The sequence below is a fragment of the Gryllotalpicola ginsengisoli DSM 22003 genome (assembly GCF_000419445.1).
GTDB classification, from domain to species: Bacteria; Actinomycetota; Actinomycetes; order Actinomycetales; family Microbacteriaceae; genus Gryllotalpicola; species Gryllotalpicola ginsengisoli.
In genome coordinates this window covers 229109-285768 of sequence record NZ_AULK01000004.1, presented here as the reverse complement: position 1 = coordinate 285768, position 56660 = coordinate 229109, and the positions used below count along the sequence as shown (strand labels likewise).

Sequence of the window (56660 nt, the reverse complement as noted above, 5' to 3'; positions counted from 1 at the left end):
CCAGTACGGGGCTCGCCGAGGCGCCGCTGGGCCCGCCCCCGCCCGTGAGCAGATACGGTTCGGTGAACAGGTTGGCGCCGATCACGGTCGACAGCAGGAGCACGAGAACCGTTGCGGGCCGCACCCCGGGCACGGTGACGGAGAAGAACGAGCGCACTTTGCCCGCACCGTCCGTGGCGGCCGACTCGTACAACTCGCCTGGTACGTTCTGCAGTGCCGCGAGGTAAAGCAAGATGTAGAAGCCGAGCTGCTTCCAGGTGACGAACAATGCGATCGTGGGCATCGCCAGGTGCGAGTTGACGAGCCACGACGGGCTCGGTGCGAGCGGGCCGAGCAGCGTATTGACCAGGCCGTTCCCCGAGAAGAGGAACAGCCACACACCCACGACCGCGACGCTCGCTGTGACGTACGGCACGTAATAGCTCACGCGCAGGAAAGTGCGGAAGTGCACCACGGAGTTGAGCGCGGTGGCCAGCAGAAGCGAAAGCACGACCGTCAGCGGCACGTTGATCGCGAGGAACACGAGCACATTGCCGAACGACTGCAGCACTTTCGGGTCGGTGAAGACCTGGAGGTAGTTGTCGAGACCCACGAACGGCCGGTCGACGACGGCGCCCGGTGCGGCGAAGAAGTAATCGTAGAACGACATGTACACGGCGAAGCCGAGCGGGTAAGCGAAGATCCCCAGCACGAACACCAGGTAGGGCGCGCTGAACAGCCAGCCCAGTGGGTTCCGGCCGAAGACGCGCAGGTGAAGCGGATGCTTCAGCCGGCGCTCCCCGCCACCGTGGCCCGGCCGGCCCGAGGCGCGCGCGCCGCCGGCCGGCCGGATCGTGTCGGTTGCAGACATCGGACTACTTCGCGGTCCAGGTCTGCGTGATCTTGTCAGAGGCCTGTTTCAACTGGCTGTCGAGGTCACCGTCCCCGGCGATCACGGCCTTCGTGTAGAAGTCGCGCAGAGCCTGCAGAGTAGCGATCGTGTTCGGCCCGGTCGGGTCGTCGACCGTGCGCTCGGCTTGGCTGGCGAACTCCTTGTAGGCGGGATTCTTGGCGAAGTAGTCGGGATACACGGTCTGCAGATCGCTGCGGATCGGCATCTGCCCCGTGGTCTCAAGCAGCTTGCCATCCTGGTCCTGGCTGGTGGCGAACTTCAGCACGTCCCATGCCGTGCCCTGGTTCTTGCACGACGTGTACATGCCGATGTTCTTCGCGTCGGGGAAGGTGTAGATCTGGTCGGCACTCATGCCGTCCTTCGTCGGCACCGGAACTTCACCCCAATTGATGTCCTTGTACACGGGGATTGCCCATGGGCCGACAATGGCCATGGCCGACGTACCGGACGCGAAAGCGTCGTTCTGCACCGGCTCCTTCCCTGCGAGGCCGTCAGCATAGATCGTCTTCCAGAATTGAAGGACGTCCTTGCCGGCGGGGCTGTCGATAGTCGACTTATCGTCTTCGACGAGTGGGGTGCCCTTCGTCTCGGCCGCGTAAAGCGGAAGGAAGTCGAAATTAGGCTGGAAGAACTCGCTGGTTGGAGCTGGGTAGATGGCGTACTTCGCGGCACCGCTAGACGTGATCTTCTTCGCGGTCGCGAGGAAGTCGGCGTACGTCGACAGCTTCGGGTGATCGGGGTCGAGGCCGGCCTTCTTGAAGATGTCTTTGTTGTAGAAGATCATCACGGGGTTCGACTTCCAGGGCATCTGGTAGAAGTCGCCGTCCGACGACTTGTACTGGTCGGCAGCCTTTCCGCTTCGCGCTTCGATGTATTTGTCTGCGCCCGGGAACTTGGACAAGTCGACGAGACCGCCCTGCTTCTGGAACTGGCCCGTGGCGGCGGGCAGGTTGTTGAACACGAGGCAGGGCGTGGTGCCCGCGGTGATCGCGGCGCCGATGACCTCTTCCGTGCTCTTGCCGGCCGGAACCTCCTGTGCCTTGATCGTCTCCTTGGGATGGGCCGCATTCCACGCCTTGACCATCGCCTTGCCCCAGGCGACCTCTTGCTCGTTGTTCGAGTACCAGATTGTGATCGGGCCGTGGGAGCTGAGCGCCTTCGTGCTCGCACCGCCATTGTTCGTGCAGCCGGTCAGCGCGAGCGCTACGAGACTGGCTGCGGCCGCTGCTGTGGTCCATCTGCGTCGTTGCATCGGATCCTCCTTGGTTTGTGTTTCCTTTTCGTTCCCGTGGTCGACGAAGAACTCGCAGTGGGCGCAGGTGCGAACGTGGAAAGCGGCGCGGGCCGGCGTCGGGGCGCGAAATCGTCGAATTCTGTTTTTGGGTCTTGTTCGGCCTGCCAATGCGGGCCGGTCATCGGTTTCAGCCTGGGGAGCCGGGCGGCGCGGTCGACGAACGCAGGATCAGTGCGGCGGCCGGAAGGGTCACGTCGTCGCCGTCTCCGTTCTCGATGTAGCTGAGGAGGGCCGTGGCCGCGGCACGCCCCCAGCCGACCGGGTCGTTGTCGAGAGTGGTGAGGGCCGGGTATACGAATCGGCCGGTATCCGACCCGTCCATTCCTGTGATGGACAGGTCACGCGGCAGCGTGAGACCGCGCTCATGGGCGACGGCGATGCCTGCGATCGCCATCGGGTCATTCGCGTAGACGATCGCAGTGGGGCGCTCGCTGCGATCGAGCAGGCGGTGGGTGGCCGCCGCGCCGCTCTCCGGAGAGAAATCGGTGTGCTCCACGATGGTTTGCAGGCCGAGTCGTGCGGCGACCTCGAGGTGCCGGGTCAGGCGAGTTGTGGCATGCTGCATCCGTTCGTCGCCCGCGACGTGCGCGACGCGGCGGTGACCAAGCTCTGCTAGGTGCGTCAGGAGCTCGTCGATGCCAGCATCGTAATCACGCACGATGGCTGGGAACGGGCTCTCGGAATCCGGCCTTCCCAGGGTCACTGCGCGCTGTCCGAGATCGGCGACAAGCCGGACGCGGGGGTCGTCTTGCAATAGGTCGGTGATCAGGAAGCCGTCAACGCGACGGTCGGAGGTGAGTCTGCGATAGGCCTCGAACTCGCGCTCGACATCCGGAACAACACTCAGCACGAGCACTTGGTCCCGCTCGGCGAGAACGCTCTCGACTCCCGCGAGGAAGGATGCGAAGAACGGGTCGGCTTGGAACGTGATCGGGTCGCGCCGCACGATGAACCCGAGGGAATAGGCGCGTTTCGTCGCAAGGCCGCGGGCGTTCGCGCTGGGGCGCCAACCCAGTTCTGCCACGGCGGCATCGATCCTCTTGCGGGTCTCTTGTGCGACACCTGGGCGGCCGTTCAGCGCGAGCGACACGAGGCCCTTGCTCACACCCGCCGTGCGAGCAACGTCTTCGATAGTCGGCTGGCGCGTCATTGGGCTGCGATCTCCTCGTGGCTTGAACCGGTTTAAAGCTAGGTGGGGTCGTGGCCTTGGTCAAGCACTTTCTTAAACCGGTTCAAAAGACAACACCGCATGCACTGTCCGACGGTCGTCGCGCGCGAGAGGCGCCAAACGGCCCTTCTGCCCGAGGCTCCCTACGCCGCCGCCCCGGCTCCGGCTAGCGTGGCTCAGGTGAGCTTTGCCGACGCGCCCCTCGATCCGCAGTCCGCAGCACGGCTGGCCGAGCGAGGCCTCGAGTTGCGCCTCGTCGACACCTCCGACCAGGCCGCCTTCGACGCGTGGATCCAGGCAGACCACCGCGGCTTCTACGGCGGCGCCGTCGAGCCCGAGCGCCTCGCCGAGACCCGTGAGCGCACCGCCTACCGGCGCACGACCGGGGTGTTCGACGCATCCGCCGCAGACCCGGCCACGCCCATCGCGACTGCGCAGAGCTGGCCGACCCGCCTGACCGTGCCGGGCGACGATGCGAGCGTCGGCCTGTGGGCGATCAGCTCCGTGACCGTCGCCCCGACCCACCGGCGGCGGGGCGTCGCCCGCGCGATGCTGGAGGCCGAGCTGCGCACGGCCGCTGCGCTCGGCGTTCCGGTCGCAGGCCTCACCGTGAGCGAGGCGACGATCTACGGCCGCTACGGCTTCGGGCCGGCCGGCTTCGTCGACGAGGTCGAGATCGAGACCGACCGGATGCGCTGGGCCGGGCGCGAGACGCCCGGCCGGCTGCACTTCGTGACCCCTGAGCAGCTGCGCGACGACGCCCGCGCGATCGCCGAGGCGGCACGGGGGCAGCAACCCGGCGAGCTGCTCTACGACGATGCGCTGCTCGATGGGGCGATCGGCCTCACCGGAACGCCGGGCGCCCGACAGAAGCGGCGCCTCGTGCGCTACGACGATGCGGCCGGCACCTCGCGCGGCTTCGTGCTCTACGAGGTGGAGGGCGGCGACGACGACTTCACCAAGCACACCGTGCAGGTGCATTACCTGCTCGGCGCCGACGACGAGGCGACCGCCGCACTGTGGCGCTTCCTCGTCGAGCTCGACCTCGTCACGCGAGTGCGCGCCCCGATGCGACCGGTCGACGAGCCGCTCGCCTGGATGCTCGGCGACCTGCGCGCCATCCGCCGCCGTCGCGCCGACCACCTCTGGCTGCGCATCCTCGACGTGCCCGCCGCCCTCGAGGCGCGCCGCTACGCCGCCGCGGCGAGCATCGTGCTCGACGTCGACGACCCCTACGGCTTCGCCGCCGGCCGCTTCCTGCTCGAGGTCGGGCAGGACGGGGCCGGCCGGGTGCGCCGAACCGAGGGCGAGGCGCCGACGGATGCGGCATCCGTCGCCCTCGCGATCAACGAACTGTCCTCGGTCTATCTCGGCGGAGTCGCGCCGACCGAACTCGCCCGCGCCGGCCGGATCGCGGAGCAGACGCCCGGGGCGGCAGGCGTGCTCGAGGCCGCGTTCCGGTCGGAGCGCGCACCGTGGCTGAGCATGGAGTTCTAGGCGCGCGACGCGCTGGCCGACCCGTGCGGAGCCCGCGGCCCGGGGCCGGGACGCCCTTATTGGGGCCGCGCCCCGGCCGTTGCCGCCACTAGCTTGTTGCAATGAGCAGCATGCCGCCTGCCGGCTGGTACCCGGATGAAACTCAGCAAGCGACCCTCCGCTATTGGGATGGAGTGCAGTGGACGGGCCAACGGGCGGCTATGGTTCCGCTGCAGCTGACATATCGTCCCCCGGTCGGCCCGAAGTCGATCGGCGTCGCATACGTATTGGCGTTATTCCTTGGCGGGTTCGGAGCTCATCGCTTCTATCTCGGTCGCGTCCGCACAGCAGTTATGCAGTTGATCCTCTTCTTCGGATATCTGACGTTGAGGATCTTTTTCGGCGCGACGGGGGGCTCGGCCGCATTATTTGCGCTGTCGATCTGGGTAATCATCGACCTGTTCCTGATTCCGCGGATGGCTCGGCAAGCTAACGGGATCGAGCCCTACTGGTGAATTGGACGCGCTCCGTTTCGCACGGCGCTGCCGCGGGCCGCCTCGTCAATCTCGGTGCGTGAGTCCTAGCGGTCGACGCGCCCGCCCCTCTAGTTGACGCCGTGCTTGGCGTGCTCGCCTGAGTCGGCTGGCGATGCAGCCGCAACCACTGCGGCAACCGCGCGCACGATCTGCTCGCGCAGCTTCTTTTTCGACACGCCGCTCGTGCCGTAGGGGAATGCCGGCACCCATGCCGTCGCGAGCGACATCACGAGAGTGATCAGGAATTCGGGGTCGTACGCGTCGGTGAGCGCGCCGTCGCGCTGCGCGGCGCGCAGCATGGCCACCTTCTTCATGACCGAGTGCTCGCGGTGCTCCGGCGGTTGCACCGTCGGGTCGAGTTTCGACCAGGCCAGCAGCTTGATCACGTCGGGGTTCTGCATCGCGAAGTCGAAGGTCTTGCCGGCGTACTCGGGCAGGTTCTCGGGGGTGAGGGGGTGGTCCTCGTAGACGAGCTTCAGCCGCTGGGTCATGACGGCGTCGAACAGCCCCTCTTTGCTGCCGAAATAGATGTAGATCAGGTTCTTGTTGCAGCCGGCCGTCTTCGCGATGCGGTCGACGCGCGCTCCGGCGACGCCGTGGGTCGAGAACTCGGCGAACGCGGCGTCGAGGATCCTGCCTTGCGTCACCTCGGCGCGGCTCGGTGTGCGGGGGGCCTCGGCCTGCGTCATCCGTTCTCCTTCCGTTCCACAGCGTACAACTTGACTAACCGGTTAGCTCGTGTCTACTCTCTAACTAACCATCTAGTCAGGAGAACAACGGATGCCTCTTGCCGGCGGAACCCTCACCCTCGCCCCCGACCTCGAGATCAGGCGGATGGGCTACGGCGCCATGCAGCTCCCCGGCCCCGGAGTCTGGGGGCCGCCGCGCGATCACGACGAAGCCGTCGCGGTGCTGCGCGCCGCGGTCGACGCGGGCGTCACCCACATCGACACGGCCGACTTCTACGGCCGGGGCGTTTCGAACGCGCTGATCCGCGAGGCGCTGCACCCGTACCCGGAGGGGCTGCACATCGTCACCAAGATCGGGGCGACGCGCACCGACGACGGCGGATGGGTGCACGACCAGAGTCACGACTCCCTCTTCGCACAGGTGCACGCGAACCTCGAGCACCTCGGGCTCGAGCAGCTCGAGGTCGTCAACCTGCGGATGGGCCTGCCCGAGCGGGCCGTGCCGGGATCGGTCGCCCGCGAGGTCGAGACCATGGCCGAACTGCAGCAGCAGGGGCTGATCAAGCACATCGGGCTCAGCACCGTGACGCTCGAGCAGCTCGAGGAGGCGCTTTCGATCGTGCCTATCGTGACGGTGCAGCAGTACTACAACGTCGTGCACCGGGAGGACGAGCCGGTGCTGCGGCGCACGGCCGAGCTCGGCATCGCGTACGTGCCGTTCTTCCCGCTCGGCGGATTCACCCGGCTGCAGTCGAGCGAACTGGCTTCGGTGGCCGCCCGGCTCGACGCGAGCCCGCAGCAGGTCGCGCTCGCGTGGCTGCTGCAGCGCTCGCCGAACGTCGCGCTGATCCCCGGAACGTCGTCCCGCGCGCACCTGGCCGAGAACCTCGAGGCCGCCTCGCTCGAGCTGCCGGCGGATGCGCTCGCCGAGCTCGACGCGCTGGGCGAGTAGCCCCGGCCCGCTCGCACTGCGCTACTCGGATCCGCCGCCCGCGACGCGGACCCGAGTAGCGTGATGCGGAACCGAGTAGCGCATGGCGCGGGGCGGGCACCCCGCATGCGAGGTCTGTCCCCGCGGCACCGCGACGGGGTACAGTCGCCTCGAAGTACTTCGACGCTGGAGTTTCGTCAACGGAGACGGAGGACCACATGCCCGAGACGGGTTTCGCGACGGTCAACCTGGCCGCCATGCTCGCCGACACCGCCAAGCGCACGCCCGAGCGCACCGCGGTGATCTTCGGCGGCGACCACATCACTTACGGCCGGCTCTGGCAGGAGACGAAGGCCTACGCCGGCGCTCTGCGCGCCCGCGGCATCGGCGTCGGCGACCGGGTGGCCGTGCTGCTGCCCAATGTGCCCGACTTCCCGCGCGCGTACTTCGCGATCCTCAGCCTCGGCGCGATCGTCGTGCCGGTGCACGCGCTGCTCAAGGCCGAGGAGATCGCCTACGTGCTGCGCGACTCGGGGGCCAGCCAGTTCATCTGCGCGGCGCCCCTGCTCGGCGAGGGGGCGAAGGCGGCGCAGCTCGCGGGCGTGCCGCTGTTATCGGTGATGGTGCCCGACGAGAAGACGGGCGAACTGCCGTTCCCGCGGCTGGAGGACGAGGCATCCGTCGCCGAACCCATCGACGGCTACCGCTTCATGGATCCGGGTGCGACCGCGACGATCCTCTACACGAGCGGCACGACCGGCAAGCCGAAGGGGGCGATGGGGTCGCACTTCTCGCTCGTCGAGCACGTCAACACGCTGCTCAACGGCGCGATCGACGTCACCCCCGACGACGTGATCCTCGGCGCGCTGCCGCTGTTCCACACCTTCGGCCAGATGTGCGTCATGAACGTGGGCTTCCGGCGCGGCGCATCCGTCGTGTTCGTGCCCAAGTTCGACGGGGCGGCCGCGCTCGCGCTGCTCAATGCGCACCGGTGCACGATCATGACCGGCGTGCCGACCATGTACATCGCGCTGCTCGAGGCGGCCAAGACGAACCCCGAGCGCCCGCCGCTGCGCTACGGGCTGTCGGGCGGCGCGGCGATCCCCGTGGCGGTGATCGGGCGGATGAGCGAGGAGTTCGGCATCTCGGTGCACGAGGGCTACGGGCTGACCGAGACCTCGCCGGTCGCGACCTTCAATCACTACGGCAAGCCCACCCGCCCCGGCACCATCGGGCAGCCGATCTGGGGCACCGAGGTGATCATCGCCGACGCCGCGCTCGACGACCGCATCGTCGAGCTGCCGCGCGGCGAGCTCGGCGAGATCTGCGTGCGCGGACACAACCTGTTCAAGGGCTACCTGAACCGGCCCGAGGCGGATGCCGAGGCGGTGGTCGACGGCTGGTTCCGCACCGGGGACCTCGGCACGATGTCCGACGACGATTACGTCACGATCGTCGACCGCAAGAAGGACATGATCGTGCGCAACGGATACAACGTGTACCCGCGCGAGGTCGAGGAGGTGCTCGCGCGGCACGAGGCCGTGTCGTCGTGCGCCGTGTACGGCGTGCCCGACCCGGTGCACCAGCAGGAGGTCTACGCGGCCGTCACGCTGATGCCTGGCGCGACGGCCACCCCCGAGGAGCTCATCGAGTTCGTGAAGGAGAAGGTGGCGCCCTACAAGTTCCCGCGCCACATCGACATCGTCGACGCGCTGCCGATCGGGCCGTCGGGCAAGGTGCTCAAGCGGGTGCTGGTCGCGCGGCACGTGCCGGAGCAGGCGCCGGCGGGCGCCTGACGGCGGCGCTGCCCGCCGAGCGGTGCGAAATCACCCTTCACGCGCACGCTGAAGGGTGATTTCGCGACGTTCGATGAGGCGGATGCCTCGAACGGATGCCTCAGTCGGCAGGCCCGCCCGAGACGGTGTCCTCCTCCGTGTCCGGGGAGTGGTCGGGGCGGGGCCTCGACGGATCCTGCTCCGGGTTCACGCCGTAGCCGGCGTCGTCGGTCTCCTCGGGCAGGTCGTCGGGCGTCTCGTCGAGCTCGGCGGCGCTGCCGGCAGGGGTGGCCCGGGGCAGTTCGTCGGGCAGGTCGTCGTCGAACACCTCGTCGTCCTCCAGGGGCTGGTCGTTCTCAGGGTCGAACGGAACGGTGTCGTCTGAATCGGTCATGTCGGCCAAGTACCCCGAGCCGGTGCCCGGCACACCGCCGCGGCGGGATCGCCCCGCCCAGTACGATCACCCCGCCCAGTACGATCGAGGCGTGAGCACCTCGACGGCCGGGTTGGCCGAGCATCTCAGCCGATTCCAGGCCGCCTACGACGAGTTGAAGGCGCAGGGGCTGAAGCTCGACCTCACCCGCGGCAAGCCGGCCGCCGACCAGCTCGCCCTCTCGGACGCGCTGCTGTCGCTGCCCGGCCCGGCCCGGTTCACGGATGCCGCGGGCACCGACCTGCGCAACTACGGCGGCGCGCTCGGGCTGCCGGCCCTGCGCGAGATCTTCTCCGAACTGCTGGGCGTGCCCGTGCCGCAGCTGCTCGCGCTCGGCAACTCGAGCCTGACGCTGATGCACGATGTGGCGACCTTCGCGATGCTGCACGGCGTGCCCGGCTCGGAGCGGCCGTGGGGTCGCGAGGAGACGGTATCGTTCCTGGCTCCGGTGCCGGGGTACGACCGGCACTTCGCGATCACCGAGGCCCTCGGCATCCGTATGATCCCGGTCCCCATGAACGACGACGGGCCCGACGTCGACGCCGTGCGCGCGGCGCTCGAGACCGACCCGACGATCAAGGGCATCTGGTGCGTGCCCGTGTACTCGAACCCGACTGGCGCGGTGTACTCGCGCGAGGTCGCCGAGGCGCTCGTGTCGCTGCCGGCGGCCGACGACTTCCGGATCTTCTGGGACAACGCGTACGCCGTGCACCACCTCACCGACTGGCGGCCCGAGCCGATCGACATCCTGCAGCTCGCCGCCGACGCCGGGAACCCCGACCGGGTCTTCGTCTTCGCCTCCACCTCGAAGATCACCTACCCGGGCGCGGGCGTCGCCTTCTTCGGCTCCTCGCCCGACAACGTCGCCTGGTACACCCGCTGGGCCGCGTTCCAGTCGATCGGGCCCGACAAGATCAACCAGCTGCGACACGTGCAGCTTCTGACGGATGCCGCGGGGGTTCTCGCCCACATGGAACAGCACCGCGCCCTGATCGCCCCGAAGTTCGCGTCCGTGCAGGAGGTGTTCGGCAGGCGGCTCGCGCCCCATGGCGTCGGCTCGTGGACCGACCCGAAGGGCGGATACTTCGTCACCCTGTACGTGACGCCGGGCGTCGCCCGCCGGGCGATCCAGTTGGCGGCCGAGGCCGGCATCGCGATCACCCCGGCCGGCTCGACCCACCCGTACCTCGACGACCCGGACGACGCGGTGATCCGCATCGCGCCGACGTTCCCCACGGTGGACGACCTCACTCTCGGCCTCGAGGGCTTCTGCACCGCCCTCCTCCTCGCCGAGGCCGAGCGCGCCGCGGCCTGACCCCTCCCGTTGGTCGACTCACGCGAAGCGTGGATGGACACCGCGGGTAGCGTAGGAGGGTGAGCACGCCCGTCCTGTCCGCATCCGGGGTCGACTTCGTGCGGGACGGGCGGGCCATCCTGTCGGGCATCGACCTGGCCGTCGAGCGCGGCCAGCACTGGGCGCTGATCGGGGCCAACGGCGCCGGCAAGTCGACGCTGCTGTCGCTGCTCGGCGCGCAGCAGCACCCCACCCGCGGCACCGTCGAGGTGCTCGGCAAGCGCATCGGGCGGGTGGATCTACGCGAGCTGCGCACACTGATCGGTCACGTCAACCCCAGGCATCCGCTGATGAACCCGCTCACGGCCCGCGAGGTCGTGCTCACCGGCGGCACCGGCGGCACCGAGCTGCCGATGCGCTGGCAGCCGAGCGAGGCCGAGCTCGCGCGCGCCGACCGGCTGCTCGAGCTGCTCGGCATGGGCGAGCTGACGGATGCGCGCTGGCCGAACCTCTCCCAGGGCGAGCGGGGCCGCACCCTGATCGCCCGCGCGCTGCAGCCCGACCCGCACGTGCTGCTGCTCGACGAGCCGTCGACCGGCCTCGACATCGCGGCGCGCGAGCACCTGCTCGACCGGCTCGACCAGCTGCGCGAGGAGCACCCGGACCTCGCATCCGTGCTCGTCACCCACCACCTCGAAGAGCTGCCCGCCTCGACGACGCACGCCATGCTGCTGCGCGCCGGGAAGGTGATCGCGCAGGGCCCGGCCGACGAGGTGCTGACCACCGAGCTGGTGAGCGAGACGCTCGACTACCCGGTGGCGATCAGCCGCGTGGAGGGCCGCTGGGCGGTGCGCACCCGGCGTATTCCTCAGCAGGCATAAGACGGCATAAGCAGGCATAGTGGCTCCGAGCGCGACGTTCAACCGGCCGCTGGCGCTGCTCGTCGCCGCGACCTCGTTCATGGAGTTCCTCGACGGCACGATCATCCAGACGGCGGCACCCGCGATGGCGCGCGAGTTCGGCGTGACGGCCGCCGACCTGAACGTGGCGATGACGGTCTACCTGCTCGCGCTCGCCGTGTGCATCCCCGCGACCGGATGGCTCGCCGACCGCTTCGGCACCCGCCGCGTGTACCTCGCGGCGATCGGGGTGTTCACCGCGGCGTCGGTGCTGTGCGCGCTCGCGCCCGATCTGCTCTGGCTCTGCGTCTTCCGCGCCGTGCAGGGCGTCGGCGGCGCGATGATGGTGCCCGTCGGCCGGCTCGCGGTGCTGCGGGCCGTCGAGAAGACCGACCTGCTCGACGCCATGGCGTACCTGACCTGGCCCGCGCTGCTCGCGCCCGTCATCGCCCCGGCCGTGGGCGGCCTGATCACCGACACGGTCGGTTGGCGCTGGATCTTCCTGATCAACCTGCCGATCGGCATCGCCGCCGCGCTCGCCGCGCTGGCGCTCGTGCCGCGCACCGACGAACTGCGCCGCGCGCCGCTCGACGGCTACGGGCTCGTGCTGATCGCCGTCGCGCTCGCCGCGCTCGTGCTGGCCGGGGAACTCGTCGGCGAGACCCCGACCGACTGGCTCGCGGTCGCTGCCGGCCTGCTGGTCGCGGCGGTGATCGGATGGCTCGCCTGGCGCCGCCTCGTCACCGCGCGGCACCCCGTGCTCGACCTGCGGGCCCTCGCCCTCGACACATTCCGCGTCGGGAATGTGGGGGGCGGGGTGTACCGGCTGATGATCACGGCGGTGCCGTTCCTCGTGACGCTGCTGTTCCAGGCCGGCTTCGGCTGGTCGGCCGCCCGGGCCGGACTGGTCGTGATCGCCCTGTTCGTCGGGAACCTCGGCATCAAGCCGGCGACCACCCCGCTCATCAAGCGGTTCGGGTTCCGCACCGTCATCGTGTGGTCCAACGCGATCGGCGCGGCGATCCTGCTGCTGCTCGTGCTGGTCGACGCCGACACCCCGATCGTGCTGACGGTGATCCTGCTGGTGGCCAGCGGGGCCATCCGATCGATCGGGTTCAGCGGATACAACACGATCCAGTTCGTCGACGTGCCCGCCGAGCTCACCAACGGGGCCAACACGCTGTCGTCCACCATGCAGCAGATCGCGACCGGGCTCGGCATCGCGGTCGCGGCGCTGCTGGTGCGGCTCGGCACGGCGCTCGCCGCCGAGACCGTCGGCCAGCCCTGGCTCGGGTACCGCTGGGCGTTCGTCGGTGCGGCGGCGCTGCTGCTCATCCCGCTCCTCGAGGCGCTGCACCTGCCCGCGCACGCGGGGGCCGTGGCGCACCGTCCCGGCCGCTGAGCGCTACCCCGCGGGCGCCGGCTCGCCGCGCAGGATCGAGGTCATCTTCTTGCCCCGCGCGACCTCGTCGACGAGCTTGTCGAGGTAGCGGATCTTCTGCATCAGCGGGTCCTCGATCTCCTCCACCCGCACGCCGCAGACGACGCCCGTGATCAGCGAGGCGTTCGGGTTCATTGCCGGCGCCTGAGCGAAGAAGGTTGCGAGGTCGACCTCGGCGTCGATCGCCCGGCGCAGGCCTTGCTCGTCGTAGCCAGTGAGCCAGGTGATGACGCGGTCGAGCTCCTCGCGGGTGCGGCCCTTGCGCTCGACCTTCTTCACGTAGAGCGGGTAGATGCTCGCGAAGCTCATCTCGGAGATGTCCTTGGGCACGACTGCCTCCTTCGTCGAGAGCGGATTCGTCGACAGGGGGAACGGTACCGGGTCTCGATACGCGCTGCGCGCTACTCGACCAACGGGGTCTCGATACGCGTTGCGCGCTACTCGACCAACGGGGGCGCGGTCTCCATTCACGCTTCGCGCGAGTCGACCAGCGGGGGCCTGCGCCGGTCGACTCAGCCGCGGAGCGGCTGAATGGAGACCAAGCGGCGGCTCAGAACAGCGAGCCGAGGAACACCCCGAGCACGGCGGCGCCGAGGGCGAGCAGCATCGTGCCGATGCCGTTGACGCCGGCGGCGACCCAGCGGCGCTGCTGCAGCAGGCGCACCGTCTCGACCATCGCCGCCGAGAAGGTCGTGTAGCCGCCGAGCAACCCGGTGCCGATCGCCGCGCGCACATCGGTGATCGCGGCTCCGGCAAGCGCGGCGCCGGTGAGCAGGCCGAGCAGCAGCGACCCCGACACGTTGATGACGATCGTGCCGTAGGGCACGATCGTGACGAGCTTCGATCGGATCGTCCCGTCGAGCACGAAGCGGCACACGGCGCCCGCTCCACCGGACAGGGCCACGACGAGCCCGAGCAACGCGGGACTCACCGGTCGCGCCCCGGCACGGCCTGCCCCGCGGACCCTGCCCTCCCCGCCGACCCTGCCGACCGCGCAGCCGGCCCTGCCGGCATGCCGACCAGCCGGGCCGCCACCCACACGCCGGCCGCCGCGGCCGCCACGCCTGCCAGCAGCGACAGCACGGCGTATCCGCCGGCCGAGAAGTACCGCGCGTCGTTCGACAGCAGCGCGGTCTCGACCGCGAGCGAACTGTAGGTGGTGAATCCGCCCAGGAACCCGGCGCCCATGCCGAGCCGCAGCGCCCGGCGCCAGCCGGCGTCGGGTCCGCCGCGCAGCAGGCCCTCGAGCATCAGCCCGAGCGCGAACGCGCCGACGAGGTTCACCGCGAGGGTGGGCAGCGGAAGCCCGAACGGCTCGGGCAGCACGAGCGAGAGCAGGTATCGGCACAGGCTGCCGACGGCGCCGCCCGCGAAGACGAGCAGCAGGGGGACGGGGCGCAGGTGCAGCGGGCGCGGCTCAGGCATGACCCTCGCCGTAGAGCACGTCGGCGGGGTCGGGCACGTCGAGCGAAGCATCCGTATCAGACGAAGCCGGGTCGCGGTCATACTCGGCGGTCTTGCGCGGTGCGCGGTCGTGCACGGGCACGGCGATCACGGGCACCGGCTGCCGGTAGGCGAGCCGCGAGGCGACCGGTCCGGCGATCAGCAGCTCGATGCCCGAGCGCAGGCCCGGTTTGCGGGTGCCGACCACGATCGCCCGGGCATCCTGGTCGACGGCGAAGCGGGAGAGCGCCGTGACCGGATCGCCCGCGAGGGCGTGGAAGGCGACGACGACGCCCGCATCTGATGCGCGTGACGACACGCGCCGGCCGAGCTCGGAGCCGGCGAGGTCGTCGATCGCCGCCGCCGTGCACGGGCCCCCGGCGGCGACGGGCGCCGAGATGACGGTTCCGTCGGGCGCCTCGCCGACCGGCACCCGGGTCTCGTCGACGTACGCGGCGAGCAGCTGCACCCCGAGGTCGCGGGCGAAGCCGACGGCCTCGTCGAGCACACGGTCGGGCGTCGCATCCGAGATGCCGACGACGATCGGCCGAGCAGGGGTCACGCCCCGGATTTTACGCCGCGGCCGCCTGGCCGAGCAGCAGCGAGCGCAGCTGGTCGACCGAGTGCACCACGGCGATCGCGCCGGTCGCCTCGGCCGGCGAGCCGTAGCCCCACTCGACCATGATCGCGGGCACGTCGTTGGCGTTGGCGCCCTCGACGTCGTAGAACCGGTCGCCGACCATGACCGGCCGCGACACGTCGACGCCGAGCCTCGCGAGCTCGGCGAGCGTGTAGGCGATCACATCGGCCTTCGCGCTGCGGCTCTCGTCGTCGCTCGCGCCGCCGATGAAGGTGAAGTACCGGGCGAGGTCGAAGTGCTCGAGGATGCGCGTGGCCCGCGTGACCGGCTTGCTGGTCGCGAGCGCGACCGGGATGCCCCCGTCCTGCAGCTGCTGCAGCAGGCCGACGATGCCGGGGAACACGGCGTTGTCGACGAGATCGGATGCTTCGGCGAAGCCGCGGTACACGCGCAGCGCCTCGTCCGCCTGCTCGGTCGTGAAGTCCTCGCGGGCGCGCAGGGTGTCGGCCAGGGGCGGGCCGACGTAGGCCATCAGCTCCTCCTCGGTGTGCACCGGGCGGCCGATCGCCTCGAACATCTGCTGGAGCGACCGGGTGATGCCCGGCGCCGAATCGGTGAGCGTTCCGTCGAGGTCGAAGAGCACGCAGCTCCAGCTGCGCTCGACCGCGCTAGGGGAATAAGTCATGGCGCAGGCAAGTGTAAACGGCGCTGTCAACCGGCGGACGACGCGATTCCCAGCGCGCGCTCCACGTGAGCGCGGGCGATGACGCCGCCCGGATGCCGGGGGTCGAACTGCACCGCGACGAAATCCGCGGTCGTGATGAAGCCCAGCGCCTGCCGCCCCGGCACGATGATGCCCTCGACCCGCACGTCGGATGATTCGGGCTCGGCCGCCTCGCGCGCGGTCGCCTCCAGCTCGGCCAGCGAGCTGAACAGCGGCAGCACCGGCCGCCCATCGGTGGACTGCAGGGTGCGCAGCCGCAACTCCTGCGGGCTCGGCGACCCGGTGACGTCGACCGTGAGGCCGCCCTTCAGCGCCGCCCGCAGCAGCGCTTCGAGGGTCTGCTCCCCCGGCTCGGCGACGAGAGCGGCGAGCGCCTTCTGCACGGGTCGGTTCACGTAGCTGCGGGGGAAGGCGGGACCGGGACGCACGCCCTCCAGGCTAGCCGGGCGGCTCGCCCCGAATTGGGGAGACCCCGGCCCTCGCTCACGGAGCCCGCGATACACCACACTTTCTCCAGGATCCCGCCAGCGATTCATGGCGTGTCCTTCGGGAAGAGAAAGGCACCATGAAGAACAAGCTGGCCGTCGCGGCGCTCGCCGCGGCATCCGTCACCGTCGCGGGCGCGCTCGCGGCCGCACCCGCGCACGCTGCCGACGACGCGCCCACCACGGCGTTCGGCGTGCTGCAGAGCTTCCAGGCCGGCATCACCGAGGTCGATGCGGCGACGTTCGCGAACGGCGTGGCGCTGCTCGTGGGCGAGGACGCCGACTGGAACGTGGTGGCAGCGCGGGTCGACCTCGCGACCGGCGCGACGACCACCGTGAAGCTCGGCGCGGGCGACGAGTTGTTCCCGTCCACGATCGCCGCCTCGCCGGACGGCGGGACCTCCTACATCGACCTCTTCGACCTGTCCGGGAGCGGGACCGACACGATCGAGACCGTCAACTGGGCGGGCGCCGCGCCCACGGTCGTGAAGCACACGATCTCCGTCTCGCCGCTCGACCTCGCCGTCTCCCCCGACGGCCAGACCCTGTACGTCGCCGCGGCCTTCGACCAGGAGATCGCCGCGTTCTCGGCCGCGACGCTCGGCGACGCGAGCGCGCACTCGGCGACGCCGGCGTGGAGCGTCGGGACCACGAAGCTGCCCCTGTCGGTCGCGGTCTCGCCGGACGGCGACCGACTCTACGTCGGCCAGTCGACGTTCAAGGGCAACTCCGGCGAGTTGGACAGCATCGACCTCACCGCCGTGTCCGGCGCCTCGGCCGCCCTCAGCCCCGTGAACAGCTTCGGCGCGGGTGTCGAGGCGGTCGCCGCAACCGCGCAGCACGTCTACGCCGCCACCGTCGCGTCCGGGGACGCCTCTCAGAGCACGCTGAACGTGCTCGACGCGGCGGACCCGGCGATCACGGACAGCACGGTCACCCTCCCCGCTGACGTGTCGGACATCGTTCCGGCGGTCGACGACTCCGCGGTCTACCTCGCCGGCACGGACGACGACGGCGCGCTCTCGGTCGCCGTCGTCGACCCGGCCGCCGGCACGGTCACGAAGACCGCCGCGCTGGGCGACTCCTGGTACGCGGCCGTCGGCCTCGCGGCCGATGGCGTGACCCCGTATGCGGTCGACGGCGACGGCCGGATCAGCCGGCTCGGCGACGGGCAGGTGCTGACCCACCCGACCGGCGTCACCGTCTCCGGCACGGTGGCCGTCGGATCGCGCGTGACCGCCGTGCAGAGCGGTCCGGCATGGACCGCGGGCACCACGGTCGGTTACCAGTGGTTCGACGACGACGGACTCATTCCGGGCGCGACCGGCAGCAGCTACGTTCCGACCGCGGATGAGGAGGACGAGGATCTCTGGGTCGAGGTGACCGGCCAGCAGGCGGGCTACGTGCAGACCGCGCTCGACTCGGCACCGCACGTCGTCGCCGAAGGCAAGCTCACGGCGCCGAAGCCGACCGTCAGCGGCACGGCGAAGGTCGGCCAGACCCTCACCGCGATCCGCGGCACGTGGACGGCGGGCACGTCGTTCCGGTACCAGTGGTACGCGAGCGGCACGGCGATCAAGGGCGCGACCGGCAAGACGCTCACCCTGTCGTCGACGCTCAAGGGCAAGGCCATCTCGGTGCACGTCATCGGCACGAAGTCGGGCTACCAGAGCAAGGAGGTCGGCTCGACGCGCACGGCGCCGGTCGCGGCCGGAACTCTGAAGACCGTGACCCCGACCATCGACGGCACGGTGAAGGCCGGCAAGACGATCGAGGCGATCCGAGGCACGTGGACCAGCGGCACCGCGTACCGCTACCAGTGGTACGTGAACGGCAAGGCGATCTCGGGCGCGACGGGCAAGACGCTCACGCTCAAGGCGGGCTGGGCCGGCATGAAGGTGCTCGTCAAGGTCACCGGGTCGAAGCCGGGCTACACCACCGCGACCGTCGCGTCGGCCGCGAAGACCATCGCGCGCTGACCGGGCTGCACAGTACGCATGAGTGGCGGATGCCTGAGGCATCCGCCACTCAGAACAGCGCCACTCAGAACTGCGCCACTCAGAACAGGGTCGGCACGCCCGAGTCGACGCCCTTCATCGCCTCGTAGTCGAGCACGACGCAGCGGATGCCGCGGTCTTCGGCCAGCCGGCGCGCCTGCGGCTTGATCTCCTGCGCCGCGAACACGCCGCGCACCGGCGCGAGGTGCGGGTCGCGGTTCATCAGCTCGAGGTAGCGGGTGAGCTGCTCGACGCCGTCGATGTCGCCGCGGCGCTTCAGCTCGACGGCGACCGCCGCGCCCTTCGCGTCGCGGGCGAGGATGTCGACCGGTCCGATCGCGGTCATGTACTCGCGGCGCACGAGCGTGTGGCCCTCGCCGAGCAGCTCGATCTGCTCGGCCAGCAGCTTCTGCAGGTGCGCCTCGACGCCGTCCTTGACGAGCCCCGGGTCGACGCCGAGCTCGTGCTCGGAGTCGTGCAGCACCTCGTGCACCTTCACGATCAGGCGGTCGTCCGACTTCTTCGCCGCGACCGTCCACACCGAGCTCACGCCCGCCTCGGCCTGCTCGGCGTCGGGCTCGGCGATCGAGAGCGAGCAGGGCGGGCTCATCCAGTTCAGCGGCTTGTACGACCCGCCGTCCGAGTGCACCAGCACCGAGCCATCCGCTTTGACCATGATCAGGCGCGTGGCGAGCGGCAGGTGCGCCGAGAGCCTGCCCGCGTAGTCGACGGAGCAGCGAGCAATGACCAAACGCACCGGTACAGGCTACCCGGCGGTCGCGGTCGGCTTGGGCCTGAGCGCCGGGGCGCAGAGGAAGGCCGCGACGACGAGCGCCAGGACCACGAAGAGGCTGTGCAGCACGCCGATGCGGTCGGCGAGGAAGCCGATGAACGGGGGACCCGCGAGGAAGGCGAGGTAGCCGATCATCGCGACCGCGGCCACCCGCGAGGTCGCGTTGCGCTCGTCGTCGGCCGCCGCCGACATGCCGAGCGGGAAGCCGAGCGAGGCGCCGAGCCCCCACAGCACGACGCCGACCACGTAGACCGGGGCGGGCCCGCCGAGGATGAACAGCAGCAGCCCGGCGATGCCGAAGCCGGCCGTGATGCGGATCGTCCAGACCCGCCCGATGCGGTCCACCGCCGGTCCGCCGAGCACCCGCCCGAGCGTCATCGCGACCATGAAGGCGTCCAGCACGCCGGCCGCCGCGGCCTTGCTCGTGCCGTGCCCGTCGACCGAGGCCAGGGCGATCCAGTCGTTCGCCGACCCCTCCGCGAACGCCATGCCGAGCATCACGACCCCGATCAGCACGAGGGTGAGGTCGCGCCACACCGCGAGGCGCGCGACGACGGCGAGGCGCACGCGGCGCAGCAGGCTCGGGTCGTCGAAGGCGTCGAGGGGCACGGATGCCGCGGCCGCCGGCCGCTCGGCTGCGTCGGTCGCCGCATCCGTTGCTGTGATGCGGTCGGGCACAAAGCGCACCGCCACGACCGCGGCCGCGACGATCAGGGCGCCCACGGCACTCAGGTGCCAGGCGAGGGCCAGCCCGGCTCCGGCCGCGAGCGCCCCGAGGGCGGCGCCGAGCACGGTGCCGGTGGAGAAGCAGGCGTGGAACAGCGGCATGATCGTCTTGCCGATCCGCCGCTCGACCGCGGCGCCGGAGACGTTCATCATCACGTCGACCGCGCCGTTGCCGAGGCCGAGCAGGAAGAGCCCGATCACGGTGAGCGGGATGCTGTGCAGCAGAGTCGCGCCGAAGCCGGCGAGCGCGAGCCCGACCGCGAGCGTGATGAGGCAGCCGGCCATGCCGCGGCGGTAGCCGAATCGCTCGGAGGCCGCCTGGGTGACGCCGAGCCCGACGATGGCGCCGATCGAGATGCAGACGATGAGCAGCCCGACGGCGCCGGCGTCGATGTGCAGGTCGTCGCGGGCCGAGGGCACGCGGGCGGCGAAGCTCGCGAGGCCCATGCCGCTCAGCGCGAAGATCGCGAAGACGGCGTTGCGCCAGCGGCGGTGCTCGGCGGTCGGGCGGGCGGTGGCGGTCGTCATGCGCGTGGGATGGGGTGGCTTTCGATACTGTGAATTGGATAGTCGAATCGATTCGATCGGTCCGCGTCGCCAAGCTATCTGAAACTCTGTGCGCAGGGAAGCTCTGTGCGCAGAAGCTCTGTCTGCAAGGAGCTCTGTCCGCAAGGGACGCGAGGAGGAGCAACGTTGACCGAAGTCGACCACCGACCCACGCTCGCCTCCGTGGCGGCGCGCGCCGGGGTGAGCGCGTCGACGGCGTCCCTCGCCTTCAGCGGCACCGGCCCGGTCTCCGACTCCACCCGCGAGCGGGTGCTGCAGGCGGCGAAGGAGCTGGGCTACGCCGGCCCCGACCCGCGTGCGCGATCGCTGCGCCGGGGCCGCAGCGGCATCGTGGGCGTGGTGATCGAGGAGCGCGTGCGCGAGGCCTTCCGCGACCCGATCAAGATCGCCACCCTCGACGGGATCTCGGAGGAGATCGGCGCCGTCGACGCGGGGCTGCTGGTGCTGACCGACGTGGTCGACACGGCGGCCGACGCGGAGAAGAACCCGGTCACGCTCATGAACGCCCCGCTGGACGCCGCGGTGCTGATGGGCTGCAGCCCCCGCTTCGAGGAGTCGATCGCGATCCTGCGCTCCCGCGGCGTGCCCGTCGTCGCCATCGAGGGCGACCCCGGCTCGGGCGAGGTGCTGCAGATCCTGCAGGACAACCGCGAGGCCACCCGGCGCGGAGCCGAGCACTTGAAGGCGCTCGGGCACGAGCGCGTCGCGATCGTGGCGCTGTCGCTCGACCGCGAGCACCGCCGCGCGCGGGTCACGCCGGAGCGGGTCGCGGCGGGGGAGAACGCCACGACCGTCGAGCGGCTGCGCGGCGCGTGGGACGTCTACCCCGAGGCGCCGGCGGTGACGAGCGGAGGTTCCTACGTCGAGGAGGGGCGGCTGGCGGCCCGCGAGCTGCTGGCGGTGCCGGCATCCGATCGACCCACGGCGATCATCGCGCAGAGCGATCTGCTCGCCGCCGGGGTGATCCGCGCCGCGGAGGAGCTCGGCATCGCGGTGCCGGAGGAGCTGTCCGTGATCGGATTCGACGGCGTGAAGGTGGACGGGCTGTGGCCGTATGACCTGACCACCCTCGTGCAGCCGGCGGTCGAGAAGGGGCGCGCCGCCGGCCGGGCGATCGTGGCGATGCTGGCGGGCGACGAGGCGCGCACGCAGCTGTTCACGAGCGAGTTCCACGAGGGGAACACGACGGCCCCGGCGGCGCGTTAGCTCCAGCCGGCCGGCCCGTCCGACCCCGCCGGGTACTCGTCCAGCGGCACCCCGCCCTTCTTCCAGGCGGCGAGCACGGGGTCGACGAGGCGCCAGCACTCCTCGGCGGTGTCGCCGCGCACGGCGAGCATCGGATCGCCCTCGAGAATGCCCGCGATCACCTCACCGTAGGCGGGCAGCTGCCCGGGGTTCAGATCGGCCTCGAGGCTGACGTGGTCGATGGTGTAGGGGTCGCCGGGTCCGTTGACGTCGAGCTCGAGCGTCATCGTGAGCGTCTTCAGGTCGAGCCGCAGCCGATTCGGCCGGTCGGAGCCGCGCAGCCGCTCGGGCACGTGTGCGGGCGGGCGGAAGGTGAACGACACCTCGTGCCGGCCCGTGCCGAGCGCCTTGCCGCTGCGCAGCACGAACGGCACTCCGGCCCAGCGCCCGTTGCGCACCTCGACCGTGAGCTCGGCGAGCGTCTCGGTGCCGAGTTCCGGATCCACCCCCTCCTCGTCCGTGTACGCCGGCAGCCGGCGGCCCTCGACCGTGCCCGCGGTGTACCGGGCGCGGCGCGCGGCGGTCTTCGGGTCGTCGCCCCACAGGCGGGCGGCGCGCAGGGCGAGCGCCTTCGCGTCGCGCACGTCGGGCGCGTCGAGCGCGGCGGGCGGATCCATCGCCACCACCGACAGCACCTGCAGCAGGTGGCTCTGGATCATGTCGACCAGGGCGCCGGCGTGGTCGTAGTACCGCGCGCGGCCCTCGAGCCCGAGCGTCTCGTCGTAGACGATCTCGACCCGCTCGACGTGCGTGTTGTTCAGCAGCGGCTCGACGATGCGGTTCGCGAAGCGGGTGCCGAGGATGTTCAGCACCCCGCTCGTGCCGAGGAAGTGGTCGACGCGGAAGACGCGGTCCTCGGGGGCGAGGGTCGCGAGCAGCTGGTTGAGGGAGTGGGCGCTGGCCTGGTCGAGACCGAACGGCTTCTCGAGGGCGAGTCGGCTGCCCTCGGGCAGGATGCCCTTCAGCGCCGCGCAGGCCTTGACCGTCACGGCCGGCGGCAGGGCGAAGTAGATGGCCGGCGGGTTGTCGCACGCCTTCAGCAGCTTCTCGAGGTCGGCCGGGTCGGTGACGTCGGCCGTGAAGTAGCGCGTGCCGTGCACCAGCTCGTCGACCGCGGGGCCCTCGGCCTTGCCGGTCTGCATCGCCGTCGTCACCCGCGCGGTCCACTCGTCGTCGCTGAAGGTCTCGACGCCGGCGCCGACGAGCTGCACGCGTCGCTCGGGCTGCACGGTCAGCAGGCCCCCGAGCCCGGGCATCAGCAGGCGGGAGGACAGGTCGCCGCTCGCCCCCAGGATCAACAGCGTCGTCTCGTGCATGGTCTGGGTGGTCTCTCGCGCCATGCTCGTGACGGTACCCGGGCGGCCGAACTCAGGACAGGCTTCACGGCGGGCCCATATCCACCTCGGCGGCGCGCTCCTCCTGAATTCGGCCGCTCGAGCGCCGCCGCGGGGCCCAGCGCCGCAGCGCTACGCCCCCGTCACCATCCAGGCCGTGCCGCGGGAGCGCAGGCCGAGGGTCGCCGCCCGGGCGCCGAGGTACACGAAGGCGAAGGCGCCGGTCAGCAGCGCGAGCCCGCCCCGGCCGCCCGGCGCGAAGACCGCCACCAGCACGGCGCACGGCGCGAAGCACGCGAGGTTGAGCAGGCCGGTCAGGGCGAGGTAGCGGGCGTCGCCCGCGCCGATCAGCACGCCGTCGAGCACGAAGACGAACCCTCCGAGCGGCGTCGAGAGCGCCAGCAGCGCGACCGACAGGGGCAGGGCGGCGAGCACCGCGGCATCCGTCGTGAAGGCGCGGCCCAGCCACGGCGCGAGCGCGAGCGTGACGGCGCCCAGCACCGCACCGGCGCCGAGGCCCCACTGCAGGCAGCGGCGCAGCACGGCGTGCACGCGCTCGACGTCGGCGGCGCCGAGACCGTGCCCGACGAGCGCCTGGGCGGCGATCGCGAGCGCATCGAGCGCGAAGGCCAGCGTGCTGAACACCGTCATCACGATCTGCCACCCGGCCAGCTCCGCTGAGCCGAGCCGCGTCGCCGCGAAGGTCGCGAGCAGCAGCGCCGCCCGTAGCGACGCGGTGCGGATGAGCAGCCACCAGCCGGCTCCCGCGACCCCGAGCACGCCGTGCGGATGCGGCCGCAGCGACGCCCCCTCGCGCCGCGCCCCGCGCACGATGACGACGACGTACGCGATCACCATGCCCCACTGCGCGACGACCGTGCCGAGCGCCGACCCGCCGATGCCGAGCCCGAGCCCGTAGATGAACAGCGCGTTCAGCCCCGCGTTGGCCGCGAAACCCGCGACCGCCACCGCGAGCGGGGTGCGGGTGTCCTGCAGCCCGCGCAGCAGGCCGGTCGCGGCGTACACGACGAGCATGGCGGGCAGGCCGGCCATGCTGACACGCAGATAAGCGGATGCCTGGGCCGAGACCTCCGCGGCGGCGCCGAAGGCGCCCACGAGCAGCGGTGCGGCGAGCCATCCGATCGCCCCGAGGGCGATGCCGAGCCCGGCCGCGAGCCAGGTGCCGTCGAGGCCCGTCTGAATGGCGCCGGCGCGGTCGCCCGTGCCGAGCCGCCGGGCGACGGCCGGCGTCGTGCCGTACGCGAGGAACACCATCAGCCCGACGATGGTCTGCAGCACCGCGCTCGCGAGGCCGAGACCGGCGAGCGGCGCGCGGCCGAGGTGCCCGACGAGGGCGCTGTCGGCCAGCAGGAACAGCGGCTCGGCGATCAGCGCCCCGAGCGCCGGTACGGCGAGCGACAGGATCTCGCGGTCGACGGCGCGGGTGGCGGCGGGCACGGGGTCGATTCTTCCAGGGGCGCAGCGCGTGGCCCCGAGCTTCGATTCGTCGGAATTCGCCCGCCGGCAGCTCGCCGCCGGCAGAAATCGACGAATCGACGCTGGGGCTTTCGCCCCGTTCACAAATCCGTGAACGCCGCGTACCGTGGGCGCCATGAACGCCATCATCAGCGCGCGCGGCCTGCACAAGCACTTCGGCCGTGTGCACGCGCTCGACGGGCTCGACCTCGAGGTCGCACCGGGCGAGGTGCACGGCTACCTCGGCCCGAACGGCGCCGGCAAGTCCACCACTATCCGCATCCTGCTCGGCCTCGCCCGCAAGACCGCCGGCGAGGTCACCGTCTTCGGCCGCGACCCGTGGCGCGAGGCATCCGAGCTGCATCGCCGCATCGCGACCATCCCCGGCGACGTGGCGCTGTGGCCCAACCTCTCCGGCGGCGAGACGATCGACCTGCTCGTGCGCCTGCGCGGCGGCGACACCCGCTCGGCCGACTACAAGCGCACGCGCGCCGCGCTCATCGAGGAGTTCCAGTTCGACCCGAGCAAGAAGGCGCGCAGCTACTCCAAGGGCAACCGGCAGAAGGTCGCCCTGATCGCCGCCTTCGCCCACCCGGCCGAGCTGTACGTGCTCGACGAGCCGACCAGCGGCCTGGACCCGCTGATGGAGACCGTCTTCACCCGCCAGATCGCCCGTGTCGCCGCAGACGGGGCGACGGTGCTGCTGTCCTCGCACATCCTGAGCGAGGTCGAGCGGCTGTGCACGCGCGTGTCGATCCTGCGCGCGGGCCGCGTCGTCGAGTCCGGCACGCTCACCGAACTGCGGCACCTGACCCGCACCTCGTTCTCGTTCGACAAGAACGGGCTGACGGATGCCGCCCTCGCCGGCATCCCCGACGCGCACGACCTCGCCGAATCGCAGGGGCGGGTGTCGTTCACGGTCGACTCCGACCGCGTCGCATCCGTGCTCACCGCCCTCGGTGCGCTCGGGGTGACCGGCCTGCAGGTGGCCCCGCCCTCGCTCGAGGAGCTGTTCCTGCGCCACTACGGCGACGAGCTGCAGCCCGAGCCTCAGGGGGCGTGATGTTCGGCACCCTGCTCCGCTTCCGGCTGCGCCGCGACCGCACCCAGCTGATCGTCTGGGCGCTCGCCCTGTTCTTCATGATGTACGCGGTGGTCGCCGACGTGCAGGAGACCTTCCCCACCGCGGCCGACCGCGCCGCGACGCTCAAGGTGATGCTCGTCACGCCGGCGATCCTGATGTTCCGCGGCACACCCCAGGGCGCGAGCGAGGGCGCCTTCACGGCCACGCTCGGGCTCGCCTTCATGGCGCTGCTGGCGGGGATGATGAGCACGTTCCTCGTGGTGCGGCACACCCGCGCCGAGGAGGAGCGCGGGCAGGCCGAGACCATCGCCGCGACGGCCGCAGGGCGCCTGGCCCCGTCGCTCGCGGTCATCGCCGAGGGCGTGCTCGCGAACGTGATGGCCACCGTCGTGATCGCGCTCGGGTGCCTCGCCGGCGGCCTGCCCGCGGCCGGCTCCTGGCTGCTGGCGGCCGGCTGCGGCGTGACGGGCCTCTCCTTCGTCGGGGTCGCGTTGGTGTTCGCGCAGCTGATGCCGACCTCGCGCTCGGCCAACGGATGGTCGGCGGCGCTCGTCGTCGTCGCCTACTTCGTGCGCGGCATCGGCGACGCGGCGGGCGAGGTGCACGACGCCTCGCTCAGCCTCACCCCGGCGTGGCCGAGCTGGCTGAGCCCGATCGGCTGGGCGCAGCTCGCGTTCCCGTTCGCGCAGAACCGAGTCTGGCCGCTGCCGATCGGCGCCGCGTTCTTCGTCGTGCTGGTCGGCGTCGCGCTGCTCGTGCAGGACCGGCGCGACGTCGGCGCGGGGGTCATCGCCGAGCGCAGGGGCCGGATCGGGGCATCCGTCGTGCTGCGCGGGCCGTTCGGGCTCGCCGCCCGCCTCGAGCGCGGCACGCTGATCGGCTGGATCGTCGCGCTCGTCGCTCTCTCCACCCTGGTCGGCGACCTCTCCGGCGTGGTCGTCGATCAGCTGGCCTCCGCGGGGCCGGGGGTCGCCGACGCGATCAACCGCATCGGCGGCGAGCAGGGCACGGTGCTGCAGGCCTTCGCCAACCTCGGCGCGGTCTTCTCCGGGCTGCTCGCGGCGGCGATCTGCGTGCAGGGCGCGATGCGGCTGCGGCAGGAGGAGGCCGTCGGCCTCGCCGACGCGGCGCTCGCCGCGGCCGTCGGACGCACCCGGTGGATGCTCTCGTACCTGATCGTCGCGGCTATCGGCGCCGTCGTCGCGCTGGTGCTCGGGGGCCTCGTCTCCGGTTCCCTCGCCGGCGCGCAGGCCGGCGGGTTCTCCGCCTGGTTCGGCGGCATCGTGTGGCAGACGCCCGGGGTGCTGGTCTTCCTCGGCATCACGGCGCTCACTTTCGCGGTGCTGCCGCAGGCGACCATGGCGGTCGGCTGGGTGGTCTTCGCCGCGGCCGGCTTCCTCGGCATGTTCGGCCCGCTGCTCGGCGTGCCCGAGTGGGCGCAGAAGCTCTCGCCGCTCGTGCACGCGCCGGCCGTCGCGCTGCCGCACCCGGACTACACGGGCGGCTGGGTGATGGCCGTGCTCGCCGTGGCGCTGTGCGCGGCCGCCGTGCTGCTGTTCCGGCGCCGGGACACGCGGCCCGTAGGCTGAGCCCCCGTAGGCTGTGCGCATGTCGAGAGACCGGCTGCAGGAGGCCGCCGAGCGGCTGGCGTCGGTGTTCATCGGCGCCGGGTTCCCGCGCATGTCGGCGCGTGTGCTGATGGCGCTGATGGTCTCGACGGATGGCGCCCTGACCGCCGCGGAACTGCGGGAGCGCCTCGGGGTGAGCGCCGCCGCCGTGTCCGGCGCGGTGACGTATCTCGAGTCGCTCGGCATGCTGCGCCGGCTGCCGCACGCCGGCACCCGCCGCGACCGGTACGAGCTGCCGGCGGAGGCCTGGTACACCGCGTCGCTGCGCTCGACCCCCGTCTACGACGCCATCCGTGCGCTGCTGCCCGACGCCATCGCCGCCGCCCGCTCGGAGTCGGCGGACGCCGCGGCCGAGCGCCTGGCGGAGATGCAGGAGTTCTTCGAGTTCCTGCGCGCCCGCATGCCGCAGCTGCTCGAGGAGTGGCGCGCGCGACGCGGGGAACGCTGACCCCGCCGCCCCAGACACCGGCAGCCTGATAGCAACGCGGCCCTAGGGTGGGAGGCATGAGCGATCAGTCCACCGCAGCCGCCCCCTCGGGAATCGAGCTCGAGGAGTTCGACCCGGAAGTCCGCCCGCAGGACGACCTGTTCCGGCACGTCAACGGCAAGTGGCTCGAGCGCACCGAGATCCCGGACGACAAGGCGCGCTGGGGGTCGTTCTACATCCTCGCCGAGGAGGCGGAGAAGGCGGTGCGCGAGATCATCGAGGAATCCGCGTCGTCGACGAGCCCGGCCGAACCGGGCACGGATGCGCGCAAGATCGGCGACCTGTACACGAGCTTCATGGACACCGAGCGCATCGAGGCGCTCGGGGCGAAGCCGCTCGAGCCCTACCTGGCGCTCGTCGACAACGTGCACTCGATCCCCGACCTGCTGACGACCCTCGCGCACTTCGAGCGCGGCGGCATCGGCGGCCTGTACCAGCTCTTCGTCGACAACGACCCGGGCGACCCGAGCCGGTACCTGGTGTTCTTCGAGCAGGCCGGCATCTCCCTGCCCGACGAGAGCTACTACCGCGAGGAGGTGTTCGCGCCGATCCGCAGCGCGTTCACCGCGCACGTGCAGCACATGTTCGAGCTGGCCGGCGTGCCCGACGCGGCGCGGAAGTCCGAGAACGTGTTCCAGCTCGAGGTCGAGATCGCGAAGCACCACTGGGACAACGTGAAGTCCCGCGACAGCGAGAAGACCTACAACCTCTACCGGTGGGAGGACGTGCGCGCGCTCGTCGGCGCCGACGGCGTCGACCTCGAGGTCTGGCACGCGGGGCTCAAGGCGCCGCACGGCGCGTTCCGCGAGGTGGTGCTGCGGCAGCCGTCGTTCAGCGCCGGACTCGGCACCCTGCTCACGACCTCGCGCCTTTCCGCGTGGAAGGACTGGCTGGCCTGGCAGGCGATCCACGCCCGCGCGCCGTACCTGTCCAGCGACTTCGTGCAGGCCAACTTCGACTTCTACGGGCACACCCTCACCGGCACCCCGCAGCTGCGCGAGCGGTGGAAGCGCGGGGTGTCGTTCGTCGAGGGCGGCATGGGCGAGGCGGTCGGCCGCGAGTACGTCGCCCGGCACTTCCCGCAGGAGTCCAAGGCGCAGATGGACGAGCTGGTCTCGCATCTCATCGCGGCCTATCGCGACAGCATCCGTTCGCTGTCCTGGATGGGGGAGGAGACGCGCAAGCGCGCGCTCGAGAAGCTCGAGAAGTTCACCCCCAAGATCGGCTACCCGGTGAAGTGGCGCGACTACTCGAAGCTGACCGTCGACCCGACGGATCTGATCGGCAACGTGCGCGCCGTCGCCGCGTTCGAGTTCGCCCGCGAGCTGGGCAAGATCGGCAAGCCGATCGACCGCGACGAGTGGTTCATGACGCCGCAGACGATCAACGCCTACTACAACCCCGGGTTCAACGAGATCGTGTTCCCGGCGGCGATCCTGCAGTTCCCGTTCTTCGACCCGAACCGCGACGCGGCCGCGAACTACGGCGCCATCGGCGCGGTGATCGGGCACGAGATCGGCCACGGCTTCGACGACCAGGGCTCGAAGTTCGACGGCGACGGCCGCCTCGTGTCCTGGTGGACGGACGCCGACCGCGCCGCGTTCGAGCAGCTCACCGGCAAGCTGATCGCCCAGTACGACGCCCTCACCCCGGCGCAGCTGCCGGAGGGCTCGCCGCACGTCAACGGCGCGCTCACCGTCGGCGAGAACATCGGCGACCTCGGCGGCCTCGGCATCGCGTGGAAGGCGTACCTGCACTCGCTCGGCGGCGCCGAGCCGCCCGTGATCGACGGGCTGACCGGCGCGCAGCGGTTCTTCATGTCGTGGGCGCAGTCGTGGCGGCAGAAGTCGCGCGACGCCGAGGTGATCCGCCTGCTCACCATCGACCCGCACGCGCCGAACGAGTTCCGCTGCAACCAGATCGTGCGCAACATCGACGAGTTCTACCGCGCCTTCGACGTGCAGCCGACGGATGCGCTGTGGCTGGACCCCGCCGCCCGCGTCACCATCTGGTAGCGGCGGCCGGGTCTCCATTCACGCCTGCGGCGTGAGTCGACCAGCGGCCGACGCTGGCGCTCGGCCGCCCGCCGGTCGACTCAGGCGCAGCCTGAAGGGGCTGGCATGCCCCGCTGGTCGACTCAGGCGCAGCCTGAAGGGGCTGGCTTGCCCCGCTGGTCGACTCAGGCGCAGCCTGAATGGAGACCAAGGGCCTCAGTGCACATATTCGAGCAAGTCGAGCCCGATCGTGCGCATGCCCTCGATGACGCCGAGGCGCACCGGCAGGGCCGAGTCGTCGAAGTACATCGAGACCGCGTAGGCGACCCCGGCACGCGGCCCGCGCAGCACGCCGACCTCGCTGCGCACCCCGTTGTCGGTGCCGGTCTTGTTCACGAGCAGCAGGCCGTGGTCGGCGCCGCGGTGTGCGAGCGGGTCGAGCCCGAAGGCGCCGGCCACCAGCGACAGGTCGGTGTTCAGCGACAGCCACTGCACCACGCGCTGGCTGGTGGGCTGGTCGACGATCTCGCCGCGGGCGAGGGATGCGAACAGCCAGACCAGCTCCTTCGCGCTGCCCACCGACAGCTGCGGTGCGTCATCCGGTCCGCGCCGGTCGCGCACCAGGTCGAGCAGGGCGGTGCGGGTGAGCCCGAGCTGCTCGGTGCGGGCGCTGACGGCCTCGAGCCCGATGCGGCGCAGCAGCACGTTGGTGGCGAGGTTGTCGCTGGTCGAGCCGATCAGCGCGGCGAGGTCGGCCAGCGGCAGCGACGGCACGGCGAGGTGCTGCCAGACCCCGGCGTCGCCGACGGCGTCGCGCGCCTCGCGGTCGAGCAGGGTGAGGCCGCTCGTGTGCCGGGCCTGCAGCTGGGCGGCGACCTCGACGAGCAGCAGCACCTTGCCGATCGAGGCGGTCGGCATCACGACGTGGTCGTCGACCGAGAACAGCACGCGATCAGAGGCGAGGTCGACGGCGCGGGCCGAGACCTGGACGCCGGCCAGGGCGAGCTCGCCGAGGGCGGCGAAGCCGCGCGCGAAGCTCTGCGAGGTGTCTTCGCCGCGGTGCCGGCCGCGGGGGAGCGCGGTGTGCCGGGAGCGCCTGCCGGTCGCCGCGATCCCGGCTGTGGAGGCGGTGCGCTGCAGGCCCTCTGGGCGATGTAACACGGCGACCCCCTCCTTCGGATGGAGACATCCTATGCGGCATCCGTCGCCCCGGATGCCGCCCAGGGGCGCGCCGGTAGGATCTTCACGAACCTCTTACACGAGCCCTAGACCGAGCCCCAGACCGAGCCCCAGACCCAGCCCTGGATCCGCCCCTGGATCCAGCGCACCTCGCAGCGTTCTCGCGTTCCCCTCCAGGAGAAAAACCGCATGGCAGAGCCGTCCCGTTCCACCGCCGAAACCGCCGAAACCGCCCGCCTCGACGCCGTCATCGCGCTCGCGCAGCACCGCGGGTTCGTCTTCCAGTCGGGCGAGATCTACGGCGGAACCCGCAGCGCGTGGGACTACGGCCCCCTGGGCGTGGAGCTCAAGGAGAACATCAAGCGGCAGTGGTGGAACACCTTCGTGCGCGGCCGCGGCGACATGGTGGGCCTCGACTCGTCGGTCATCCTGCCGCCGAAGACGTGGGAGGCCTCCGGCCACCTCGCCACCTTCAACGACCCGCTGACCGAGTCGCTCATCACGCACAAGCGCTACCGCGCCGACCACCTCTTCGAGGAGTACGAGCGGGTCAACGGGCACCCCCCGGTGAACGGGCTCGATGACATCCCCGACCCCGACAACCCCAAGGTCGTCGGGCAGTGGACCCCGATCCGCCAGTTCAACGGCATGCTCAAGACCTACCTCGGCGTCGTCGAGGACGAGTCGGGCCTGGCCTACCTGCGGCCCGAGACGGCGCAGGGGATCTTCGTCAACTTCCTCAATGTGCTGCAGACCAGCCGCAAGAAGCCGCCGTTCGGCGTCGGCCAGATCGGCAAGGCGTTCCGCAACGAGATCACGCCGGGCAACTTCATCTTCCGCACCCGTGAGTTCGAGCAGATGGAGATCGAGTACTTCGTGCCGCCGGCCGAGGCCGGCACGTGGTTCCGGAAGTGGGTCGACGACTGCGTGAACTGGTTCCTCGACCTCGGCCTGCGCCGCGAGGATCTGCGCCTCTACGACGTGCCCGAGGAAGATCGCGCGCACTACAGCGACGGCACGATCGACGTCGAGTACAAGTTCGGCTTCGAGGGCGACCCGTGGGGCGAGCTGATGGGCATCGCCAACCGCACCGACTTCGACCTGTCCAGCCACTCGAAGGTCTCCGGCCGCGACCTGTCCTACTTCGACCCGACCAGCAACGAGCGCTGGACCCCGTACGTGATCGAGCCGTCCTTCGGCCTCACCCGCTCGCTGATGGCGTTCCTCGTCTCCGCCTACGACGAGGAGGAGGTGCCGACCGCGAAGGGCGGCACCGAGACCCGCACCGTGCTGCGCCTCGACCCGCGGCTGGCGCCGTTCAAGGTGGCCGTGCTGCCGTTGTCGAAGAAGGAGACCCTGACCCCGCTCGCGCAGAAGATCGCGGCCGAGCTGCGCGGCGACTGGAACGTCGACTACGACGAGACGCAGGCGATCGGCCGCCGCTACCGCCGACAGGACGAGATCGGCACGCCCTACTGCGTCACGGTCGACTTCGACTCCCTCGAGGACGACGCGGTCACCGTGCGCGACCGCGACACCATGCAGCAGGAGCGCATCCCCGTCACGGGGCTGCACGCCTACCTGGCCGAGCGGCTGCGCGGGGCGTAGCGGCTACCCGCGCGCTTTCCGCTCCGACCACTCCGACGCGGTGACCGCGTAGATCGCGATGTCGTGCCACTCGCCGTCGACGATCTCGCGGTCTTTGAGCAGCGCCTCCTGGCGCATGCCGAGGATCTCGCAGAGGCGAGCGGATGCCTCGTTCCGGGAGTCCAGCTCGGCGAACACCCGGTGCGCCCCGAGCTGATCGAAGGCCAGGTCGATCACCGCCGTGGTCGCCTCCGTGGCGAGGCCTCGGCCGTGGATGGCGGGGTGGAACACCCAGCCGATCTCGAACTGCGCGTTGCGGATGCTCTTGGCGAAGAGCGACACGTCGCCGATCTCGCCGCCCTGCGAGCCATCCGCCTGCTTGAACTCGACCGCCCAGACGAAGCCGTCGCCGGGCCGCGAGATCGTGGAGCCGGCGAGGCGCTTGGTGATGCGGCCGTCGGTCTCGCCGTCGTGATCGCGCACCTCCCAGCGCAGGTACTTCACGACCGACTTGGCCTTGTGGAAGGGGCCGTGCGCGGCGGTCGCCTCATCGAGCGTGAGTGGCCGCAGCACGAGCCGATCGGTGGTCAGGATGCACGCGTCGATCGGCACCGTCGCCGGGGCGGGCTCGTCGTAAGCGGTCGTCATGGCTGCACTCCCTCCCGTGCTGCCGGGGCGGGTCACCCGGCCTCGGGGACAGCCTAAGCGCTCTGCAGACCGCCTTCTGACACGTTGCTTTCTTCATCGGAAACGGCTAGAGGAGCCGAAACGTCGATGCCGAACACGGCCGCGACGCCGTCGACGAATGCCGCCGCCTCGCCATCGCGCGCGAGCTCGCGGGCGCGCACGCTCGGCGTGTGCAGCAGCACGCCCGCGAGGTGCCGCAGGGCCCGCTCGATCTCGGGGGCCGATTCGCGGCCGGCGTGCCGGGCGATCTCCTGCTCGAGCACATCGAAGACGTGGCGGCGCAGGGCCACGAGCGCCGGTTCGACGTCGCGCTCCGCGGCGCGAGCGGCGAACTCGGCGGCAGCGGCGCCGACCAGTTCGCGCGCGTCGTCGGCCGCCTGCAACTCCTCGAGCGGGGCGTGCAGCGAGATCGTCTCCAGGTCGAGCAGCTCCACCCCCTCGACGTCGGCGACCGCGGGGTCGACGTTGCGGGGCAGGCCGAGGTCGATGACGAGACGGCGGCGCGGAGCATCCGTCGCTGCGTCTGCTGCGCCGGCTGCGTCTGCTGCGACTGCCGGACCCGCTTCGCGCATGATGTCGGCGGTCACGACGACCGCGGGGGCCACCGTGCAGGCGATGACGAGGTCGGCGGATGCCGCGGCGGCGGCCAGCCCGGAGGCCGGCACCGCCTCGATCTCGTGCTTGACGGCGAAGGCCTGCGCGCGCCCGGTGCGGCTCCACACGGCGACGTCGGTGACGCCGCGGTCGCGCAGCGCCGCGAGGGAGGCGGCGGCGTAGCGGCCGGTGCCGACGAGCAGCACCCGAACCGCGGACCAGTCGGCGAAGCGGCTCTCGGCCAGGTCGAGGGCCAGGCGCACCATCGAGCGGCCCTGCGTCATGAGTCCGGTGGAGTTCTTCACGCCGCGGCTGGTGCGGCTCGCGCCCTGGAACAGCCGCTCGAGGTCGCCGGTGACCGTGCCGGCCTTGCGGGCGGAGGTGTACGCGCGGCGCACCTGGCCGGCGATCTCGCCCTCACCCACGACGACGGACTCGAGGCCGCTCGAGACCGAGAACAGGTGCTCGGCGACCGCGTCGGAGGTGAGCAGCTCGCTGCCCTGGGTCAGCTCCGTCGGGTCGACCCCGGCGGCGCCGCTGACGAGGCCCACCAGCTCGGAGACGTCGGCGCCGCGGGAGGCGAGCTCGCGCTCGTCGACGTCGAGGTAGGCCTCGAACCGGTTGCACGTGGCGAGCACGACCGAGCCGTTCACGCCCTCTGCCTCACGGATGGCCGCGGTCACGGCCTCTGCGCCGCGCTCCAGCCGATCGAGGAGGTCGAATCCGGCGGTGCGGTGGGAGGACGTGAAGCAGACGAGCACGGGTTGCAATGTTACGCCGCGTCGGATAGGAGCCTGCTGCGTGCCGGGGCGTCGGCGTTGCCGGTCAGGATGGGACGCCGTTGCCGGTCAGGATGGGACTCGGGCCGGCGGCGGCTCTGGGAGAATCGGGGCGTGACTTCTGACACGGGGATCTCCGGCACCGCCGGCGCCGGCGCGCAGCATCCGCAGGCCGCCCACCTGCTCGACCCGGCCCACCCCCTGGTCACCGGCCGCACCGCGAACTCGCCGCTGATCACGGCCTACCGCGGCACGCGGCCCGAGGTGACGCCGGTGTGGTTCATGCGGCAGGCCGGCCGCTCGCTGCCCGAGTACCGCGAGTTGCGCGTGGGCCACGCCATGCTCGACGCCTGCCTCGACCCCGAGCTGGCCGCGGAGATCACCCTGCAGCCGGTGCGCCGGCACGGCGTCGACGCCGCCATCTTCTTCAGCGACATCGTCATCCCGCTGCGGCTCGCCGGCGTCGAGGTGGAGATCGTGCCGGGGCGCGGCCCGGTGTTCGCGCACCCGGTGCGCAGCGCGGCCGACGTCGCCGCGCTGCCCGAGCTCACCCTCGACGCGCTGGAGCCGGTGGTCGCCGGCGTGCGGCGCACGGTCGCGGGGCTCGAGGCGATCGGCGACGGATGCACGCCGCTGATCGGCTTCGCCGGCGCGCCGTTCACCCTCGCCGCCTATCTCGTCGAGGGCGGCCCCTCGAAGGAGCATCTGGCCGCCCGCACCCTCATGCACGCCGACCCGGAGGCGTGGCACGCCCTGATGGCGTGGGCCGCCGACACCACGGGGATGTTCCTGCGCGCGCAGGTGCTCGCCGGGGCATCCGCCGCGCAGCTGTTCGACTCGTGGGCGGGCTCGCTGTCGCTCGCCGACTACGTCGAGCACGTGGCCCCGGCCTCGGCGCGCGCGCTGTCGCACGTGGCCGACCTCGGGGTGCCGAAGGTGCACTTCGGCGTCGGCACCGGCGAGCTGCTGCCCGCCATGCGCGACGTCGGCGCCGACGTCGTCGGGGTGGACTGGCGCGTGCCGCTCGACGTCGCGGTGCGCCGGCTCGAGGGGCGTGTTCCCGTGCAGGGCAATATCGACCCCGCCCTGCTCGCGGCGCCGTGGCCGGTGCTCGAGGCGCACGTGCGCGACGTTCTGCGCCGCGGCGACGCGGCGCCCGCGCACGTGCTGAACCTCGGGCACGGGGTGCCGCCCGAGACCGACCCCACGGTGCTCACCCGCATCGTCGAGCTGGTGCATTCACTGCGCCCGGCGCAGCGCGTCACGCCGGTCGACTCACCGGCGCAGCCGGTGAATGGAGACCGCCCGTGACCGACTCCGAGGCTGCAGATGCCCACGAGGCCCTCGACCACCTGATCTACGACAACCCGACCCGCGTCGTCATCGTCGGCGGCGGCATCGGCGGCCTGGTGGCGGCCAGGGAACTGGCCCGGCCCGGATTCGAGGTCACGCTGCTCGAGGCATCCGATCGACTCGGCGGATCGGTCGCCCCGCTCGACCTCGAGCTCGCCGACGGCAGCTCGCTGCGCGTCGACGCCGGCGCCGAAAGCTTCGCCACGCGCGGCGGCCACGTCGCCGGCTACCTCGACGAGCTGGGCCTCTCCGACGAGGTCGTCACCCCGAACCCGGCCGGCGCCTGGCTGCAGCTGCCCGGCCGCGCGGTGCCCGCGCCGAAGGGCGGCATGCTGGGCATCCCGTCGTCGCCGCTCGCGGCGGACGTGATCGCGGCGATCGGATGGCGCGGCGCGCTGCGCGCCTACCTCGACCGCGTGCTGCCGCCCCTGAAGATCGGCCAGGAGCGCAACCTCGCCCGCCTCGTCGAGCGCCGCATGGGCCGCGCCGTGCTCGACGACCTCGTCGCCCCCGTGACGACCGGCGTCTATTCGGCGGCGCCCGACCAGCTCGACGTGGCCGTCGCCGCGCCGGGGCTGAACCCCGCGCTCACCCGCGAGGGCTCGCTCTCGGGGGCCGTCGCGGCGCTGCGCGCCGGCGGACCGAGCAAGGCCGGGTCGGCCGTGGGCGGGATCCGCGGCGGCATGTGGCGGCTCGCCGACGCACTGGCGACGGATGCCTCGCGCCGCGGCGCCGTGATCCGCACCGGCGCGCGCGTGGTTGGGCTCGAAGGGCGCTACCTCGTGCACGTGGCGGGGGAGGAGGAGCCGCTCGAGGCGGACGCGGTGCTGATCGACGCGCCGTCCGCCGAGGCGCTGCCGCTGCTCGCATCCGTCTCGCCGGCGCTCGCCGCTGCCGCCGACGCGGCCTGGCCGCCCGCGACCAGCGTCGAGCTCGCCACGCTCGTGCTGGACGCCCCGGCCCTCGACGCGGCGCCGCGCGGCACCGGCCTGCTCGTCAGCGACCGTGTCGATCCGGAGTTCGCCACGGCCAAGGCGCTCACGCACGTCAGCGCCAAGTGGGGGTGGCTGGCCGAGCAGCTGCCGGCCGGGCGGCACGTCGTGCGGCTCTCGTATGGCAGGGCCGGGCGAGAGAGCGAGACGCCGACCTGGTCGGACGCGAAGCTGCGTGCGCGGGCCGTCGCCGACGCATCCGCGCTACTGAATATTCCTCTTTCGGAATCCGAGGTGGTGGGGTTCGCCCGCACCTCCTGGAGCAACGCGCAGCCGCTGGCCGCTGTCGGGCAGCGTGAGCGGCTGGCCGCCCTGCGCGACGCGGTCGCCGCAGAAGACGCGATCGAGGTTACGGGAGGCTGGGTCGCGGGTACGGGGATGGCATCGGTCATTCCGCATGCGAAGGAGGCGGCGGCCCGCCTGCGTGGGCTACGCTGGCGTTCATTGACCGAATCGTGACCGAATCGCAAAAGGCCGAATCGCAAGAGATTGCAGAGATTGCGGGGTACCGAATGAAGGGCAAGCTTCTTTTCGTGGTCGGACTCGGGGTGGGATACGTCCTCGGCTCCCGGGCCGGCCGAAAGCGGTACGAGCAGATCGCCGGCGCCGCCAACAAGGTGTGGCAGAGCCCCGGCATCCAGAAGCAGGTGCACGCCGCACAGGACTTCGCCGCGGAGCGGGTCGGCGATATTCCGGGCGCGGTATTCGACACCGCCCGCAAGGCAGCCACCGGCGCCATCAACGTCGTGCAGGAGAAGGTCTCGGCCAAGAAGTCCGCCCGGAAGCCGGAGTCCCCGTCGGGCACGGTCGAGAACCCGGCGCAGACGCCGCCCGGCACCTCGGGTGCGTCGAAGACCGACGCCTCCAAGACCGAGGGCGACCCGCTCGCATCCGAATTCAAGGCGACCAACGACAGCGCCAGCAACGACAGCGCCACTAACGACAGCGCCAGCAACGGCGGCGCCAGCGGCAGCGGCGACTAGTAGGAGCGCGATCGATGGCCTCCCGTTCCCTCGTCGAGCTCGTCAGCGAACTGCCGCAGCTGTTCATCGGCCTGCTCAAGGCCGAGCTGAACCAGCTCAAGGCCGAACTGTCGGTCAAGGCGAAGAACGCCGCCTTCGGTGCGGCGATGTTCGGTGCCGCTCTCGTCATCGTGCTGCTGCTGGTGCCGGTGCTCGTCACGGCGGCGATCCTTGCGTTCTGCCTGATCGTGCCCCCCTGGGCGGCGGCGCTGATCGTGGCCGGGATCATGGTCGTCGTGATCGCCGTGCTTGTCATCATCGGCATCACGTTCTTCAAGCGGATCGGCTCGGCTGCGCCCGAGCAGACGATCACCAGCGTCAAGAGCGACGTCGACGCCGTGAGGGGAGTGGGCGACTATGACTTCTGAGACGGGAAAGAAGACCCCGACCGCGGAGGTGCAGCGCGCCCGCGCCGAGCTCGTGGCCGCGCTCTCCGAGTTCGAGGACAAGATCAACGTGCCCAAGCGCATCCGCCGCTTCAAGGCGGAGGCGCCGCAGAAGTTCTACGCCGTGGTGGGAACAGCGGGCACGGTGGCGGCGGGGCTTGTCGCGCTCGGCGTGCTGGCCATCGTCAAGCGCCGCTAGGCGTAGGCGCGCGTTTCTTTGCGGGTCCTACGCGGGCAGGTCCTACGCGGGCGGGTCCTACGCGGCGCGCGTCGCGCCGGTCGACTCCGCCGACTTGCGCGCCTGGGCGAGCTGGGCGCGGCGCTTCCAGGACAGGATCAGCGCCTCGAGTTGCGCGTTGCTGAAGGAGCTCGGGTGATGGGCGAGCGACTCGGCGAACTCGGCGCGTTCGGCGGCGGTCAGGCTCTTGCTCCACGGGAACGTGATCAGCATCTGCTCTTCGCCGCTCAGGTGCTCGACGAATTCGGTCTTCTTGCGCCGACGGCTGCGGCGGGGGGTGCCGGCCGCGGCGCCTGAGGTGCGTTCAGAGGTCATAACGTAGGTGGTAACCAGGCGGTGTGCGCATTTATTCGACGGATGCCTCGGGTTCGCTGAGCGCGCACGCAGAGTTACCCGAATGTGATGCCCGGGCGGCGGTCTCGATTTTTGCGCCGGGCGCAAGAGAGGCGAAACTGGAAGCCATGACGAACTCGGCTGCCGACCAGGCAGCGGCCGCACCCTCCGACGTCGACCCGACCTCCGACCAGCCCCAGCCCGACGGCTACACCCTGTGGGTCGTCCTGCGCCGCGACCACTTCCGCAGCGGCGAGGCCGTCGACGTCGCGGGCCCGGAGGGCGTCGTCGAGCTCGACCAGGCGGTGGCCCGGGCCGCCGCGAAGGGCGTCACCCTGCGCGGCTTCTACGACGTCAGCGGGTTCAAGGCCGACGCCGACCTGATGTTCTGGATCTGGGGGCCGCAGCCCGAGACGCTGCAGGAAGTCGCCCGCGAGCTGCGCCGCACCGCGCTGCTCAAGCACCTGCACCCGGTCTGGAACGCGATGGGCGTGCACCGCGCCGCCGAGTTCAACAAGGCCCACATCCCGGGATTCCTCCGCGGCAAGGACGCCAAGGCGTGGATCACCGTCTACCCCTTCAACCGCAGCTACGACTGGTATCTGCTCCCCGATGAGGACCGCCGGCGCATGCTCGCGGACCACGGCCGCAAGGGCGCGGCCTTTACGGGCGTGCTCGCCAACACGGTCGCCGCGTTCGCGCTCGGCGACTACGAGTGGCTGCTGCCGATGGAGGCGGACGAGCTTCACGACCTCGTCGACATGATGCGCGAGCTTCGGTACACCGAAGCCCGTCTGCACGTGCGCGAAGAGGTGCCGTTCTACACCGGCCGGCGCATCGCGACGGCCGAGATCCCGGAGGTCATACGTTGACGACATACGACGCGGTCCTGCTGTCGAGTTTCGGCGGCCCGGAGGGCCAAGACGACGTCATCCCGTTCCTGCGCAACGTCACGGCCGGCCGCGGCGTGCCCGACGAGCGCCTCGAGGAGGTCGCGCACCACTACCGCCACTTCGGCGGCGTGAGCCCGATCAACTCCCAGAACCGCGCGCTCAAGGCCGCCCTCGAAGCCGAGCTCTCCAAGCGCGGCATCGACCTGCCGGTGTACTGGGGCAACCGCAACTGGGCGCCGTACTTCAAGGACGTCGTCGCCGAGGCCGCCGCGAACGGCCACACCCGCCTGCTCGGGCTCGTCACGAGCGCCTACACGAGCTACTCGGGCGTCGGGCAGTACCGCGAGGACTTCGAGAAGGCGCTGCTCGACAACGGCCTGACCGACACGGCGTCCATCGACCGCATCCGCGAGTACTTCGACCACCCCGGCTTCGTCATGCCGCTGGTCGAGGGCGTCAAGTCCGGCGTGAAGACGCTGACGGATGCGGGCTACGGCAGCTCCGACATCCGTATTCTCTTCTCCACCCACTCGATCCCCACGGCCGCCGCGAAGGCGTCGGGCCCCGAGTTCGGCGAGCACGGCGCATATGAGGCGCAGCACCTGGCCGTCGCCGAGAAGATCCGCGAGCTCGCCGCACCGGGCGTCGCCTGGTCGCTCGTCTACCAGTCCCGCTCCGGAGACCCGCGGGTGCCGTGGCTCGAGCCCGACATCAACGACTTCATCACCGGCCTCGCCGACCGGGGCGAGGCGAAGGCCGTCGTCGTGGTGCCGTTCGGCTTCGTCAGCGACCACATGGAGGTGCTCTGGGACCTCGACAACGAGGCGAAGGCGACCGCGGAGGAGGCCGGCCTCGGCTTCGTGCGCGTGCCGACCCCCGGGGTGCACCCGGCCTTCGTCGCCGGTCTCGTCGACCTGATCGAGGAGCGCCTGAACGACACCCCGGCCGAGGAGCGCCCGCACCTGACCGACCTCGGCCCGTGGCCCGACCACGAGACGGTGGGCACCTACCGCGATCCGGCGCAGCCGGGCTCCGCCCCTGCCGCCCCTACCGCCCCCACTCCTCCGAGCGAGACGGTCGAGGCGACCGCCTGATGGCCGGCACGCTCCGTGTCGGCACCCGCGGCAGCGCGCTCGCGCTGGCGCAGACGCAGCAGATCGCGAAGGCGCTCGGCCGGGCGGCCGGGCTCGAGATCGAGCTCGTCACGGTGACGACGCAGGGCGACACGTCCACCGCCAACCTCGCGAGCCTCGGCGGCACGGGGGTGTTCGCCTCCGCGCTGCGCGAGGCGCTCGTGGCCGGCGAGGTCGACGTGGTCGTGCACTCCCTCAAGGACCTGCCGACTGCGCCGTACCCGGGGCTGAAGATCGGGGCGATCCCCAAGCGCGCCGACGCGCGCGACGTGCTCGTCGCCCGCGACGGGCTCACCCTCGCCGAGCTGCCCGCCGGCGCGGTCGTCGGCACCGGGTCGCCCCGGCGCATCGCCGAGCTGCGCGCCGCACGGCCCGACCTCGAGGTGGCGCCCGACCTGCGCGGCAACATCGACACCCGCATGGGCAAGGTCGCCGCGGGCGAGCTCGATGCGGTCATCCTCGCCGCCGCGGGCATCGACCGGCTCGGCAAGGCCGACGCGGTCTCCGAGCGGTTCGCGCTCGCCGACTGGCCGACGGCGCCCGGGCAGGGGGCGCTCGCGCTCGAGGTGCGTACGGATGCGGCATCCGATGGATCTCGCGCGGACGTGCGCCGCGCCCTGCTGAAGGCGCTCGACGCGGTCGACCACGCCACCACGCACGCGAACGTCGTCGCCGAGCGGGCCGTGCTCGCGGGGCTCGAGGCGGGATGCGCGGCTCCCGTCGCGACCAGCGCGATCGTCGACGACGGCATGCTGTTCCTGACCGCGAGCGTGTACGCGCTCGACGGGTCGCGAAAGCTCACCGCCAACCACGCGACGGTGCTCGACTCGACGTCGAAGTTCGACCTGCTCGCCGGCGCCGACGAGGTCGCCCAGCGGGCCGTCGACGAGCTGCTCGCGGCCGGCGCGAAGGAGCTCGCATGAACGGGGACTGGCACCTGGGTCAGCCGGAGCGGCGCGAGAAGCCGGAGAAGCCGCTGACGGGCTGGCGCGTGCTGGTTCCGCGCGGCGGGCCGTGGGGCGACACGGTCGCCGCCGACCTGCGCGCGCAGGGCGCCCAGCCGGTGGTGGCGCCGATGATCAACTTCGCGCCGTCGGCCGATCTCGAGGGGTTGCAGGCGGCGCTCGGGCGGCTCGCCGCCGGGGAGTACGACTGGGTGACGGTCACGAGCGCCACCACCGTCGACGTGCTGTCGACCTACCGGGCGGCGATTCCGCCGCAGACCCGCGTGGCCGCCGTCGGCGAGACCACGGCCGCGGCGCTCAGTGCGGCCGGCTACCGGGTCGACCTGGTGCCCGACGGCGACAACTCCGCGCGCGGGCTGCTCGAGGAGTGGAACGAGGCCACGGGCGGCGAGGTTCCGCTCAAGGTGCTGACCCTGCGCTCGGAGATCGCGAAGCCGCTGCTGACCGAGGGCCTCGCCCGGCTGGGCCACCACGTGGACGCGGTCGTCGCCTATCGCACGGTCGGGGTGCCGGTCGACCAGAAGATCATCGACGACGTGCGGGCCGGGCGGGTGAACGCGATCCTCGTGACCTCAGGCTCGGTGGCGCAGCAGGTGGCCGAGCAGCTGGCGCCCATTCCCGAGGGGACGCTGATCGCCGCGATCGGGCCGCAGACCGCGCGCGACGCCCGCGGCTACGGGCTGAAGGTCGACTTGATCGCCGCCGAGCGCTCGGCCGACTCCCTGATCGACGCGGTGGTGCAGGCCTCGCGGGTGGAGCTGTAGGGGCTGCTGCGCCGCGGGGCGGTTGCCGTCCGCTGGTCGACTCACGCGCAGCGTGAATGGAGACCTGCGCCCCGGCCCCCCGTCGCGAAAATCCCAAAACGCACGCTACGGAGGAACTCCTGCGAGATAGTTCCTCCCGATCCTGCGTCTTGGGATTTTCGCTGCGAGGCACGCGACGCGGCGGGTGCCTCGCGAGCCGCCCGTAGCGGTCGGTCCACCTACCGCAGCGCGAGCTCTGCCACGATGTGCTCGTGCCCGCACATCGCCGCCACGTGTTCCATGCCCGGGTCGGACTGGCCGCTGGAACCGATCGGCTCGTGCCTCTGAGCGAGCTTGCACACCTCGATCCAGCAGCCCATGATGCGGCTCTTGCCAAGTACGACGACACCCCGGAGCGACAGCGGCTGCGAGACACCGTCATCCCGATCATCGGGAGGAGGTGGACCGAGGTCGTGTTCCTCAGCCCGGTGCATCCGCACGCGATCTGGCAAGCGTGGCGCGAGCTGACCGGGCAGGAACTCGCGCCGCTGCCGTTCTGGGCGATCCCGGTAGCCGCGCTTCCGACGGAGACCGTCGTATTCACGAGGGCGCGCAGTGCCGTGGGAGATCCCATCCACCCCGACGAGGTGACTGCTCTCGACAAGGGCTCGTTCCGCACGGCGTTGCAGACCACGCCCGAGAACCGGGATTGGCTGGCGAGCCTCGCCGCTCGAGGAGCGAAGGGCGCGTGGTTCAACGGCACGCCGCACGTCCTCGCTGGCGGCGACGTCTCGCTCCGCGACGCGCAGACAATCAGCTGGGAGGAACCATTTGCCGCGACACTATGACGGTGCCGCGAAGCCGAGCCCGGCGTAGAGCGCATGCGCTGCCGGCGAGGTGCCTTCCCCGACACGGAGCGAAAGCGTCGTGTCGCCGTGCGCTCGGCAGGCGGCGATCGCGCCCACCATGAGCGCGCGGCCGATTCCGAGACCACGGTGCGACGGATGCACGAACAGATCGATCACGAACGGGCCGGGCAGGTCCTCGTCCCAAATCGACCGGGCCACCACGAGTACGGCGCCCGCAGGGTCGCCGCCGATGAGGGCGAGAAGGCTTGCGTCGCGCCGAAGCTTCCCGAAGTCGCCGGCGAAGGTCATGTCGATCTCGGTGCGAGCCTCATCGAGATCGTGTGCGCCGACTTCGGGCGGGTAGCTGTCGCGATACAGAACCGCGAGGTCTTCGCGATCGGCATTGGTGATCGGCCTAACCCTCAGACCGGGGAGGGTCGAGGTGGTCGGCAGGGAATTGTCGAGCGCGAGGATTCGCACGTCGCTGGGCATGGGTGTTCCGTTCGTTCGTGTCGGGTGCGGGGAGCGGGTCAGCGCCGCGGTGCGGCTTCAGGAACGGAACATGGGGTCAAAGTATCAGTGAGGGGTCGGCCTTGGTCTCCATTCACGCTGCGCGTGAGTCGACCGGCGGCTGCGGACGCGTGAGCCGATCAGCGGGCTCAGCGCAGGACCCCGCTCACAGACAACGCTCGTAGGGTTGTCAGACGTGACCGACGTCCTGCATCCCACCATCCGCCCGCGCCGCCTGCGCGGCACCCCCGCCCTGCGGCGCATGGTCGCCGAGACGCGCATCCACCCGGCCGAGCTGGTGCTGCCGATGTTCATCCGTGAGGGGGCGAGTGAGCCGGTGCCGATCGCGAGCATGCCCGGCGTGGTGCAGCACTCGCTCGACAGCTTCAAGGCGGCGCTGCACGAGGCGGCCGAGGCCGGCATCGGCGGGGTGAACCTGTTCGGGGTGCCGCTCGAGCACGACGCCATCGGCTCGGGGGCGACCGACCCCGAGGGCATCCTCAACGTCGCCACCCGCATCGCCCGCGAGGAGGTCGGCGACGCGCTCGTCGTGCAGACCGACTTGTGCCTCGACGAGTTCACCGACCACGGGCACTGCGGCGTGCTCGCCGTCGACGGCTCGGTCGACAACGACAAGACCCTGGTGCGCTACCAGGAGATGGCCGTCGCGCAGGCGACGGCGGGCGCCGAGCTGGTCGCACCGAGCGGGATGATGGACGGCCAGGTCGCGGCGATCCGCTCGGCCCTCGATGCCAACGGCTTCGAGAACGTGGGCATCCTCGCCTACTCGGCCAAGTACGCGAGCGCGTTCTACGGCCCGTTCCGCGAGGCGGTCGACAGCCAGCTGAAGGGCGACCGGCGCACCTACCAGCAGGATCCCGCCAACCGTCGCGAGGGCCTGCGCGAGGCGACCCTCGACCTCGCCGAGGGCGCCGACATCGTCATGGTGAAGCCGGCGCTGTCGTATCTCGACGTGCTCTCCGAGGTCGCCGCCGTCAGCGACGTGCCGGTGTGGGCCTACCAGGTCTCGGGCGAGTACGCGATGCTCGAGGCCGCCGCCGCGAACGGCTGGATCGACCGCGAGCGGGCGATCCTCGAGACGCTGACCGGCATCCGTCGCGCGGGCGCCGACGCCGTGCTCACCTACTGGGCCGTCGAGGTCGCGAAGGAGCTGCTGCCGCGATGAGCAGTGCCGCCACCACCAACAACAACACCACGACCACCAACGAGGCCGAGTTCGACCGCGCCCGCCGCGTCATCCCGGGCGGCGTGAACTCGCCGGTGCGCGCCTACCGCTCGGTGGGCGGCGCACCCCGCTTCCTCACCTCCGCCCGCGGCGCGTACGTCACCGACGTCGAGGGCCGCGAGTATGTCGACCTGGTCGCCTCCTGGGGGCCGGCGATCCTGGGCCACGCGCACCCCGAGGTCGTCAAGGCGGTGACGGATGCCGCAGGCCGCGGCCTCTCGTTCGGCGCCACCACCCCGGCCGAGACGGAACTCGCGGAGCTCGTCGTCGAGCGGCTGGGTGGCGCCGGTGGTCTCGTCGACGAGCTGCGCCTGGTCTCCACCGGCACCGAGGCGACGATGACGGCGATCCGCCTCGCGCGCGGGGTCACCGGCCGGCCGCTGCTGATCAAGTTCTCCGGCCACTACCACGGCCACTCCGACGGGCTGCTCGCCGAAGCGGGCTCGGGCGTCGCGACGCTCGCGCTGCCGGCCTCCGCCGGAGTGCCCGCGCCCATCGCCGCGCAGACGCTCGTGCTGCCCTACAACGACCTCGATGCCGTGCGGGAGGCTTTCGCCGCGCGCCCCGGCGAGATCGCCGCGGTCATCGTGGAGGCGGCGGCGGCCAACATGGGCGTCGTCGCGCCGGATGCCGGCTTCAATGCCGCGCTCACGCAGCTCGCGCACGAGAACGGCGCGCTGCTGATCCTCGACGAGGTGCTCACCGGGTTCCGGGTGTCGGGGCGGGGGTATTGGGGGATCGACACGAGCTACCTGCCCGACCTGGTCACCTTCGGGAAGGTGATCGGGGGCGGCATGCCGCTCGCCGCGCTCGGCGGCCGGCGCGAGGTCATGGAGTACCTCGCCCCCGTCGGACCGGTGTATCAGGCGGGCACCTTGTCGGGGAATCCGCTGTCGGTCGCGGCCGGGCTCGCGACGCTGCGGCTGGCCGACGCATCCGTCTATGACACGCTCGACCGGGTCAGTCTGCAGCTGCAGCGCGCGGTGTCGGCGGCGCTGTCGGCCGCGGGGGTCGCGCACACGATCCAGACGGCGGGCAACCTGTTCTCGGTGCTGTTCGCCGAGGAGCCGGCGCGCGACTACGCCGCGGTGCAGGCGCAGGAGGCGTTCCGGTACGGGCCGTTCTTCCACGCGATGCTCGAGCAGGGGGTCGCCCTGCCGCCGAGCGTGTTCGAGGCGTGGTTCGTCACGGCCGCGCACGACGACGCGGCGGTCTCGCGCATCGTCGAGGCGCTGCCGGCGGCGGCGAAGGCGGCGGCGGAGGCGCGCCCCCTATAAGCGATAGCGATTCGTCACGTTTCGGGCGTCAGGGCCGCTCTGGCGGCACAAATCGACGAATGAGAGGCGAGCCCAACGGCGACTCGTCACGATTGGCTGGTCGCCGCCGCACCGGCGACACAAATCGACGAATCGACGGAGGGCGGCACCCCCGCGACAGGGGATCGGGAAGCGGGCAGACTAGCTCTATGGCCGACCTGCACGTGCACCGCGACCGCCTCGAGATCCGCCTCACCCGGGCCGAGAAGGCGCTCGCGTTCCGCAAGGACGACCTCCTGGTCATCCCGCGGGAGCGCATCAGGTCGGTCGCGATCACCCAGGACCCGTGGATCTGGATCCGCGGCGTGCGCGTGCCCGGCATGGGCATTCCGCTGACCCTCGCGATCGGCACCTGGAAGTACCACGGCGGCAAGGACTTCCTCATCGTCAAGGGCAAGAGCCGGCCGGCGGTCGTGATCGACATCGAGCAGCCCGAGGACGGGACCGAGGGAGAAGTGGTCGCCGACGGCTACGACCGGGTGATCGTCTCGACCGCGCACGCGACGGCGCTCATGCAGGCGCTGCGGGCCGAGTCGCGCCGAGACGCGGAGCAGGAGCAGCCCGCTGCGTCTCCTACGGCCGGGCAGCCCGCTGCTTCCCCAACGGCCGGGCCGGCCGAAGGGCCCACAGCCGAGCAATGACCGGCTCGCCGCGGCTCGCGGTCACCTCGAGGCGCAACCGGTCGACCTCGCGCGGCGCGAAGCGCACGATGCGCTGATAGCCCACGGCATCCGTCTCGGCCAGCACCTGCCAGCCGCCGCGCCCGAGGGCGCCGCTCACGACGACGTGCTCGACGCGCTGGCCCTCGGCGATGTGCTCGCGCACGACCACCGCGTCGACGAGAGACGGGCCGCCGTCGAGGACGAGCACGAAATCGCGCGGCGACGCCGACATGACGGATGCCGCAAGCCGCCGCTCCTCGAGCTCGCGCACCCGCTCGCCGAGCCCCTCGAGGGCGGCCACGTCGGCGGGAGCCAGCAGCCCGTCGGGCCGCGGCGGCACGTTCAGCAGCAGGCACGCGTTGCCGCCGACGGCGCGCAGGTACAGCTCGAACAGCTCGTCGGGGGAGCGCACCTCATCGTCCTCCGCCGGGTGGTAGAACCAGCCGGGGCGGATCGACATGTTCACCTCGGCCGGGTACCAGATCAGCTCTCCGCGGTAGCCCTCGAGCGCGCGGCGGCTGCCGAGATCCTCGTCGGCGCTCGTGACCATGCGCCGGAACGCGCCGTCGTCGACCTGCTGCGACTTCGCCGCGATGCGCTCGACGTCGCGCAGCTCGGCGGGCACGACGCTCCACTCGTTCGCGCGGGTGGCGCCGGCCTCGTTGCCGACCCAGCGCACGTCGGGCCCGCAGACGCTGATCACGGCGTCGGGCTGCAGGCGGCGGATGGTCGCGTAGTAGCGCTCCCAGTCGTACTGCTGGGTCTTCCCGTTCGGGCCCTCCCCGTTGGCGCTCTCCCCGTTGGCCCCGTCGAGCCAGACGCAGAAGATCGGGCCGTAGCCGGTGAGCAGCTCGGTCAGCTGGGCGACGTAGAAGTCGTCGTAGGCGGCGCCCGACCCGTAGGAGGGCTCGGTGCGATCCCACGGCGAGAGGTACACCCCGAACTTCAGGCCGTGCCGGGCCGCGGCATCCGCCGCCTCGCGCACCACGTCGCCGCGGCCGCCCCGCCACGGCGAGGCCGCCACCGTGTGGTCGGTGACCCGGCTCGGCCAGAGGCAGAAGCCGTCGTGGTGCTTCGCGGTGAGGATGACGCCGCGCATCCCGGCGGCCTTGAGCGCCCGCATCCACTGATCGGCGTCGAGCTCGGCCGGGTTGAAAAGCCCCGGGTCTTCGCCGCCCCGCCCACGCCCCAGCCCCCACTCGCGGTCGGTCATGGTGTTCATGCCGAAGTGCAGGAATCCGTAGAACTCGAGCGCCTGCCACGCCAGCTGCCGCGGCGAGGGCCGCACGGCGACCAGCCGCTCCTCGAGCGTCATGCCGCCCGCACGACGGTGCGTCCGCGCACCCCGCCGGCCAGCAGCCGGTCGGCGGTCTCGAACACCTCGGCGAGCGTGATCTCTGTGGTCATCCCGTCGAGCAGGGCCGGGTCGAGATCGGATGCGAGGCGAGCCCAGGCCTCCTCCCGCGCGGCGAGCGGCTGCTCGACGGAGTTGATGCCCGCGAGGGTCACCCCGCGCAGGATGAACGGCATGACCGTCGTCGGCAGCTCGGAGCCGCCCGCGAGGCCGCAGGCCGTCACGGTGCCGAAGTCCTGCGTCTGGGCGAGCAGGTTGGCGAGCGTCGTGCCGCCGACCGCGTCGAGCGCGCCGGCCCAGCGCCGCTTCTGCAGCGCCGGCCCCGGCTCGGAGAGCTCCCGGCGGTCGATCACCTCGGCGGCGCCGAGGCCGCGCAGGTAGTCGCCCTCGCTCTCGGCCCGGCCGCTCGAGGCGACCACGTGGAAGCCGAGCTTCGCGAGCACGGCGATCGCGACGGATCCGACGCCGCCGGCCGCTCCCGTCACGACGACCGGTCCCTGCTCGGGCGTGAGGTCGCCGCGCTCCAGCGCCAGCACCGAGAGCATCGCGGTGAACCCGGCGGTGCCGATCGCCGCCGCCTGCCGGTCCGAGAGCCCGTCCGGCACGCGCACGAGCCGGTCGCCGGGCACGATCGCGCGCTCTGCCAGCCCGCCGTGCCGGCTCTCGCCGAGCCCCGCGCCGTTGAGCAGCACCCGGTCGCCCGGCTGCCAGCGCGCGTCCTGCGACTCGGCGACCCGGCCCACGACGTCGATGCCCGGGATCAGCGGCGAGGTGCGCGCCACCCCGGGCCGGCCGGCGATCGCGAGGGCGTCCTTGTAGTTGAGGCCCGAGTACGTCACGTCGAGCGCGACGGTGCCGGCATCCGTGCCGGCATCCGTGCCGTCATCGGTGCCGGCATCCGTGTCATCGGATGCGCTCAACCAGGCATCCTCGAGCTCGCGCACCTCGGCGCGGTGCTCCCGGATCCTGCCCTTCTCGACGGTCTGCTCGATCACCACGGCGTGAAAGCTCATGGGGCCAGCCTAGGCAGGGGTGATAGCCAAGCTCTCTAGAGAGCCGAGATGGTCCACCCGGCCGCGTGCGCTGCGCCCGGCTCGAGCACGACCAGGTCGGTGCCCGAGTTGAACGCGTCGGGCGGGCAGGTCATCGGCTCGACGGCGAGGCCCTGGCGGGTCACCCGCGGGTCGGGCAGGTCGGCGGTGTGCACCTGCACCCAGGGGCAGGCGGCATCCCACGAGATGGCCGTGCCGCTGCCGTCGGCGGCCCGCACCTCGACGCGGGTGCGGCCCGAGGCATCCGTCGCGAGGCCCGTGAACGCGTGGTCGATGAAGACGTCGCCGATCGCGCGCGTCTCGCGGAAGTCGAACGCGCCGCCCTGCTCGGAGACCGGGCGGGTGCCGGTCGGCAGCAGCCGGTCGGGGGTCACCTCGAGCACCCGGTCGGCGGGCAGCAGCAGGGTCCACTCGTTCACAGCGTTCGGGCGCACCGCGTCGCCCGCCACGAGGTACGGGTGCGGGCCGGTGCCCCAGGGCGCCGCATCCGCGCCCGAGTTCGAGCCGGTGACCTGCGAGAACAGGCCGTCGGCGGTCAGCTCGTAGACGACCTCGACGTCCACGCGGTGCGGGTAGCCCTGCTGCGCCTGGATCGTCGCGCCGAGGGTCACGCGCGACGGGGTCTGCTCGATGGCGCCGAAGTCGAGCCAGGCGACGAGCCCGTGCAGCGCGTTTCCGCGCTCGGGCTCGGTGAGAGCCACCTGCTGCTGCACGCCGGCGAAGGTGTACCGGCCGTCGGCGATGCGGTTGGGCCACGGCGCGAGCACGGCGCCGCGGAACGCCGGGCGGGGCGCGTCGGCCTCGAACGGGACGACGAGGTCGCGGCCGGCGTGGGTGAGCTTGCGCAGGCTCGCCCCGACGCTCGCGATCACCGCCGAGTAGTCGCCGTAGGAGAGCTCGTACTGGGTGCCGGAGAGCGGACGCGTCATGGGGTCAACGCTAGCGGGCGAAAGGCCCCTCGCGCCGCTGCTGGGGCGGCTGCGAGGGCCGCTGCTACGCCCCCGCCGAGCGTGCCATGTGCAACGGCTATGCGCGGCGTGACGCGCGGGTTACGAAGCGGTCGTACCTGTTGACCCGGCCGCCGCGGATCCCGTAGGCAGGTGATCTGCTCGCTTTTTCTGCCCCGCGTTCGGGGGTGGGCGAGTTGGTAACCATCAACCGGATTCACCATCAGCCGGATTCGTAGAGGAGTTCAGGTGCAACATCGGTCGGTTCGCGCGACCGCCGCCGCAGTCAGCGTCGGCGTCGCCGCAGTCTCATTCCTCGTGCTGGGAGCGGGGGCGGCCGATGCGGCCGGCTCCGGCAGGCACAGTCTCGGCTCCGCGCCCTCCTGGGCCACCTCGTCCCATCGCACGGGCACGCTCTCGTCGCAGCAGACGGTGTCCTTCCGGGTGGTGATGGGCAATTCGCACACCAGCTCCATCGACGCGTTCATCAAGGACGTCACCGACCCGTCGAGCAAGGACTACGGCAAGTACCTCACTCCCGAGCAGTACGACGCGCGGTTCGCCCCCAGCGACGCGGACATCGCCCAAGTGAAGTCCTTCCTGGCCGGCCAGGGCATGAAGGTCACCGACGTCGCCGACGGCAACAAGTGGATCGACGTCACGGGCACCGCGGCGCAGATCGACAAGGCCTTCGACACGACGATGAACACCTACTCGCACGGCGGCAAGCACGTCTACGCGCCGTCGACGGCGATCTCGGTTCCGACCTCCGTCGCCGGGGTCATCTCCGGCGTCACCGGGCTCGTCGAAGGATCGACGACGAAGCAGCCGGGGGTGGAGACGGCGGCGGATGCTGCCGGCACGAGCACCAGTGCGACCAGCACCAGCACCAGCACCAGCGCGACCGGCACCGACGCGGCGAAACCGCCGACCGCCGAATGCTCCGACTACTGGGGCGAGCACCAGCAGACCCTGCCCGAGGCCTACGGCACGACCGAGTTCAACACCTACCTGTGCGGCCTCACGCCCGCCCAGCTGCGCTCGCTCTACGGCACGACCTCGGCCGTGGCGAAGGGCACGACCGGCAAGGGCGTGACCGTGGCGATCCTCGACGCCTACGCCTCGCCGACCATGGAGTCGGACGCGGACCAGTACGCCGAGGCGGTCGGCGACAAGCCGTTCGCCGCCGGGCAGTACTCCGAGAAGGTGTTCCAGCCGTTCGACATGCAGGACGAGTGCGGCGGTGAGGCGAACTGGAACGGCGAGGAGACCCTCGACGTCGAGGCGGTGCACGGCATGGCCCCCGACGCGAACGTGCTCTACGTCGGCGCATCCGATTGCGACACCGGCCTCGACGACGCGATGAACTGGGTCGTCGAGACCCACGCGGCGTCGATCGTCTCGAACTCGTACGGGTGGACCGGCGAGCCGACGGACGCCGACGGCCAGGCCGAGGTGCAGGTCGAGCACGCGCTCGCCGAGCAGGCGGCGGCCGAGGGCATCGGCCTCTACTTCTCCTCGGGCGACGACGGCGACAACGTGATCGACGGCCTCGACCCGCAGCCCGACTACGAGTCCTCCGACCCGTACGTCACCGCGGTCGGCGGCACCAGCGAGATCATCGGCAAGGACGGCAAGCTCGTCGCACGCACCGGCTGGGAGACGCTGTTCGACCTGGTCGACTACAGCGGCTCGACCCCGGTCTACGAGGACCCGCTGCCCGGCGCGTACTTCTACGCCGGCGCCGGCGGCGGCACCAGTCAGCTGTTCACCGAGCCTTGGTACCAGAAGTCCGACGTGCCCTCCTCGCTGAGCCAGGCGCGTGGGAAGACCGCGATGCGCGTCGTGCCCGACATCGCCGCCGACGCCGACCCCTACACCGGCATGTACATCGGCGAGACGACCGACGACGGGTTCACGATCAGCTCGATCGGCGGCACGAGCCTCGCGACCCCGCTGATCGCCGGCATCCAGGCGCTCGCGCAGCAGGGCCGGAAGACCGCCATCGGGTTCGCGAACCCGCTGCTGTACTCGCTGCCCTCCACCGCGATCACCGACGTGACGCCGCACTCCGGGCTGCACTTCGCGAGCCTCGCCGGCAGCTACCTCGGCACCTTCGACGCGGGCGACACCCAGTCGACGGCGCGCGGCTACGACGACGAGACAGGGCTCGGCGTGCCGAACTCCTCGTTCATCACCGCCGAGGACCGCGTCGGGCGGTAGTGCCAGCGATACGCGCAGATCGGATGGCCCGGCCGGGAGCTCCCCGCCGGGCCATCCGCATGCCGGGCCTGTGCAGGTTCGGCCCGAGCCGCCCGCTAGCGTGGAGTCCGTGCGCGTCCTGGTGATGATCCCGACGTACAACGAGCGGGACAACGTCGAATGGATCGTCTCCCGCGTGCGCCGCGCGCAGCCCGACGCCGACGTGCTCGTCGTCGACGACTCCTCGCCGGACGGCACCGGCGACGTGGTGGCCCGGCTCGCCGCATCCGATCGCCAGGTGCACCTGCTCACCCGCGCCGGAAAGGACGGCCTGGGCCGCGCCTACATCGCGGCGATGCGCTGGGGCATCGAGCGCGGCTACGACGTGCTCGTCGAGCTGGACGCCGACGGCTCGCACCAGCCCGAGCAGCTCGGCCGGCTGTTGGAGAGATTGCACGAGACGACGGATGCCGCGGACCTCGTGCTGGGATCGCGGTGGGTCCCGGGCGGGTCCGTGGAGAACTGGCCCTGGCACCGGCGGGCGATCTCGCGCCTCGGCAGCGCGTACGCGCGCCTCGCGCTCGGGCTGTCGGTGCGCGATGTGACCGGCGGATACCGCGCCTTCCGCCGCGAGGCCCTCGAGCGTCTCGACCTCGACGCCGTGCACAGCGCCGGCTACGCCTTCCAGGTCGACATGCTGTGGCGCAGCGCGCAGGCCGGCCTGCGCATCGTCGAGGTGCCGATCACCTTCGTCGAGCGCGAGCGCGGCGACTCGAAGATGTCGCTCGGCATCGTGGTGGAGGCGATGGTGCGCGTGACCGTGTGGGGGCTGCGCAGGGTGCGTAGGCTCGACACATGACCGAGAACTGGCACAACCCGTACGAGGAGCTCGCGCAGCTGCGCGACTTCGGTTCCTTCACCGTCACGTCCACCTCCGTCGCCGACGGTCAGCCCATTCCGACCGTCTACCGCGCCCCCGGCCAGGGCGGCGAGTCGCGCTCGCCGCAGCTGTCCTGGAGCGGCTTCCCCGCCGAGACGCAGAGCTTCGCCGTCACCGTGTTCGACCCCGACGCCCCCACCCAGTCGGGCTTCTGGCACTGGGCCGTCTACAACATCCCCGCCTCCGTGACCTCGCTCGAGGAGGGCGCAGGCGCCGCAGGCGGCCTGCAGCTGCCGCCGGGCGCCCTGATGCTCAAGAACGAGCTGCGCGAGCGCGCCTACACCGGCGCCGAGCCGCCCGAGGGCACCGGCATCCACCGGTACTTCACGGTCGTGCACGCCGTCGACGTGCCGGCGCTCGAGCTGGACCTGGAGTCCACCCCCGCCGTGCTCGGCTTCAACCTGCACTTCCACACGCTCGCCCGCGCGATCATGGTGCCCACGGCGAAGGCGGACGACTTCAAGTAGCGGGGCGACTTCTAGGCGGGCGACTTCTAGGTGGGCGACTTCACGTAGGGGTGCGTTCCACCACGAGCGCCGCGTTAGCGGCGCCCCGGTAGGGTTGCGGACGTGGAAACGCATCACGTACGCACGCACCGCAGCGACGAAGGACTGGCCAAGGAAGACCAGCTCGCCTGGAAGATCGCGCAGGTCGCGGCGGATCCCGTGGACGTCGACGACGACGTCGCCGACATGGTCGTCAACCGGGTCATCGACAACGCGGCGGTCGCCGCCGCATCCCTGATCCGCAGCGCGCCCGCGGCGGCGCGCGCCCAGGCGCTCGCGCACCCGGTCTCGGTCGGGGGCGCGGGCGCCTGCGTGTTCGGCACGACGGCCTCGCGCCGCACCGCCGTCGAGTGGGCCGCCTGGGCCAACGGCGTCGCCGTGCGCGAGCTCGACTACCACGACACCTTCCTCGCCGCCGAGTACTCGCACCCCGGCGACAACATCCCGCCGGTCGTGGCGGTCGCCCAGCACGCGGCGGCCCGCGGCCTCACGGGCCGCGACGTCATCCGCGGCATCGCCACCGGCTACGAGATCCAGATCGACCTCGCCCGCGCGATCAGCCTGCACGCCCACAAGATCGACCACGTCGCCCATCTCGGGCCCAGCGCCGCCGCCGGCATCGGCACCCTGCTCGGCCTCGAGCCGGACGTGATCTTCCAGTCCATCGGCCAGGCGCTGCACACCACGACCGCCACCCGCCAGTCGCGCAAGGGCGAGATCTCGAGCTGGAAGGCGTTCGCCCCCGCCTTCGCCGGGAAGATGGCCGTCGAGGCCGTCGACCGGGCGATGCGCGGCCAGACCAGCCCCACCCCGATCTACGAGGGCGAGGACGGCGTCATCGCCTGGCTGCTCGACGGCCCCGAGGCGAGCTACGACGTCGCGCTGCCCGCCCCCGGCGAGCCCAAGCGCGCCATCCTCGACTCGTTCACCAAGGAGCACTCGGCCGAGTACCAGGCGCAGGCCTGGATCGACCTCGCCCGCAAGCTCCACACGGAGTATCCGCTGCTCTTCGACGACCCGTCGCGCGTCGAGTCGATCGTGTTGAAGACGAGCCACCACACCCACTTCGTGATCGGCTCGGGCGCGAACGACCCGCAGAAGTACTCGCCCGACGCGAGCCGCGAGACCCTCGACCACTCGGTGCCCTACATCTTCACCGTCGCCCTGCAGGACGGCGGCTGGAACCACGAGACCTCCTACTCGCCCGAGCGCGCCCACCGCCCCGACACGGTCGAGCTGTGGCGCAAGGTGACCACCGTGGAGGACCCCGAGTGGACCCGCCGCTACCACTCCCTCGACCCCAAGGAGCAGGCCTTCGGCGGCGAGGTCGAGGTCAGGTTCACGGATGGCTCGACCATCAGCGACTCGATCGCGGTGGCCGACGCGCATCCGCTCGGCGCCAAGCCCTTCGCCCGCGACGACTACGTGCGCAAGTTCCGCACCCTCGCCGCCGGCGTGCTCGAGGAGTCCGAGATCGAGCGCTTCCTCGACACCGCACAGCGGCTGCCCGAGCTCACCGCCGACGAGCTCGGCGGCCTGAGCTTCACGGCGCAGTACGGGTACCTGACCCAGGCCGCGGTGCCCGACGGGCTGTTCTGATCGGGCTGGTCCGTTGAGGTTGTTCTGATGCTCTACTCGAAATCGACGCCGCAGGCCAAGCGCGAGGCGTTCCGCGCGCGCCTCGCCTCGGGCGAGCTGTTGCGCTTCCCCGGCGCGTTCAACCCGCTCGCGGCGCGGCTGATCGAGCAGCGCGGCTTTGACGGCGTCTACATCTCCGGCGCCGTGCTCTCGGCCGAGCTCGGCCTGCCCGACATCGGCCTCACCACGCTCACCGAGGTCGCGACCCGGTCGCACCAGATCGCACGGATGACCGAGCTTCCGGCCCTCGTCGACGTCGACACCGGCTTCGGGGAGCCGATGAACGTCGCCCGCACCGTGCAGGAACTCGAGGACGCGGGCGTGGCCGGCGTGCACATCGAGGACCAGGTGAACCCGAAGCGGTGCGGGCACCTCGACGGCAAGGAGGTCGTCGACGACGAGACCGCGCTGAAGCGCATCCGTGCCGCGGTCGACGCGCGGCGCGACGCGAATCTGCTCATCATGGCGCGCACGGATGCCCGCGGCGCGGTCGGCCTCGACGCGGCGATCGACCGGGCCAAGGCGCTCGTCGACGCGGGCGCCGACGCGATCTTCCCCGAAGCGATGGCGAGCCTCGCCGAGTTCGAGGCGGTGCGGGCCGCCGTCGACGTGCCGATCCTCGCCAACATGACCGAGTTCGGGAAGTCCGAGCTGTTCACCGTCGACCAGCTGCGCGACGTGGGCATCAACCTCGTGATCTGGCCGGTGTCGCTGCTGCGCCTCGCGATGGGCGCCGCGCTTCGCGGGCTCGACGAGCTCGAGGAGAACGGATCGCTCACGGCGCTGCTCGGGCAGATGCAGCATCGCGCAGACTTGTACGAGCTGATCGACTACGAGGGCTACAACCGGTTCGACGACGGGATCTTCAACTTCCGGATTCAGCGCTGAAAGGCTGCGCTGGTTGAGTAGCGTCGAAGACGCGTATCGAAACCCGCTCGAGGAGGAGCAATGACCGACACAGCGAGCCCCGACATCAAGAAGGGCCTCGCCGGGGTCGTCGTCGACACGACGGAGATCTCCAGCGTCAACCAGGAGACCAACTCGCTGCTCTACCGCGGCTACCCGGTGCAGCAGCTGGCCGAGCACTGCTCCTTCGAGCAGGTCGCCTACCTGATCTGGCACGGCGAGCTGCCGTCGCCGGAGGAGTTGGTCGCCTTCGAGGCC

At 71.3% G+C, this 56660-nt stretch carries 56 protein-coding genes (2 of these 56 running past the window's edge); 33 read left to right on the top strand and 23 right to left on the bottom strand.

Annotation, left to right across the window (positions count from 1 at the left end):
• From H563_RS0109855 to H563_RS0109845, 3 genes are all read right to left on the bottom strand, one after another.
• Positions 1-850: the 5' portion of a carbohydrate ABC transporter permease gene (locus H563_RS0109855; RefSeq protein ID WP_022882441.1), read on the bottom strand. Its footprint begins 125 nt before the window's first position; only the first 850 of its 975 coding nucleotides appear in the window; its start codon is at positions 848-850; the stop codon falls past the left edge of the window.
• 4 nt (positions 851-854) lie between these two features.
• On the bottom strand, positions 855-2144 hold the full coding sequence (locus tag H563_RS0109850) for an ABC transporter substrate-binding protein (RefSeq protein WP_022882440.1): 1290 nt from the start codon (positions 2142-2144) through the stop codon (positions 855-857).
• Between the two features lie 169 nt (positions 2145-2313).
• The gene (locus H563_RS0109845) at positions 2314-3336 is read right to left on the bottom strand and encodes a LacI family DNA-binding transcriptional regulator (RefSeq protein ID WP_022882439.1); all 1023 of its coding nucleotides are present in this window, start codon (positions 3334-3336) and stop codon (positions 2314-2316) included.
• Between the two features lie 198 nt (positions 3337-3534).
• Between H563_RS0109845 and H563_RS0109840 the strand changes: the two genes are divergently transcribed.
• Positions 3535-4851, top strand: coding sequence for a GNAT family N-acetyltransferase (locus tag H563_RS0109840; protein ID WP_033210330.1), 1317 nt, complete (start codon positions 3535-3537; stop codon positions 4849-4851).
• Between the two features lie 101 nt (positions 4852-4952).
• Positions 4953-5345, top strand: coding sequence for an NINE protein (locus H563_RS0109835; protein ID WP_081416249.1), 393 nt, complete (start codon positions 4953-4955; stop codon positions 5343-5345).
• Between the two features lie 89 nt (positions 5346-5434).
• Here H563_RS0109835 and H563_RS16090 read toward each other — a convergent pair whose 3' ends face one another.
• Entirely contained in the window at positions 5435-6055 is a 621-nt protein-coding gene (locus H563_RS16090; RefSeq protein ID WP_022882436.1) for a TetR/AcrR family transcriptional regulator, read from the bottom strand.
• A gap of 91 nt (positions 6056-6146) precedes the next feature.
• On the opposite strand from H563_RS16090, the gene H563_RS0109825 reads away from it, so the two are divergent.
• Complete coding sequence (locus H563_RS0109825; RefSeq protein WP_022882435.1) at positions 6147-7007, top strand: oxidoreductase; 861 nt, start codon at positions 6147-6149, stop codon at positions 7005-7007.
• Positions 7008-7204: 197 nt separating this feature from the next.
• Entirely contained in the window at positions 7205-8782 is a 1578-nt protein-coding gene (locus tag H563_RS0109820; RefSeq protein ID WP_022882434.1) for a long-chain-fatty-acid--CoA ligase, read from the top strand.
• A 100-nt stretch (positions 8783-8882) separates the two neighbouring features.
• Here H563_RS0109820 and H563_RS0109815 read toward each other — a convergent pair whose 3' ends face one another.
• Positions 8883-9155, bottom strand: coding sequence for a hypothetical protein (locus tag H563_RS0109815; protein ID WP_022882433.1), 273 nt, complete (start codon positions 9153-9155; stop codon positions 8883-8885).
• A gap of 91 nt (positions 9156-9246) precedes the next feature.
• Between H563_RS0109815 and H563_RS0109810 the strand changes: the two genes are divergently transcribed.
• The 3 genes from H563_RS0109810 to H563_RS0109800 are packed head-to-tail and all read left to right on the top strand — an operon-like array spanning position 9247 to position 12789.
• Positions 9247-10509, top strand: coding sequence for an aminotransferase class I/II-fold pyridoxal phosphate-dependent enzyme (locus H563_RS0109810; RefSeq protein ID WP_027479308.1), 1263 nt, complete (start codon positions 9247-9249; stop codon positions 10507-10509).
• 59 nt (positions 10510-10568) lie between these two features.
• Complete coding sequence (locus tag H563_RS0109805; RefSeq protein WP_022882431.1) at positions 10569-11369, top strand: ABC transporter ATP-binding protein; 801 nt, start codon at positions 10569-10571, stop codon at positions 11367-11369.
• A gap of 19 nt (positions 11370-11388) precedes the next feature.
• Positions 11389-12789 carry an MFS transporter gene (locus H563_RS0109800; protein ID WP_022882430.1) on the top strand — a complete coding sequence of 467 codons (1401 nt, stop codon included), beginning with the start codon at positions 11389-11391 and terminating at the stop codon, positions 12787-12789.
• A 3-nt stretch (positions 12790-12792) separates the two neighbouring features.
• On the opposite strand, the gene H563_RS0109795 is transcribed toward H563_RS0109800, so the two are convergent.
• From H563_RS0109795 to H563_RS0109770, 6 genes are all read right to left on the bottom strand, one after another.
• Complete coding sequence (locus H563_RS0109795; RefSeq protein ID WP_033210469.1) at positions 12793-13137, bottom strand: DUF2200 domain-containing protein; 345 nt, start codon at positions 13135-13137, stop codon at positions 12793-12795.
• A 241-nt stretch (positions 13138-13378) separates the two neighbouring features.
• Positions 13379-13759 carry a fluoride efflux transporter FluC gene (locus tag H563_RS0109790; protein WP_027479306.1) on the bottom strand — a complete coding sequence of 127 codons (381 nt, stop codon included), beginning with the start codon at positions 13757-13759 and terminating at the stop codon, positions 13379-13381.
• Positions 13756-14253, bottom strand: coding sequence for a fluoride efflux transporter FluC (locus H563_RS16085; RefSeq protein ID WP_022882427.1), 498 nt, complete (start codon positions 14251-14253; stop codon positions 13756-13758). The genes H563_RS0109790 and H563_RS16085 overlap by 4 nt, the downstream gene beginning before the upstream one ends.
• Positions 14246-14833: a universal stress protein gene (locus H563_RS16080; protein WP_022882426.1), complete on the bottom strand. Its 588-nt coding sequence runs from the start codon at positions 14831-14833 to the stop codon at positions 14246-14248. Before H563_RS16080 ends, H563_RS16085 begins: the two co-directional genes overlap by 8 nt.
• A 10-nt stretch (positions 14834-14843) precedes the next feature.
• A complete protein-coding gene (locus H563_RS0109775; protein WP_022882425.1) occupies positions 14844-15536 on the bottom strand; it encodes an HAD hydrolase-like protein in 693 nt (230 codons plus the stop codon).
• Positions 15537-15562: 26 nt separating this feature from the next.
• Complete coding sequence (locus H563_RS0109770) at positions 15563-16003, bottom strand: SseB family protein (RefSeq protein WP_022882424.1); 441 nt, start codon at positions 16001-16003, stop codon at positions 15563-15565.
• Between the two features lie 137 nt (positions 16004-16140).
• Here H563_RS0109770 and H563_RS17430 point away from each other — a divergent pair, with 137 nt between their 5' ends.
• Entirely contained in the window at positions 16141-18039 is a 1899-nt protein-coding gene (locus tag H563_RS17430) for a hypothetical protein (RefSeq protein ID WP_022882423.1), read from the top strand.
• A gap of 79 nt (positions 18040-18118) precedes the next feature.
• Here H563_RS17430 and nucS read toward each other — a convergent pair whose 3' ends face one another.
• Together nucS and H563_RS0109755 are read right to left on the bottom strand one after the other, a co-directional pair.
• Complete coding sequence (gene nucS, locus H563_RS0109760) at positions 18119-18814, bottom strand: endonuclease NucS (protein WP_022882422.1); 696 nt, start codon at positions 18812-18814, stop codon at positions 18119-18121.
• A 9-nt stretch (positions 18815-18823) separates the two neighbouring features.
• Positions 18824-20104, bottom strand: coding sequence for an MFS transporter (locus H563_RS0109755; RefSeq protein ID WP_022882421.1), 1281 nt, complete (start codon positions 20102-20104; stop codon positions 18824-18826).
• A gap of 165 nt (positions 20105-20269) precedes the next feature.
• Between H563_RS0109755 and H563_RS0109750 the strand changes: the two genes are divergently transcribed.
• The gene (locus H563_RS0109750) at positions 20270-21349 is read left to right on the top strand and encodes a LacI family DNA-binding transcriptional regulator (protein ID WP_022882420.1); all 1080 of its coding nucleotides are present in this window, start codon (positions 20270-20272) and stop codon (positions 21347-21349) included.
• On the opposite strand, the gene H563_RS0109745 is transcribed toward H563_RS0109750, so the two are convergent.
• Both H563_RS0109745 and H563_RS0109740 read right to left on the bottom strand, forming a co-directional pair.
• Positions 21346-22728, bottom strand: a complete 1383-nt coding sequence (locus tag H563_RS0109745; RefSeq protein WP_022882419.1) for a glucose-6-phosphate dehydrogenase — start codon at positions 22726-22728, stop codon at positions 21346-21348. The two genes, H563_RS0109750 and H563_RS0109745, sit on opposite strands and share 4 nt — an antisense overlap.
• Positions 22729-22854: 126 nt before the next feature.
• Positions 22855-24180 carry an MATE family efflux transporter gene (locus H563_RS0109740; RefSeq protein WP_022882418.1) on the bottom strand — a complete coding sequence of 442 codons (1326 nt, stop codon included), beginning with the start codon at positions 24178-24180 and terminating at the stop codon, positions 22855-22857.
• Between the two features lie 154 nt (positions 24181-24334).
• Between H563_RS0109740 and H563_RS0109735 the strand changes: the two genes are divergently transcribed.
• The 4 genes from H563_RS0109735 to H563_RS0109720 are packed head-to-tail and all read left to right on the top strand — an operon-like array spanning position 24335 to position 29412.
• Entirely contained in the window at positions 24335-25261 is a 927-nt protein-coding gene (locus H563_RS0109735; RefSeq protein ID WP_022882417.1) for an ABC transporter ATP-binding protein, read from the top strand.
• Positions 25258-26871 carry an ABC transporter permease gene (locus tag H563_RS0109730; protein ID WP_027479302.1) on the top strand — a complete coding sequence of 538 codons (1614 nt, stop codon included), beginning with the start codon at positions 25258-25260 and terminating at the stop codon, positions 26869-26871. Before H563_RS0109735 ends, H563_RS0109730 begins: the two co-directional genes overlap by 4 nt.
• Before the next feature lie 19 nt (positions 26872-26890).
• Positions 26891-27358, top strand: a complete 468-nt coding sequence (locus H563_RS0109725) for a GbsR/MarR family transcriptional regulator (RefSeq protein WP_022882415.1) — start codon at positions 26891-26893, stop codon at positions 27356-27358.
• A gap of 56 nt (positions 27359-27414) precedes the next feature.
• On the top strand, positions 27415-29412 hold the full coding sequence (locus tag H563_RS0109720) for a M13 family metallopeptidase (RefSeq protein ID WP_022882414.1): 1998 nt from the start codon (positions 27415-27417) through the stop codon (positions 29410-29412).
• Positions 29413-29607: 195 nt separating this feature from the next.
• Here H563_RS0109720 and H563_RS0109715 read toward each other — a convergent pair whose 3' ends face one another.
• Complete coding sequence (locus H563_RS0109715; RefSeq protein WP_027479301.1) at positions 29608-30504, bottom strand: serine hydrolase; 897 nt, start codon at positions 30502-30504, stop codon at positions 29608-29610.
• 255 nt (positions 30505-30759) lie between these two features.
• Between H563_RS0109715 and H563_RS0109710 the strand changes: the two genes are divergently transcribed.
• The gene (locus H563_RS0109710) at positions 30760-32178 is read left to right on the top strand and encodes a glycine--tRNA ligase (RefSeq protein WP_022882412.1); all 1419 of its coding nucleotides are present in this window, start codon (positions 30760-30762) and stop codon (positions 32176-32178) included.
• A gap of 3 nt (positions 32179-32181) precedes the next feature.
• Here the strand turns inward: H563_RS0109710 and H563_RS0109705 are convergent, their stop codons facing one another.
• Both H563_RS0109705 and H563_RS16070 read right to left on the bottom strand, forming a co-directional pair.
• Complete coding sequence (locus tag H563_RS0109705; protein ID WP_022882411.1) at positions 32182-32805, bottom strand: GNAT family N-acetyltransferase; 624 nt, start codon at positions 32803-32805, stop codon at positions 32182-32184.
• Between the two features lie 53 nt (positions 32806-32858).
• Positions 32859-34199 (bottom strand): glutamyl-tRNA reductase, encoded by a 1341-nt coding sequence (locus tag H563_RS16070; RefSeq protein WP_022882410.1) that lies wholly within the window; start codon positions 34197-34199, stop codon positions 32859-32861.
• Between the two features lie 132 nt (positions 34200-34331).
• On the opposite strand from H563_RS16070, the gene hemE reads away from it, so the two are divergent.
• From hemE to H563_RS0109675, 5 genes are read left to right on the top strand one after another with little or no spacing between them, the layout of a single operon-like run.
• Complete coding sequence (hemE, locus tag H563_RS16065) at positions 34332-35528, top strand: uroporphyrinogen decarboxylase (protein WP_022882409.1); 1197 nt, start codon at positions 34332-34334, stop codon at positions 35526-35528.
• Positions 35525-37021, top strand: a complete 1497-nt coding sequence (gene hemG / locus H563_RS16060; protein ID WP_022882408.1) for a protoporphyrinogen oxidase — start codon at positions 35525-35527, stop codon at positions 37019-37021. The genes hemE and hemG overlap by 4 nt, the downstream gene beginning before the upstream one ends.
• Positions 37018-37545, top strand: a complete 528-nt coding sequence (locus H563_RS17920) for a hypothetical protein (RefSeq protein WP_155865151.1) — start codon at positions 37018-37020, stop codon at positions 37543-37545. The genes hemG and H563_RS17920 overlap by 4 nt, the downstream gene beginning before the upstream one ends.
• Positions 37546-37559: 14 nt before the next feature.
• Entirely contained in the window at positions 37560-37952 is a 393-nt protein-coding gene (locus tag H563_RS0109680; RefSeq protein WP_022882406.1) for a phage holin family protein, read from the top strand.
• Positions 37942-38169 (top strand): hypothetical protein, encoded by a 228-nt coding sequence (locus H563_RS0109675; protein WP_155865149.1) that lies wholly within the window; start codon positions 37942-37944, stop codon positions 38167-38169. The genes H563_RS0109680 and H563_RS0109675 overlap by 11 nt, the downstream gene beginning before the upstream one ends.
• Before the next feature lie 57 nt (positions 38170-38226).
• On the opposite strand, the gene H563_RS0109670 is transcribed toward H563_RS0109675, so the two are convergent.
• Complete coding sequence (locus H563_RS0109670; protein ID WP_022882404.1) at positions 38227-38523, bottom strand: hypothetical protein; 297 nt, start codon at positions 38521-38523, stop codon at positions 38227-38229.
• Between the two features lie 146 nt (positions 38524-38669).
• Here H563_RS0109670 and hemQ point away from each other — a divergent pair, with 146 nt between their 5' ends.
• From hemQ to H563_RS0109645, 5 genes are all read left to right on the top strand, one after another.
• Positions 38670-39413: a hydrogen peroxide-dependent heme synthase gene (gene hemQ, locus H563_RS0109665; RefSeq protein WP_022882403.1), complete on the top strand. Its 744-nt coding sequence runs from the start codon at positions 38670-38672 to the stop codon at positions 39411-39413.
• Positions 39410-40528 (top strand): ferrochelatase, encoded by a 1119-nt coding sequence (locus tag H563_RS16050; RefSeq protein ID WP_022882402.1) that lies wholly within the window; start codon positions 39410-39412, stop codon positions 40526-40528. The genes hemQ and H563_RS16050 overlap by 4 nt, the downstream gene beginning before the upstream one ends.
• Positions 40528-41490 (top strand): hydroxymethylbilane synthase, encoded by a 963-nt coding sequence (hemC, locus tag H563_RS0109655; protein WP_022882401.1) that lies wholly within the window; start codon positions 40528-40530, stop codon positions 41488-41490. The genes H563_RS16050 and hemC overlap by 1 nt, the downstream gene beginning before the upstream one ends.
• Complete coding sequence (locus tag H563_RS0109650) at positions 41487-42296, top strand: uroporphyrinogen-III synthase (protein WP_022882400.1); 810 nt, start codon at positions 41487-41489, stop codon at positions 42294-42296. The genes hemC and H563_RS0109650 overlap by 4 nt, the downstream gene beginning before the upstream one ends.
• A gap of 251 nt (positions 42297-42547) precedes the next feature.
• The gene (locus tag H563_RS0109645) at positions 42548-43123 is read left to right on the top strand and encodes a hypothetical protein (protein ID WP_033210322.1); all 576 of its coding nucleotides are present in this window, start codon (positions 42548-42550) and stop codon (positions 43121-43123) included.
• Here H563_RS0109645 and H563_RS0109640 read toward each other — a convergent pair.
• Complete coding sequence (locus H563_RS0109640; protein WP_022882397.1) at positions 43118-43615, bottom strand: GNAT family N-acetyltransferase; 498 nt, start codon at positions 43613-43615, stop codon at positions 43118-43120. The genes H563_RS0109645 and H563_RS0109640 overlap by 6 nt on opposite strands.
• A gap of 214 nt (positions 43616-43829) precedes the next feature.
• On the opposite strand from H563_RS0109640, the gene hemB reads away from it, so the two are divergent.
• From hemB to H563_RS16045, 3 genes are all read left to right on the top strand, one after another.
• A complete protein-coding gene (gene hemB / locus H563_RS0109635; RefSeq protein ID WP_022882396.1) occupies positions 43830-44819 on the top strand; it encodes a porphobilinogen synthase in 990 nt (329 codons plus the stop codon).
• Entirely contained in the window at positions 44816-46156 is a 1341-nt protein-coding gene (gene hemL, locus H563_RS0109630; protein ID WP_022882395.1) for a glutamate-1-semialdehyde 2,1-aminomutase, read from the top strand. The genes hemB and hemL overlap by 4 nt, the downstream gene beginning before the upstream one ends.
• A gap of 188 nt (positions 46157-46344) precedes the next feature.
• Positions 46345-46836 carry a hypothetical protein gene (locus H563_RS16045; protein ID WP_022882394.1) on the top strand — a complete coding sequence of 164 codons (492 nt, stop codon included), beginning with the start codon at positions 46345-46347 and terminating at the stop codon, positions 46834-46836.
• On the opposite strand, the gene H563_RS16040 is transcribed toward H563_RS16045, so the two are convergent.
• From H563_RS16040 to H563_RS0109610, 3 genes are read right to left on the bottom strand one after another with little or no spacing between them, the layout of a single operon-like run.
• Positions 46769-48172, bottom strand: a complete 1404-nt coding sequence (locus tag H563_RS16040; RefSeq protein WP_022882393.1) for an alpha-L-fucosidase — start codon at positions 48170-48172, stop codon at positions 46769-46771. The genes H563_RS16045 and H563_RS16040 overlap by 68 nt on opposite strands.
• On the bottom strand, positions 48169-49224 hold the full coding sequence (locus H563_RS0109615; protein WP_022882392.1) for an MDR family oxidoreductase: 1056 nt from the start codon (positions 49222-49224) through the stop codon (positions 48169-48171). Before H563_RS0109615 ends, H563_RS16040 begins: the two co-directional genes overlap by 4 nt.
• A gap of 35 nt (positions 49225-49259) precedes the next feature.
• A complete protein-coding gene (locus H563_RS0109610) occupies positions 49260-50192 on the bottom strand; it encodes an aldose 1-epimerase family protein (protein ID WP_022882391.1) in 933 nt (310 codons plus the stop codon).
• A 267-nt stretch (positions 50193-50459) separates the two neighbouring features.
• Between H563_RS0109610 and H563_RS16035 the strand changes: the two genes are divergently transcribed.
• The 6 genes from H563_RS16035 to H563_RS0109580 all read left to right on the top strand — a co-directional run.
• Positions 50460-52433, top strand: a complete 1974-nt coding sequence (locus H563_RS16035; protein ID WP_022882390.1) for a S53 family peptidase — start codon at positions 50460-50462, stop codon at positions 52431-52433.
• Positions 52434-52542: 109 nt separating this feature from the next.
• Positions 52543-53271, top strand: coding sequence for a polyprenol monophosphomannose synthase (locus H563_RS0109600; protein WP_211212379.1), 729 nt, complete (start codon positions 52543-52545; stop codon positions 53269-53271).
• Positions 53268-53819 (top strand): YbhB/YbcL family Raf kinase inhibitor-like protein, encoded by a 552-nt coding sequence (locus tag H563_RS0109595; protein ID WP_022882388.1) that lies wholly within the window; start codon positions 53268-53270, stop codon positions 53817-53819. The genes H563_RS0109600 and H563_RS0109595 overlap by 4 nt, the downstream gene beginning before the upstream one ends.
• A 102-nt stretch (positions 53820-53921) precedes the next feature.
• Positions 53922-55457, top strand: coding sequence for an MmgE/PrpD family protein (locus H563_RS0109590; RefSeq protein WP_022882387.1), 1536 nt, complete (start codon positions 53922-53924; stop codon positions 55455-55457).
• Between the two features lie 27 nt (positions 55458-55484).
• The gene (gene prpB / locus H563_RS0109585) at positions 55485-56384 is read left to right on the top strand and encodes a methylisocitrate lyase (protein WP_022882386.1); all 900 of its coding nucleotides are present in this window, start codon (positions 55485-55487) and stop codon (positions 56382-56384) included.
• Between the two features lie 60 nt (positions 56385-56444).
• On the top strand, positions 56445-56660 hold the 5' end (the start) of the coding sequence (locus H563_RS0109580) for a bifunctional 2-methylcitrate synthase/citrate synthase (RefSeq protein ID WP_022882385.1). It continues 900 nt past the right edge of the window; 216 of the gene's 1116 nt are visible here — the first part of the coding sequence; its start codon is at positions 56445-56447; its stop codon lies off the right edge, out of view.

Bases quoted from the DNA above. Each gene is read 5' to 3' on its own strand.
- H563_RS0109850 (WP_022882440.1), bottom strand. From the start codon at position 2,144: ATGCAACGACGCAGATGGACCACAGCAGCGGCCGCAGCCAGTCTCGTA.
- H563_RS0109845 (WP_022882439.1), bottom strand. From the start codon at position 3,336: ATGACGCGCCAGCCGACTATCGAAGACGTTGCTCGCACGGCGGGTGTG.
- H563_RS0109835 (WP_081416249.1), top strand. From the start codon at position 4,953: ATGAGCAGCATGCCGCCTGCCGGCTGGTACCCGGATGAAACTCAGCAA.
- H563_RS16090 (WP_022882436.1), bottom strand. From the start codon at position 6,055: ATGACGCAGGCCGAGGCCCCCCGCACACCGAGCCGCGCCGAGGTGACG.
- H563_RS0109825 (WP_022882435.1), top strand. From the start codon at position 6,147: ATGCCTCTTGCCGGCGGAACCCTCACCCTCGCCCCCGACCTCGAGATC.
- H563_RS0109820 (WP_022882434.1), top strand. From the start codon at position 7,205: ATGCCCGAGACGGGTTTCGCGACGGTCAACCTGGCCGCCATGCTCGCC.
- H563_RS0109815 (WP_022882433.1), bottom strand. From the start codon at position 9,155: ATGACCGATTCAGACGACACCGTTCCGTTCGACCCTGAGAACGACCAG.
- H563_RS0109795 (WP_033210469.1), bottom strand. From the start codon at position 13,137: ATGAGCTTCGCGAGCATCTACCCGCTCTACGTGAAGAAGGTCGAGCGC.
- H563_RS16085 (WP_022882427.1), bottom strand. From the start codon at position 14,253: ATGCCTGAGCCGCGCCCGCTGCACCTGCGCCCCGTCCCCCTGCTGCTC.
- H563_RS0109775 (WP_022882425.1), bottom strand. From the start codon at position 15,536: ATGACTTATTCCCCTAGCGCGGTCGAGCGCAGCTGGAGCTGCGTGCTC.
- H563_RS17430 (WP_022882423.1), top strand. From the start codon at position 16,141: ATGAAGAACAAGCTGGCCGTCGCGGCGCTCGCCGCGGCATCCGTCACC.
- H563_RS0109755 (WP_022882421.1), bottom strand. From the start codon at position 20,104: ATGACGACCGCCACCGCCCGCCCGACCGCCGAGCACCGCCGCTGGCGC.
- H563_RS0109745 (WP_022882419.1), bottom strand. From the start codon at position 22,728: ATGGCGCGAGAGACCACCCAGACCATGCACGAGACGACGCTGTTGATC.
- H563_RS0109735 (WP_022882417.1), top strand. From the start codon at position 24,335: ATGAACGCCATCATCAGCGCGCGCGGCCTGCACAAGCACTTCGGCCGT.
- H563_RS0109725 (WP_022882415.1), top strand. From the start codon at position 26,891: ATGTCGAGAGACCGGCTGCAGGAGGCCGCCGAGCGGCTGGCGTCGGTG.
- H563_RS0109720 (WP_022882414.1), top strand. From the start codon at position 27,415: ATGAGCGATCAGTCCACCGCAGCCGCCCCCTCGGGAATCGAGCTCGAG.
- H563_RS0109710 (WP_022882412.1), top strand. From the start codon at position 30,760: ATGGCAGAGCCGTCCCGTTCCACCGCCGAAACCGCCGAAACCGCCCGC.
- H563_RS0109705 (WP_022882411.1), bottom strand. From the start codon at position 32,805: ATGACGACCGCTTACGACGAGCCCGCCCCGGCGACGGTGCCGATCGAC.
- H563_RS0109680 (WP_022882406.1), top strand. From the start codon at position 37,560: ATGGCCTCCCGTTCCCTCGTCGAGCTCGTCAGCGAACTGCCGCAGCTG.
- H563_RS0109675 (WP_155865149.1), top strand. From the start codon at position 37,942: ATGACTTCTGAGACGGGAAAGAAGACCCCGACCGCGGAGGTGCAGCGC.
- H563_RS0109670 (WP_022882404.1), bottom strand. From the start codon at position 38,523: ATGACCTCTGAACGCACCTCAGGCGCCGCGGCCGGCACCCCCCGCCGC.
- hemQ (WP_022882403.1), top strand. From the start codon at position 38,670: ATGACGAACTCGGCTGCCGACCAGGCAGCGGCCGCACCCTCCGACGTC.
- hemC (WP_022882401.1), top strand. From the start codon at position 40,528: ATGGCCGGCACGCTCCGTGTCGGCACCCGCGGCAGCGCGCTCGCGCTG.
- H563_RS0109650 (WP_022882400.1), top strand. From the start codon at position 41,487: ATGAACGGGGACTGGCACCTGGGTCAGCCGGAGCGGCGCGAGAAGCCG.
- H563_RS0109640 (WP_022882397.1), bottom strand. From the start codon at position 43,615: ATGCCCAGCGACGTGCGAATCCTCGCGCTCGACAATTCCCTGCCGACC.
- hemL (WP_022882395.1), top strand. From the start codon at position 44,816: ATGAGCAGTGCCGCCACCACCAACAACAACACCACGACCACCAACGAG.
- H563_RS16045 (WP_022882394.1), top strand. From the start codon at position 46,345: ATGGCCGACCTGCACGTGCACCGCGACCGCCTCGAGATCCGCCTCACC.
- H563_RS16040 (WP_022882393.1), bottom strand. From the start codon at position 48,172: ATGACGCTCGAGGAGCGGCTGGTCGCCGTGCGGCCCTCGCCGCGGCAG.
- H563_RS0109615 (WP_022882392.1), bottom strand. From the start codon at position 49,224: ATGAGCTTTCACGCCGTGGTGATCGAGCAGACCGTCGAGAAGGGCAGG.
- H563_RS0109610 (WP_022882391.1), bottom strand. From the start codon at position 50,192: ATGACGCGTCCGCTCTCCGGCACCCAGTACGAGCTCTCCTACGGCGAC.
- H563_RS0109595 (WP_022882388.1), top strand. From the start codon at position 53,268: ATGACCGAGAACTGGCACAACCCGTACGAGGAGCTCGCGCAGCTGCGC.
- prpB (WP_022882386.1), top strand. From the start codon at position 55,485: ATGCTCTACTCGAAATCGACGCCGCAGGCCAAGCGCGAGGCGTTCCGC.